This window comes from Methylorubrum aminovorans (assembly GCF_022179725.1).
GTDB classification, from domain to species: Bacteria; Pseudomonadota; Alphaproteobacteria; order Rhizobiales; family Beijerinckiaceae; genus Methylobacterium; species Methylobacterium aminovorans.
The window spans coordinates 1-52,397 of the sequence record NZ_BPRC01000010.1 but is presented as its reverse complement, the minus strand read 5'-3'; the positions used below and the strand labels follow the sequence as shown (position 1 = coordinate 52,397).

Annotated in this window: 72 protein-coding genes (1 of these 72 running past the window's edge); 50 read left to right on the top strand and 22 right to left on the bottom strand. The window is 67.3% G+C overall.

The window, feature by feature from the left end:
• Positions 1 to 388 carry the 5' portion of a hypothetical protein gene (locus MFF24_RS15115; RefSeq protein WP_238225273.1) on the bottom strand. It extends 293 nt beyond the left edge of the window, so the window shows 388 of its 681 coding nt (coding positions 1-388); its start codon is at positions 386 to 388; its stop codon lies off the left edge, out of view.
• 85 nt (positions 389 to 473) lie between these two features.
• Between MFF24_RS15115 and MFF24_RS15110 the strand changes: the two genes are divergently transcribed.
• Positions 474 to 1,259 carry a hypothetical protein gene (locus tag MFF24_RS15110; RefSeq protein ID WP_238225272.1) on the top strand — a complete coding sequence of 262 codons (786 nt, stop codon included), beginning with the start codon at positions 474 to 476 and terminating at the stop codon, positions 1,257 to 1,259.
• A 95-nt stretch (positions 1,260 to 1,354) separates the two neighbouring features.
• On the opposite strand, the gene MFF24_RS15105 is transcribed toward MFF24_RS15110, so the two are convergent.
• From MFF24_RS15105 to MFF24_RS15045, 14 genes are all read right to left on the bottom strand, one after another.
• Positions 1,355 to 1,603: a hypothetical protein gene (locus MFF24_RS15105; RefSeq protein WP_238225271.1), complete on the bottom strand. Its 249-nt coding sequence runs from the start codon at positions 1,601 to 1,603 to the stop codon at positions 1,355 to 1,357.
• Positions 1,604 to 1,802: 199 nt separating this feature from the next.
• Entirely contained in the window at positions 1,803 to 2,150 is a 348-nt protein-coding gene (locus MFF24_RS15100; protein WP_238225269.1) for a hypothetical protein, read from the bottom strand.
• The gene (locus tag MFF24_RS15095; protein ID WP_238225267.1) at positions 2,144 to 2,521 is read right to left on the bottom strand and encodes a hypothetical protein; all 378 of its coding nucleotides are present in this window, start codon (positions 2,519 to 2,521) and stop codon (positions 2,144 to 2,146) included. The genes MFF24_RS15100 and MFF24_RS15095 overlap by 7 nt, the downstream gene beginning before the upstream one ends.
• 112 nt (positions 2,522 to 2,633) lie before the next feature.
• Positions 2,634 to 2,993 (bottom strand): helix-turn-helix domain-containing protein, encoded by a 360-nt coding sequence (locus MFF24_RS15090; RefSeq protein WP_238225266.1) that lies wholly within the window; start codon positions 2,991 to 2,993, stop codon positions 2,634 to 2,636.
• A 1-nt stretch (position 2,994) separates the two neighbouring features.
• The gene (locus MFF24_RS15085; RefSeq protein WP_238225265.1) at positions 2,995 to 3,978 is read right to left on the bottom strand and encodes a DEAD/DEAH box helicase family protein; all 984 of its coding nucleotides are present in this window, start codon (positions 3,976 to 3,978) and stop codon (positions 2,995 to 2,997) included.
• A complete protein-coding gene (locus MFF24_RS15080; protein WP_238225264.1) occupies positions 3,975 to 4,946 on the bottom strand; it encodes a PD-(D/E)XK nuclease family protein in 972 nt (323 codons plus the stop codon). The genes MFF24_RS15085 and MFF24_RS15080 overlap by 4 nt, the downstream gene beginning before the upstream one ends.
• Before the next feature lie 5 nt (positions 4,947 to 4,951).
• On the bottom strand, positions 4,952 to 6,265 hold the full coding sequence (locus MFF24_RS15075; protein ID WP_238225263.1) for an AAA family ATPase: 1,314 nt from the start codon (positions 6,263 to 6,265) through the stop codon (positions 4,952 to 4,954).
• Positions 6,266 to 6,271: 6 nt separating this feature from the next.
• Entirely contained in the window at positions 6,272 to 6,631 is a 360-nt protein-coding gene (locus MFF24_RS15070; protein ID WP_238225262.1) for a hypothetical protein, read from the bottom strand.
• Positions 6,624 to 6,824: a hypothetical protein gene (locus MFF24_RS15065; RefSeq protein WP_238225260.1), complete on the bottom strand. Its 201-nt coding sequence runs from the start codon at positions 6,822 to 6,824 to the stop codon at positions 6,624 to 6,626. The genes MFF24_RS15070 and MFF24_RS15065 overlap by 8 nt, the downstream gene beginning before the upstream one ends.
• Positions 6,817 to 6,951 carry a hypothetical protein gene (locus tag MFF24_RS28850; protein WP_283214511.1) on the bottom strand — a complete coding sequence of 45 codons (135 nt, stop codon included), beginning with the start codon at positions 6,949 to 6,951 and terminating at the stop codon, positions 6,817 to 6,819. The genes MFF24_RS15065 and MFF24_RS28850 overlap by 8 nt, the downstream gene beginning before the upstream one ends.
• Complete coding sequence (locus MFF24_RS15060) at positions 6,948 to 7,220, bottom strand: hypothetical protein (RefSeq protein ID WP_238225258.1); 273 nt, start codon at positions 7,218 to 7,220, stop codon at positions 6,948 to 6,950. The genes MFF24_RS28850 and MFF24_RS15060 overlap by 4 nt, the downstream gene beginning before the upstream one ends.
• Entirely contained in the window at positions 7,220 to 7,366 is a 147-nt protein-coding gene (locus MFF24_RS15055) for a hypothetical protein (RefSeq protein WP_238225256.1), read from the bottom strand. Before MFF24_RS15055 ends, MFF24_RS15060 begins: the two co-directional genes overlap by 1 nt.
• Complete coding sequence (locus MFF24_RS15050) at positions 7,363 to 7,572, bottom strand: hypothetical protein (protein WP_238225254.1); 210 nt, start codon at positions 7,570 to 7,572, stop codon at positions 7,363 to 7,365. Before MFF24_RS15050 ends, MFF24_RS15055 begins: the two co-directional genes overlap by 4 nt.
• Positions 7,573 to 8,120: 548 nt before the next feature.
• A complete protein-coding gene (locus tag MFF24_RS15045; RefSeq protein ID WP_238225253.1) occupies positions 8,121 to 8,708 on the bottom strand; it encodes a S24 family peptidase in 588 nt (195 codons plus the stop codon).
• Positions 8,709 to 8,946: 238 nt separating this feature from the next.
• Here MFF24_RS15045 and MFF24_RS15040 point away from each other — a divergent pair, with 238 nt between their 5' ends.
• The 21 genes from MFF24_RS15040 to MFF24_RS14940 all read left to right on the top strand — a co-directional run bounded on the left by MFF24_RS15040 (position 8,947) and on the right by MFF24_RS14940 (position 20,107).
• Positions 8,947 to 9,207 (top strand): hypothetical protein, encoded by a 261-nt coding sequence (locus tag MFF24_RS15040; RefSeq protein WP_238225251.1) that lies wholly within the window; start codon positions 8,947 to 8,949, stop codon positions 9,205 to 9,207.
• Positions 9,207 to 9,440 carry a hypothetical protein gene (locus tag MFF24_RS15035; protein WP_238225249.1) on the top strand — a complete coding sequence of 78 codons (234 nt, stop codon included), beginning with the start codon at positions 9,207 to 9,209 and terminating at the stop codon, positions 9,438 to 9,440. Before MFF24_RS15040 ends, MFF24_RS15035 begins: the two co-directional genes overlap by 1 nt.
• A 1-nt stretch (position 9,441) precedes the next feature.
• Positions 9,442 to 9,588 carry a hypothetical protein gene (locus MFF24_RS15030; RefSeq protein ID WP_238225248.1) on the top strand — a complete coding sequence of 49 codons (147 nt, stop codon included), beginning with the start codon at positions 9,442 to 9,444 and terminating at the stop codon, positions 9,586 to 9,588.
• 457 nt (positions 9,589 to 10,045) lie between these two features.
• Positions 10,046 to 10,540, top strand: coding sequence for a hypothetical protein (locus MFF24_RS15025; RefSeq protein WP_238225247.1), 495 nt, complete (start codon positions 10,046 to 10,048; stop codon positions 10,538 to 10,540).
• The gene (locus tag MFF24_RS15020; RefSeq protein WP_238225246.1) at positions 10,540 to 11,190 is read left to right on the top strand and encodes a GIY-YIG nuclease family protein; all 651 of its coding nucleotides are present in this window, start codon (positions 10,540 to 10,542) and stop codon (positions 11,188 to 11,190) included. Before MFF24_RS15025 ends, MFF24_RS15020 begins: the two co-directional genes overlap by 1 nt.
• A 22-nt stretch (positions 11,191 to 11,212) precedes the next feature.
• Entirely contained in the window at positions 11,213 to 11,560 is a 348-nt protein-coding gene (locus tag MFF24_RS15015) for a Gp49 family protein (RefSeq protein WP_238225245.1), read from the top strand.
• Between the two features lie 2 nt (positions 11,561 to 11,562).
• Positions 11,563 to 11,862, top strand: coding sequence for a hypothetical protein (locus MFF24_RS15010; RefSeq protein WP_238225244.1), 300 nt, complete (start codon positions 11,563 to 11,565; stop codon positions 11,860 to 11,862).
• A gap of 88 nt (positions 11,863 to 11,950) precedes the next feature.
• Complete coding sequence (locus MFF24_RS15005; protein ID WP_238225243.1) at positions 11,951 to 12,469, top strand: hypothetical protein; 519 nt, start codon at positions 11,951 to 11,953, stop codon at positions 12,467 to 12,469.
• Positions 12,470 to 12,471: 2 nt separating this feature from the next.
• Positions 12,472 to 12,849, top strand: coding sequence for a DUF1064 domain-containing protein (locus MFF24_RS15000; RefSeq protein ID WP_238225241.1), 378 nt, complete (start codon positions 12,472 to 12,474; stop codon positions 12,847 to 12,849).
• The gene (locus MFF24_RS14995; RefSeq protein ID WP_238225240.1) at positions 12,849 to 13,043 is read left to right on the top strand and encodes a hypothetical protein; all 195 of its coding nucleotides are present in this window, start codon (positions 12,849 to 12,851) and stop codon (positions 13,041 to 13,043) included. Before MFF24_RS15000 ends, MFF24_RS14995 begins: the two co-directional genes overlap by 1 nt.
• Positions 13,040 to 13,756, top strand: coding sequence for a hypothetical protein (locus tag MFF24_RS14990; RefSeq protein ID WP_238225239.1), 717 nt, complete (start codon positions 13,040 to 13,042; stop codon positions 13,754 to 13,756). The genes MFF24_RS14995 and MFF24_RS14990 overlap by 4 nt, the downstream gene beginning before the upstream one ends.
• Positions 13,747 to 13,938 (top strand): hypothetical protein, encoded by a 192-nt coding sequence (locus MFF24_RS14985; protein WP_238225238.1) that lies wholly within the window; start codon positions 13,747 to 13,749, stop codon positions 13,936 to 13,938. The genes MFF24_RS14990 and MFF24_RS14985 overlap by 10 nt, the downstream gene beginning before the upstream one ends.
• Complete coding sequence (locus MFF24_RS14980; RefSeq protein WP_238225237.1) at positions 13,935 to 15,398, top strand: replicative DNA helicase; 1,464 nt, start codon at positions 13,935 to 13,937, stop codon at positions 15,396 to 15,398. Before MFF24_RS14985 ends, MFF24_RS14980 begins: the two co-directional genes overlap by 4 nt.
• Positions 15,395 to 16,519, top strand: a complete 1,125-nt coding sequence (locus tag MFF24_RS14975; RefSeq protein WP_238225236.1) for a DUF1376 domain-containing protein — start codon at positions 15,395 to 15,397, stop codon at positions 16,517 to 16,519. Before MFF24_RS14980 ends, MFF24_RS14975 begins: the two co-directional genes overlap by 4 nt.
• A complete protein-coding gene (locus MFF24_RS14970; RefSeq protein WP_238225235.1) occupies positions 16,516 to 16,932 on the top strand; it encodes a hypothetical protein in 417 nt (138 codons plus the stop codon). The genes MFF24_RS14975 and MFF24_RS14970 overlap by 4 nt, the downstream gene beginning before the upstream one ends.
• Before the next feature lie 8 nt (positions 16,933 to 16,940).
• Positions 16,941 to 17,207, top strand: a complete 267-nt coding sequence (locus MFF24_RS14965; RefSeq protein WP_238225234.1) for a hypothetical protein — start codon at positions 16,941 to 16,943, stop codon at positions 17,205 to 17,207.
• 8 nt (positions 17,208 to 17,215) lie between these two features.
• A complete protein-coding gene (locus MFF24_RS14960) occupies positions 17,216 to 17,413 on the top strand; it encodes a hypothetical protein (protein WP_238225233.1) in 198 nt (65 codons plus the stop codon).
• A 10-nt stretch (positions 17,414 to 17,423) separates the two neighbouring features.
• The gene (locus MFF24_RS14955; protein ID WP_283214510.1) at positions 17,424 to 17,870 is read left to right on the top strand and encodes a Ros/MucR family transcriptional regulator; all 447 of its coding nucleotides are present in this window, start codon (positions 17,424 to 17,426) and stop codon (positions 17,868 to 17,870) included.
• 118 nt (positions 17,871 to 17,988) lie between these two features.
• Positions 17,989 to 18,294, top strand: a complete 306-nt coding sequence (locus tag MFF24_RS14950) for a hypothetical protein (RefSeq protein WP_238225232.1) — start codon at positions 17,989 to 17,991, stop codon at positions 18,292 to 18,294.
• Positions 18,295 to 18,387: 93 nt separating this feature from the next.
• Positions 18,388 to 19,119 carry a hypothetical protein gene (locus MFF24_RS14945; RefSeq protein WP_238225231.1) on the top strand — a complete coding sequence of 244 codons (732 nt, stop codon included), beginning with the start codon at positions 18,388 to 18,390 and terminating at the stop codon, positions 19,117 to 19,119.
• A 193-nt stretch (positions 19,120 to 19,312) separates the two neighbouring features.
• A complete protein-coding gene (locus MFF24_RS14940; protein ID WP_238225230.1) occupies positions 19,313 to 20,107 on the top strand; it encodes a hypothetical protein in 795 nt (264 codons plus the stop codon).
• A gap of 29 nt (positions 20,108 to 20,136) precedes the next feature.
• Here MFF24_RS14940 and MFF24_RS14935 read toward each other — a convergent pair whose 3' ends face one another.
• On the bottom strand, positions 20,137 to 21,012 hold the full coding sequence (locus MFF24_RS14935) for a hypothetical protein (protein ID WP_238225228.1): 876 nt from the start codon (positions 21,010 to 21,012) through the stop codon (positions 20,137 to 20,139).
• Positions 21,013 to 21,253: 241 nt separating this feature from the next.
• Here MFF24_RS14935 and MFF24_RS14930 point away from each other — a divergent pair, with 241 nt between their 5' ends.
• From MFF24_RS14930 to MFF24_RS14820, 24 genes are all read left to right on the top strand, one after another.
• Positions 21,254 to 21,505, top strand: a complete 252-nt coding sequence (locus tag MFF24_RS14930; RefSeq protein ID WP_238225227.1) for a hypothetical protein — start codon at positions 21,254 to 21,256, stop codon at positions 21,503 to 21,505.
• A 178-nt stretch (positions 21,506 to 21,683) separates the two neighbouring features.
• On the top strand, positions 21,684 to 22,631 hold the full coding sequence (locus MFF24_RS14925; protein ID WP_238225226.1) for a site-specific integrase: 948 nt from the start codon (positions 21,684 to 21,686) through the stop codon (positions 22,629 to 22,631).
• Complete coding sequence (locus MFF24_RS14920; RefSeq protein WP_238225225.1) at positions 22,628 to 22,840, top strand: hypothetical protein; 213 nt, start codon at positions 22,628 to 22,630, stop codon at positions 22,838 to 22,840. Before MFF24_RS14925 ends, MFF24_RS14920 begins: the two co-directional genes overlap by 4 nt.
• A 372-nt stretch (positions 22,841 to 23,212) precedes the next feature.
• On the top strand, positions 23,213 to 23,428 hold the full coding sequence (locus tag MFF24_RS14915) for a hypothetical protein (RefSeq protein ID WP_238225224.1): 216 nt from the start codon (positions 23,213 to 23,215) through the stop codon (positions 23,426 to 23,428).
• Complete coding sequence (locus MFF24_RS14910; RefSeq protein WP_238225223.1) at positions 23,425 to 23,733, top strand: hypothetical protein; 309 nt, start codon at positions 23,425 to 23,427, stop codon at positions 23,731 to 23,733. Before MFF24_RS14915 ends, MFF24_RS14910 begins: the two co-directional genes overlap by 4 nt.
• Before the next feature lie 3 nt (positions 23,734 to 23,736).
• Positions 23,737 to 24,462 carry a terminase small subunit gene (locus MFF24_RS14905; RefSeq protein WP_182567792.1) on the top strand — a complete coding sequence of 242 codons (726 nt, stop codon included), beginning with the start codon at positions 23,737 to 23,739 and terminating at the stop codon, positions 24,460 to 24,462.
• On the top strand, positions 24,452 to 25,708 hold the full coding sequence (locus MFF24_RS14900) for a PBSX family phage terminase large subunit (RefSeq protein WP_238225222.1): 1,257 nt from the start codon (positions 24,452 to 24,454) through the stop codon (positions 25,706 to 25,708). Before MFF24_RS14905 ends, MFF24_RS14900 begins: the two co-directional genes overlap by 11 nt.
• A gap of 4 nt (positions 25,709 to 25,712) precedes the next feature.
• A complete protein-coding gene (locus tag MFF24_RS14895; protein WP_238225221.1) occupies positions 25,713 to 28,010 on the top strand; it encodes a portal protein in 2,298 nt (765 codons plus the stop codon).
• Positions 28,007 to 28,321, top strand: a complete 315-nt coding sequence (locus MFF24_RS14890; RefSeq protein ID WP_238225219.1) for a hypothetical protein — start codon at positions 28,007 to 28,009, stop codon at positions 28,319 to 28,321. Before MFF24_RS14895 ends, MFF24_RS14890 begins: the two co-directional genes overlap by 4 nt.
• A 2-nt stretch (positions 28,322 to 28,323) precedes the next feature.
• Complete coding sequence (locus MFF24_RS14885; RefSeq protein WP_238225218.1) at positions 28,324 to 28,821, top strand: hypothetical protein; 498 nt, start codon at positions 28,324 to 28,326, stop codon at positions 28,819 to 28,821.
• 231 nt (positions 28,822 to 29,052) lie between these two features.
• Entirely contained in the window at positions 29,053 to 29,934 is an 882-nt protein-coding gene (locus MFF24_RS14880; RefSeq protein WP_238225216.1) for a hypothetical protein, read from the top strand.
• Positions 29,935 to 29,993: 59 nt separating this feature from the next.
• The gene (locus MFF24_RS14875; protein WP_238225214.1) at positions 29,994 to 31,229 is read left to right on the top strand and encodes a P22 phage major capsid protein family protein; all 1,236 of its coding nucleotides are present in this window, start codon (positions 29,994 to 29,996) and stop codon (positions 31,227 to 31,229) included.
• Between the two features lie 98 nt (positions 31,230 to 31,327).
• Positions 31,328 to 31,876, top strand: coding sequence for an SPFH domain-containing protein (locus MFF24_RS14870; RefSeq protein WP_238225213.1), 549 nt, complete (start codon positions 31,328 to 31,330; stop codon positions 31,874 to 31,876).
• A gap of 12 nt (positions 31,877 to 31,888) precedes the next feature.
• On the top strand, positions 31,889 to 33,925 hold the full coding sequence (locus tag MFF24_RS14865) for a hypothetical protein (protein ID WP_238225212.1): 2,037 nt from the start codon (positions 31,889 to 31,891) through the stop codon (positions 33,923 to 33,925).
• The gene (locus tag MFF24_RS14860) at positions 33,925 to 35,346 is read left to right on the top strand and encodes a packaged DNA stabilization protein (RefSeq protein ID WP_238225211.1); all 1,422 of its coding nucleotides are present in this window, start codon (positions 33,925 to 33,927) and stop codon (positions 35,344 to 35,346) included. Before MFF24_RS14865 ends, MFF24_RS14860 begins: the two co-directional genes overlap by 1 nt.
• Positions 35,343 to 35,471, top strand: a complete 129-nt coding sequence (locus tag MFF24_RS28845; protein ID WP_283214508.1) for a hypothetical protein — start codon at positions 35,343 to 35,345, stop codon at positions 35,469 to 35,471. The genes MFF24_RS14860 and MFF24_RS28845 overlap by 4 nt, the downstream gene beginning before the upstream one ends.
• A 3-nt stretch (positions 35,472 to 35,474) precedes the next feature.
• Positions 35,475 to 36,194, top strand: coding sequence for a hypothetical protein (locus tag MFF24_RS14855; protein WP_238225210.1), 720 nt, complete (start codon positions 35,475 to 35,477; stop codon positions 36,192 to 36,194).
• 4 nt (positions 36,195 to 36,198) lie between these two features.
• A complete protein-coding gene (locus MFF24_RS14850; protein ID WP_238225209.1) occupies positions 36,199 to 38,193 on the top strand; it encodes a lysozyme family protein in 1,995 nt (664 codons plus the stop codon).
• Between the two features lie 20 nt (positions 38,194 to 38,213).
• On the top strand, positions 38,214 to 41,510 hold the full coding sequence (locus MFF24_RS14845; protein WP_238225208.1) for a hypothetical protein: 3,297 nt from the start codon (positions 38,214 to 38,216) through the stop codon (positions 41,508 to 41,510).
• A gap of 333 nt (positions 41,511 to 41,843) precedes the next feature.
• Positions 41,844 to 43,007 (top strand): hypothetical protein, encoded by a 1,164-nt coding sequence (locus MFF24_RS14840; RefSeq protein WP_238225207.1) that lies wholly within the window; start codon positions 41,844 to 41,846, stop codon positions 43,005 to 43,007.
• Positions 43,008 to 43,009: 2 nt separating this feature from the next.
• Entirely contained in the window at positions 43,010 to 43,384 is a 375-nt protein-coding gene (locus MFF24_RS14835; RefSeq protein ID WP_238225205.1) for a hypothetical protein, read from the top strand.
• A 16-nt stretch (positions 43,385 to 43,400) separates the two neighbouring features.
• Positions 43,401 to 44,297 carry a hypothetical protein gene (locus MFF24_RS14830; protein ID WP_238225203.1) on the top strand — a complete coding sequence of 299 codons (897 nt, stop codon included), beginning with the start codon at positions 43,401 to 43,403 and terminating at the stop codon, positions 44,295 to 44,297.
• Entirely contained in the window at positions 44,297 to 44,770 is a 474-nt protein-coding gene (locus MFF24_RS14825; RefSeq protein ID WP_238225202.1) for a hypothetical protein, read from the top strand. The genes MFF24_RS14830 and MFF24_RS14825 overlap by 1 nt, the downstream gene beginning before the upstream one ends.
• On the top strand, positions 44,770 to 46,674 hold the full coding sequence (locus tag MFF24_RS14820) for a hypothetical protein (protein WP_238225200.1): 1,905 nt from the start codon (positions 44,770 to 44,772) through the stop codon (positions 46,672 to 46,674). The genes MFF24_RS14825 and MFF24_RS14820 overlap by 1 nt, the downstream gene beginning before the upstream one ends.
• A 19-nt stretch (positions 46,675 to 46,693) precedes the next feature.
• Here the strand turns inward: MFF24_RS14820 and MFF24_RS14815 are convergent, their stop codons facing one another.
• Positions 46,694 to 47,575: a class I SAM-dependent methyltransferase gene (locus tag MFF24_RS14815; protein ID WP_238225198.1), complete on the bottom strand. Its 882-nt coding sequence runs from the start codon at positions 47,573 to 47,575 to the stop codon at positions 46,694 to 46,696.
• 526 nt (positions 47,576 to 48,101) lie between these two features.
• On the opposite strand from MFF24_RS14815, the gene MFF24_RS14810 reads away from it, so the two are divergent.
• Genes MFF24_RS14810 through MFF24_RS14795 form a run of 4 tightly spaced genes read left to right on the top strand, consistent with a single transcriptional unit; the run spans position 48,102 to position 50,041 of the window.
• Positions 48,102 to 48,998 (top strand): N-acetylmuramidase family protein, encoded by an 897-nt coding sequence (locus tag MFF24_RS14810; RefSeq protein WP_238225196.1) that lies wholly within the window; start codon positions 48,102 to 48,104, stop codon positions 48,996 to 48,998.
• A 2-nt stretch (positions 48,999 to 49,000) separates the two neighbouring features.
• Positions 49,001 to 49,267 (top strand): hypothetical protein, encoded by a 267-nt coding sequence (locus tag MFF24_RS14805; protein ID WP_238225194.1) that lies wholly within the window; start codon positions 49,001 to 49,003, stop codon positions 49,265 to 49,267.
• On the top strand, positions 49,264 to 49,680 hold the full coding sequence (locus MFF24_RS14800) for a hypothetical protein (RefSeq protein ID WP_238225193.1): 417 nt from the start codon (positions 49,264 to 49,266) through the stop codon (positions 49,678 to 49,680). Before MFF24_RS14805 ends, MFF24_RS14800 begins: the two co-directional genes overlap by 4 nt.
• Positions 49,681 to 49,684: 4 nt before the next feature.
• Positions 49,685 to 50,041 (top strand): hypothetical protein, encoded by a 357-nt coding sequence (locus MFF24_RS14795; RefSeq protein WP_238225192.1) that lies wholly within the window; start codon positions 49,685 to 49,687, stop codon positions 50,039 to 50,041.
• Between the two features lie 119 nt (positions 50,042 to 50,160).
• On the opposite strand, the gene MFF24_RS14790 is transcribed toward MFF24_RS14795, so the two are convergent.
• The 5 genes from MFF24_RS14790 to MFF24_RS14770 all read right to left on the bottom strand — a co-directional run bounded on the left by MFF24_RS14790 (position 50,161) and on the right by MFF24_RS14770 (position 51,974).
• On the bottom strand, positions 50,161 to 50,496 hold the full coding sequence (locus MFF24_RS14790; protein ID WP_238225191.1) for a hypothetical protein: 336 nt from the start codon (positions 50,494 to 50,496) through the stop codon (positions 50,161 to 50,163).
• 136 nt (positions 50,497 to 50,632) lie between these two features.
• Positions 50,633 to 51,274, bottom strand: coding sequence for a hypothetical protein (locus MFF24_RS14785; RefSeq protein ID WP_238225190.1), 642 nt, complete (start codon positions 51,272 to 51,274; stop codon positions 50,633 to 50,635).
• 84 nt (positions 51,275 to 51,358) lie between these two features.
• Entirely contained in the window at positions 51,359 to 51,553 is a 195-nt protein-coding gene (locus tag MFF24_RS14780) for a hypothetical protein (protein ID WP_238225189.1), read from the bottom strand.
• The gene (locus tag MFF24_RS14775; protein ID WP_238225188.1) at positions 51,550 to 51,774 is read right to left on the bottom strand and encodes a hypothetical protein; all 225 of its coding nucleotides are present in this window, start codon (positions 51,772 to 51,774) and stop codon (positions 51,550 to 51,552) included. Before MFF24_RS14775 ends, MFF24_RS14780 begins: the two co-directional genes overlap by 4 nt.
• Positions 51,771 to 51,974: a hypothetical protein gene (locus MFF24_RS14770; protein ID WP_373322695.1), complete on the bottom strand. Its 204-nt coding sequence runs from the start codon at positions 51,972 to 51,974 to the stop codon at positions 51,771 to 51,773. The genes MFF24_RS14775 and MFF24_RS14770 overlap by 4 nt, the downstream gene beginning before the upstream one ends.
• Positions 51,975 to 52,397 lie beyond the last annotated feature (423 nt).

Genomic DNA, 52,397 nt, shown 5'->3' with positions numbered 1-52,397 from the left:
TGCAGACGCGCGGCCATTCCTGGCAGAGGCGCAGCAGGCGGTGCAGCGGCTCGTCCATATGCCAGACCGGCGCGCCGCGATGCCCGAACGGCCATTCCCGCACGAGGGCGTCCTGCAGCTGCGACCCACCGTCGATCACGTCGGGAATCACCGCCCACGTGGTCGGGTAGCCGAGCCAGCGCTCGCACCACGCATAGAAGGCGGGCCAGTCGGTGTCGGCGCCGCGCTTCCACTTCGAGAAGGCGCCGTTGTCGAGCATCACGCTCTGGCCGATCTCGTGGACGCGGGCGACCTGCTCGGGCCGGGCGTGGCTGACGCAGAAGTGCCGGCCGGCGAGCTGGTAGAGCGTGGCGATCGGCGTAATGGGAGTACCGTGGTAGTGGATCACGCCCTCACTCCCCGACCTGTTGGAGAGTGTGGGCGGCGGCGCTCAACAGTTGCGCTCGGATGCGACTCGCCCGAGATATCAGCGCATGAATTGGCGCTTCTCCGCTTTCCTTCTCTTGATGCTCGCGCTCCTGCTCGGATTTACCTGGGGGACGTCGCAGACGGGACTCTGTAGCTCCGAGTATGTGCTTGCGGTTCTGAAAGAAAGGACCAAAGACGGAGCGCTCAACTGCTTCGAGTTTTGGTTCAATCGATATCAGACTTTGGTTGCTGCTGCGCTCGCATTTGCGACGGCCGCAGTTGCTGTGCGCCCTGCTGTTGCACAACTCGCCGAGATGCGTAAGCAGTCTATCCAAAAGTCTTTCGATACTCTGCGCGTTAGAGGTGAGGAAATAGAAGGAACAAAGGAGTTTTTTTGGCAGATACAGGGAAGGGTGTACCACGCATACGGAGAAATGCGGTCGATTATTCAATTCACAGAAGATGGCAACATCAGTGAGCGCAAATTCAATGCCTTCGATCAGGCCGTAACGGCGCTCACCGATGCATCCGATAATTTGCCATCGAGTATCGGCCCCGCATGGGGTGATGCGCAAACCCGCGAAGTCCGAAGGGAATTGCTCCGAAAACTCAACAATTTCGCCTTCGATTCTTCTGCGGCAAGAACTCAAGTAAGAGCGGTCATGCGTAGCGGCCGGATGGCCTACCCTATTGAAGAAAAACGTCAGGATCTCCAACCTAGCTTCGACAAGCTCAAACAAGGGCTGGATGAAATCCGCTCGATCGGATCTCAATTTTATCAGGCCATCGAAAAAGAAGAGAGCCGCGTGAACACGCTCTTGGCTTCTTTGGAGCCCCACGTTCTCACCTAAGCCGCACGCTGCAACCGCGAGCGTCGTCGATTGGACGCCGGCACCAAGCGAGAGGACGCGCAGGCGCGGTGCGGGCGTGGAGGCGGGCGAACCCATCAGGCGGCTTTCCTCGGGCGATAGGTCTGGGCGTGCTTCGTGACGTCGGCGTAGGAGGCGCCCTGGAGCGCCCGCCACGCGTGGCGGCACCATTCAAGATTGAGGCGCTCGACCGCTGCCTCGGCGAGCGGCAGGCGCAGTTCGTGCGCGAGGAAGGACGCGACGCGCTCCTCGGCGATGGTCCGGCCGTTCGGGCAGTGGCGCAGGGCCTCGCCGATCAGTCGCTCGACTTGGCGCTCGCGCAGCATGGCGCGGGCGTTGCGGGTCTCGGCGCCGGCCGGGAGCCCGACCGCCGAACCGTCGGCCGCGCACGGCGACCACGACTCGGGGCAGACCGTGCAGGCCCAGACCTGGGCGTCGAGCAGGTCCGGCTCGCGGGCGCCGGCCTCGCGACCGGTGATCCGCTCGCACTCGGTGCCGCAATCGGGCAGTAGATGCCGAGGGCGCTCATGCGGCTGCCCCCGCGCGAGTGGGGGCGCCGGTCAGCTTCGCAACGATGCGGGCGAGGAAGCCGGCGCGGGACGGTTGCGGGACGAAGCGACGAGTCGGCGCCGCTCGACCGCTGCTCTCGTCGGCAACGAAACGGGCGACCAGTGCCGCGAACCGTGCGCCCTCCGCGATGGAGGCAGCGTGCTCGTCCATCTCGGCGATAGCCTCGGCGGTGTGCTCGAACCCCTCGGGCAGCTTGAGGCGCGCCGCCTGCCGGCGACATTGATCCTGATGGAGCGCTGCGGCCTGCAGGCGCGCCGCGAGGTCGGCCGGGTCGATACCGGCGAGATCGGGGAGGCTCAGCATGCGCGGGTCTCCTGCGCTGCCTTAGCTCTCTCGCGCTGCTGGCGAGCCCGGGTGAGAATTGGACCCACGCTGTTCACAGCCAGTCCGAAACGGACGGCGAGTTGAGCGCGAGGCACACCGCCTTCGGCTGCGGCCAGGAGACGGGCATACCCGTCGGCGCCAAGCCCCTTCGTTCCAGGGCGGCAACGAATGGCGATATCGCTGACGTGATCGTGGACGCAGTGGATCGAACGGCCGACCTGCGCGCCGATCTCCTCCAAGGCCATTCCCTGCTCGCGCAGCCGGCGCATGGTCTCCCGCTCGCGATTGGTCACGGGGACGCCGGCCTTGCTGATGTGCCGGATGTCGATGTCCGAGACGTGCTGGAACACGACAGCATTGCTGCGACCGACACGGACCGCGATTTCTCGCAGAGACCGCCCCTCCGCCCTAAGACGGCGCATGGTTGCGCGAAGCGGAGCATCGACGGGAAGCCGAGCCATGTCAGGCACCCTCCTGCGCGAGCACGGGAGCCGGCACGCGGCGGCGCCAGAGGGCGCGCATCCAGGCCGGCAGGCTGTGGTAGAGCGCGAGCCACGCGGCTTCGTCGGCGGGCAGGGGCTCGGCGATCGGTGCGGGGGCGACCGGCGCACCGAGCACCAGAGGGTCGAGCCCAAGCGCCTCGCCGAGCTTCTGGCGGCGGGCCGGCGGCACGCTGCTGCGCCCGCGCTCGTAATCCTGGAGGGAGCGGAGCGGGATGCCGGTGGCGACCGCCACCTCGCTCTGGCGGAGACCGCGGCGGCGGCGCGCGTCGTTGAGCGCGCGGCCGATGAGGAGGTCGTCGACGAGGGAGGGGCGGGCCATGTCAGGCTGCCTCCCCGCGCTCGTCGTCGAGGCCATAGCCGCCCGCGTCGCGTTGGTCGGCGGCGTCGGCGATGGCGGCGAGCTCGTCGCCGATTTCGTCTAGGGCCGTGCGCGCCCGGTCCGGCAGGTCGGCCCGCCATGCATGGTAGGCGAACGAGCCTTCCTCAGCCTTCGCGCGGGCGTCGGTGAAGAGCGCGTCCTTGCCCCGCCGGGGCTTTTCCCCCTGCGGCGCCGGGCGGGCTGGCTGCTCACCGCGCGCCCACGCCGCCAGCGCCGCGCCGTGCTCCTCGCTGATCCGGTCCCCGTTCCGGAAGATGCCCTCGTGTGCGCCCTCCATCTTGTAGGAGCGCGGGTCCGAGAGATCGACGTAGCCCTTTCGCTCGGTCTCTAGGCGGAACGAGACCGTCACCTCGTAGGGGAATTGCGAGTTGCAGACCGACTTGAAGATCTTGGTCGGCTTCTCGCCGGCCTCGCCGGGCTTCACGCTCTCCTCGCCGCGGATCGAGAAGATGATCGGGATGCGCCGCTGGAGGAGCGAGTAGACCATCGCCTTGTGCGCGGTCTTCGGCTTGATCCAGGAGGCCATCTTCATGCGCTCCTGCTTGCGGAAGTCGTCGCCGGCCATCCGCTGAAGCTCCTGGCCCTGCCAATCGAGCACGCCGCCCAGCCCGACCCACTCCATCGAGAAGCTATCGATCACGAGGGCGTCGTAGCCGGCTTGCTCGGCGGCAAGCGCGGCCTGCGCGAACCGCTCGGGGCGGAACGGCGGGTCCATCACGTTCGCGTCGAAGGCGAACGCCTCCTTCAGGTGCAGCGTGCGACCGCCCTCGGTGTCGAGGACGGCGACCTTGCCGCCGGGGCCGGCGATGCCGCGCGCGAGGCGCAGCGCCGAGAAGGTCTTCCCCGAGTTGGTCCCCCCCGTGAGCGAGACGAAGAGGCCGGCCCGTTCCGTGAACGAGGCGGCGGGCGCGAAGGTGAAGCTCACGCGGCATTCTCCATGTCGAGGGGGCGCCACGGGCTCTTGTCGAGGGACCAGTCGACGTCCGCGACGGAGGGGTCCAGTTCCTCGCGCTCGGCCCACTTACGGGCGGCCCACTCGGGGTATTCGGCGCGGATGATCTGGGCGGGGTAGCTCGGCCAGGTGCCGCGGCGCAGGCCTGCGTTCCAGCGGTGAAGCGCGAGGGCGACCTTGCGCTCGCCGACGTGCATGCCCGCACCGTCGGCCTCGGCCACGGTAGCGGCGTGCGGCGGGTCGTTCTCGATGAAGACCCACCGGAAGAGGATGCGGCCTTGCAGCTTCGGCAGCAGCAGCCCGAGGACGTGGACGTAGAAGGCGGCCTGCACCTCCATCGCCATGCCCTCGATGCGGCGGCCAAGGCCCTGCGGCGCGGCGGCCTGCTCACCAGTCTTCACGTCCCAGATGATCGCGCCCTGGTCGGTGATCTCGACCTTGTCCATCATGATCCGGAGCCACGCGCCGGACCGGTCGCGAGCCACGGCGACGATCTCGGCATCCGCTGCGCGGAATCCCTCGCAGCCGGGGATCTTGGCGAGCCGGTCGAAGGCCCCGTTCGCGATGCCCTCGGCCTTGTCGAGATCGGGACGCAGGATCGGGCAGTCGCCAGCGGCGTAGGCGGCGGCGCGCTCGGCTCGCGCATCCTTCGACGTCCAGGCCTCGGCCTCGACCACGACGAGATCGCGGCCTTGGTCGAGCAGGAGCTTGTGCGCGGCGGTGCCGATCTCCTTCGGCCGCGTCGGGTCGGATTCCTCCTGCGGACCGCTCAGCCGAGGATGCGCGTGAAAGGCGTGCTCGGGGCTGCGGTCGATGAGGAGCTTCGCGATCGACGACGACAGCGACGGCTCAGGTGCCGGATCTGCGTGGTAGACCTCGGCCGGCATCCGGTAGAGGCCGGGGGCAGAGACCCGACCTGCGGTGTGTTCGATAATCCGCATCGCCGTCACTCCGCAGCCTGAGAGGCGACGGCCATGGCGCCGCGCACCTGCCCGTCCTCGATGACGACAGCGGTGGAGCGCCCGGACTGCACCACCTCGACCCAGACCTGGCAGTCGGCGGCGTTTGCCATCTCGGCGAGGATCGCCATCGCCTCCTCGTCGAGGAGCGAGCCGTCCTGCACGCGGATCACCCGCAGCTTCGGATTGGCCGCGATCGCGATGGCGACAGATGTGCGGAGCTGCTCGGCCGACGACGCCTGATCGAACGGCACCCCGTTCAGCAGGATCTCTTCGTCACCGAAGGCGATGCCGGGCACCGGAAGGTCGGCCTTCTCGATGGCTTCGCGCTTCTGAGCCGCGCGCTCGTCCATAGCCTTGGTGAGCGCAGCGGAAGCCTCCTCGGCCTCGCGGGCCTTTGCCTCGATCTCGGTGCGCTGCTCGCGAAGTCCGACGGCGTGGTTCTGGCTGCGGGCCTCGTCGATCCGGAGGCGCAGGGCAGAGGTATCGATCGGCTGCGGCAGTTTCTCTGCGCCGTCGAGCCTACTCTGCAGGTCGTTCGCGACGCCGTCCTCGACATTGGCGCGAGCCTCTGCCGCCTCGGCCTGCTTGCGCAGGTCCGCAGCGATCCCGCGTTCGCGCTCGGCATCCCGGCGCTTCGTGGCGATGTCTTGGGCGGCCTGCTCGCGCCGCATCTTGCGTCGCTCAAGGTCGGCGTTGTGCTCGCCGGCCCGCTCCATCTCCTCGACGAGGGCGGACTCGTCGATCCGCTCGGCCGGAGCATCGGCCGGCACGACGATGACCGCCGCCTGCGCCCGGAGCGTCTTTGCCTGCCGGTTTACCTCGGTTCGCTTGTCGAAATCGGCCTTGTTGGCCTTCTCCATCGCGGCGAAGTCCACGCCGGGGACGAAGCGCTTCAGCGCCTCAAGCTGCCGGCGTCCGTCCATGCGGCTGAAGGCCAGAGGATCAAAGGACAACTCGCCGAGCAGGCTGTCGAGCATCCGTTGCGGCGAGGGGAAGCGGGCACCTTCCTGGCTTTCGACCACGATGGAGGTCGTGAAGGTCTCGTCCTCACGCTTCTTGAAGGTGCGGATCACCTTCAGGTCGCCGAGGTCGAGGCGGATGCGCGCCTCGGTCTCGCCTTTCCGGATCGGGACGGCCTGGATGTGCGACGTTCCGGAGAGCGCCCACCAGATCGCGTCGAGGACCGAGCTTTTACCCTGTCCGTTCCGGCCGCTGATCTCGACGAGGTTTCCGTCCGGCCGGATCGCGACGGCCTTCAGCCGCTTCACGTTCTCGGCGGCCAGTTCGATGATCTTCATGGGCTCTTACTCCGCTGCGTCGGCGCGAGGGTTGCGCCGGGCGGCGCGCGCCACGGCGATCAGGTGCTCGGGGTCAAAGGGGTTCTCGGCTGCCCGGATCACGTCGGCGGTGAGTGGGCGCAGGACCGGGAGCGGGCCGGCCTCGTGGTCGGGCGTGCCGGTGGCGATGTTCACCGCGCTGACGATGGCGAGCGCGCGGGCGCGGTCGTCGGACTGGCTGCCGGCCGGCAGGACGATGAAGAACGTGTGCCCGTCGGCGTCGCGGATCTCGCGGCCGAGAAGTCCGCCGACGCGCAGCGGGAGCCGGACGCCGAGGGACAGGAACAGGTCGGCGAATGCCTGCTGCTCGGGGATGCGATCAGCCACGAGCGGCCTCCGGCGTGAAGGTGCGCTCCGTGCCGTCGCCGGAAGCGGCGAGCAGCTCGCGGGCGAGGAGGCGGGCGCCGTCGCGGGCCATGTCGAACTCGGCGGCGCGCTCGCCGTCGGGGCCAATCGCGACGAGGCGCGGGCCATCGGCAGTGCGCTCGACGGTGAGGCTGTACGGGGTGCGATCAGCCACGGCCGCGGCCCTCCCCGCGCGAGGAACGGGCGCGCCGGTCGGCGCCGGCCATGTGCGCGGCAATGCCGATGAGGATCAGCGGCAGGGCGAGCACGGCGACCCAGACGAAGTTCGAGAGCGCGCTCATGCTGCCTCGCGGGAATCGGTGGTGAGGGAGGGATCGGCGTCGGTCGCCGCGGCGGGCACGGCACCGAGGATGCTGGCGAGCGCCTGGGCCTCGTGGGCGAGATCCACCGCCTCGTTGACATGGAAGCGGTCGGCGTTGCCGAGGGCCGCACCGGCACGGATGCGGGCGGCCTCATTCGCAGCGGCCTCAAGCAGGTTGCGCAGGGTGCGCAGCGCGTCGGCCGTCTCGCACCGGGCGCCGCAGGGATCGGGATGGGTCGGCGTCGCCATCACAGCCGCCCCGTGATCGCGAGGCGGACCAGCCGGCCCGCGTCGTAGACGAAGAAGGCGAGGCCGAGCACGGCGACGCCGGGACCGATGGCCACGACCGCAAGGGCCTGGAGCGCCGGGAGGCTTTCGAGGAACGCGACCATCACGCGGCCTCGGCGAAGTGCTGGGCCTCGAAGTCGGCGAGGGAGGCGATCTCCTCCTGGGCCGCCACGCGGTCGCGCTCGATCAGGTCGAGGATGTGGTTCTGCGCGTCGCCGCGGCTCTCGATGCCCTCAAGCTCGATGCCCGAGGCAGAGAAGACGGCGAAGGCGCCGTCGAGGCGGTCGATCCAGTAATCGGTGGGCTGGGGCACCGTGCGGCTCCATCGGCTCGTTGAGCGGCGATGGGCTAACTGTATTCCGGTCATTTTACCGGGTCAACCGTTTTCCGGTAGTTTGACCGGAAAAATCGGTCGCAGGCGGTTCCTCATCCGGTAGCCTGGCCGATCTTATCCACAGGACTGAGACCGGCAGGGAAAACGCGAAAATGGGACTCGACGCAGACCTAGGATTTAGCACAAAACGGGAACAGATTTTTAGGGAGGCGAGTTTTGTCCATAGAACACCCGACCGTCCGCGCTCGTTTCGCGCTTCGCTTCCGCTGTGCCAATTGCAGACAAGTAATGTGCCGGGAGTTGGTCTCGCCAAATCTTGCGGACGCGCCGGCAGATGTTGAGGAATTGCTAGAAAGCAATTTGCTCAATAGTCAGTTCTATCCATGCGAAATTTGCGACAATCCAGTCTCAACGCTCATTGGCGTGCGCCCTCTGGAAGAAGGCGAAACCTTTGGCACGGCCACAGAAGCGCCCCCTACGCCGGCGGCTGGGCTCCGGTCGAGGGGGCTGGGCGTGATGGGTGAGCTTCAGCGGCGGCGCGGCGGCGCCTTCGGCAGGGCGTAGGACGTGCGCCGTACCAAGGCGATCACCTCGACGCGTTCGCCGGTATCGGTGTCGGGATCGTCCGGCACCACGATCGGCTTCAGCGCCTTGTTCGTAGATCGCGGGTGAAACTCGGTTCGGCCTGGGTGGATCTCGACCTGCTTGGCCGACCACTCCAGCGTCCGGCCATCGTCGCGGGTCCGCTGCACGACGACGATCATGTCCTGGATCAGCGGAAGGCCGGTGTCGTCGAAATCGACACAGATCAGCTTGTCGCCGTCGAGAATGGGCCGCGGCTTCAGATCGTTGAGCGACTCGCCCTCTACGGTGAAGGCCACCTGGCGGGCGCTCGGAAACTCCGGGTCGGGCTCATCGAAGATGAACTCCTGATCGCCGTCGTCGTGCTCGATCACTTCGCGGAATACGCCGGCCGCAAGCTTCCCCACTACGGGTATCGAGGTCGGCCGGCGACCGTCGCTGACGGCGTCGAACATTGCGGGCGACTCGCCACCCTCCAACAGGTAACCGGCGGTGGTCTGGAGCACCGGAGCAAGGGCGGCGAGCGTCGTCATCGTGACGCCCTGACGGCCGCCATTCTTCACAGCCCTGCGCAGATTGCGGATTGCGTCGGGGGTGCCGGCAGCCCGCGACGCGGCATCGGCCGACAGTCCGACCGCCTTCAGGCGCTCCTCAATGCGCGCAAGGACCATGGGCATATCCATAGGCCGGTAGCCTTACCGTAAGCGTCCGGCTGTTCATCCGGTAATATGACCGTTGACAAGTCCGGTAGATTGACCGAATTGTTCGGTCATGAGCGCCATCGCCCGCTTCATCGCCGTCACGACGGCATTCCGCGAGATCTCAGGTCTCGAAACCACCACGCTCTCGTGGAGGCTTTTCGGCGACTCGAAGAAGCTCGGTGCGCTCGAGGCCGGGGCCGACATCCAGGTCACCCGGTACGAGAAGGCCCTGCAGTGGCTCTCCGACAACTGGCCGCCCGAGCATGACGCCTCGTGGCCGTCGGACGTCGCCCGTCCCGCAAAGACGCCCGCGCCGGAGGTCGCCGCCTGATGCGCGCCCTCCCCCTCGACGTCGATGCTGCCTCGCCGACCTGTCCAGGCGCGGCACGATCCCCGTCCCGCCGAGTCCACCGCGTGCGGGTCCGCGTCCGGTTCAAAGACGACGGCTCCATGCTGGTCGCCGGCATCGCCGTCTGCGGTTGTCCTTATGTCGAAGGGTGGCATCTCGCGACGCCGCGTGGGGTCCTGGCGCTCTGGCTGCTGCCGGTTGCGGGGAGCGCCTGACATGGTCGCGCTCGCCCTCATCTTCGGCGCCCTCGCTGTCGTCGGCTTCGCTCGCGCTGCGCTGCACGGCTCGCCCTCGGCGCTCGCTGTCGGCGTGGTCGATGCGGCTGCAGCCGGCTTGTGCTGGCTCGCCGGGTGGCTGCCATGAGCGGTCCCCTCCCCCTTTCCAGATCGGGCGGCTTCGGCCTCCCGTGCGCGGTGGGTGCGCCGATGCCCCCCGGTCCCCGCCGCGCTCCCCTTTCGAACCGCGCCGGAATGAACCGGCCGGTCGGGTCCGTCGTCACTGTTTCGGACGTCGGCGGACCCGTCCCCCATTCGCGCCGTTCCCGCGGCGCGCTCGATGTCCGTCGCCCCGCGACTGACGCGCCCTTCGTGGGCGTTCCTCCCAAGGACTTGGCCGCTCCCGTCCCCACGGGGGCGGCCCTTTTCTCGGGCCATTTCTACTCGCGCGCCTGCCTCCGCCGCCAAGCTGTCGGCCGTCGCGCTGCTGCCTGTGTACCTGCGTCTTCCTCTCACCTCCCGCATCTAACGCGCTCCGTTGCTTCGATCTTCTTGAAGCACGGAGGGCTGACCGAATGCGGTCAAAGTTGGGGAGTGGCCGCGCAATGATGACGGCCGACCAAGCATTGGAGCAGATCCGTCCAGATCTCGCTTCGATCATCGCTGTGAAAGAGCAGACGCTCGGCTCGCGGATGCGCGCCTACGAGTCCCTCGGCTCGAAGCTAGGGCGCTCGCCGACCTGGATCCGGAAGGTGCTCGGTCGCGCCCCGGACGTGACGGTTGGCCTGCACGACGCGCTGAACATCCGCGCCGCCTACGAGCGGCTCTGCGCTCGGGTCGAGAACGCGGCCGACGCCCTCGCGGCGGAGAACCAAGAACTTCGGAGGGAACTCGATGCGGCTCTTAGCGGCGATCGGACGGTGGCTGCGCGAGCGAGCGGATCGGCTGTGGCTCGGGCTTCGGAAGCGGCTCCGCTCGGTGAGCGAGTCGCGACCACTTCGGCACCTGTCGCGCCGCCTGCTGCAGCGCCTCGCCTCCGCAAGAAGGCCGCGGGTGAACTGACCGACCTTCCGTTGTTCCAGATGGATCGGGGGCGCTAATGACCTTGCGCCTCTACTTTGCCGACGACGGCTTCGGCTCCATCAAGATCGGTGTCTCGGCGGATGTCCACCGGCGGCTTGCTGGGCTTGGTGTCGCCAATCCGAGAAGCCTGAGCCTCATAGGGGATGTGCCCGGCGACCGCTCGCAGGAGCGGCAGGTGCACAACGCGCTCGCCGATTATCGGATCTCAGGCGAGTGGTTCCGCGACTCTGATGTCGTCCGCGATCTCATCTCCCGTGTTCTCTCCTCGGGGCTGATCGCGAACGGGTTCTCGCCTCGTGCGGAGGAGCCGGAGGGGCACTTTACTGTCGAGGAGGCCCGGCAGCTCGCGGACATCATCATCCGCTCGTCCGGCGTCCGAGTGACCGAGCCCGGAGAGACGTTCGGCGTCCCGAACACGCTGCTCTGGCGGATGCGCTACCGCCCCGGCCGCCGGATCTTCGCTGACGAATGGCACGCACTCGCGCAGGGAGCGGTCCGGGCGAGCACGCACGCGTCGGACACCGCCAGCCGAGAACGCTCGCTCGCCGAGGACATGATCCGCCGTAGGGGCCGAAGCTTCACGCCCGCAGCATCCACGCCGCGGCGGACGGCTGCCCCCGAACTGACCGATCTGCCCCTGTTCGGGGCGATGGAGCCGCGGCCGTAGCTGCTGAGCGAGAGGAGAGCGCATGTCGACCGACGAGTCTAAGCTGGAAGAAACACTACAGGCGAAGGGCCTCAACGCCCGGCGCCTAACGCCTGACCTAATCGACGCCTGTATCGTCGATGCGCAGTACCATCGCTTTCCCGGCACGACGCTGACGGTCTGCGCGCTCACCCTGCGCAACGGCTTCACTGTCACCGGTGAGAGCGCCTCGGCCAGCGTCGAGAACTTCGACGAGGTGATCGGCCGCGAGATCGCGCGGAAGAACGCTCGCGAGAAGATCTGGGCCTTCGAGGGCTACCTGCTCCGCGAACGCCTGCACGAGGAAGCGCTCGGCGACCGCGCCCACGACGATCTCGGCCGGGTCGCCTGACGATGGCTGCGGCTCGCAACCTCGACGTCGATCCGTACCGCGCCGACGAGATGCGGGTCGTCGGCTATCTGCTTGAGATCGCGCCGGACGTCGGCGCCGGGGACGACCCGATCGGCTTTCTGATCGCGTCGCACAGCGCGATGCGGACCGGTCGCCCGGCCTGCCCGGCGGAGACGCCGCTCCGGAACACTGACCTGCCGGTCATCGAGGAGCCCCGCGTTCCGCGGCGTGCGCCCCTCGACGGCGATCCCACGCGCCCGGCGAACGGCGAGCGCCTGCCGCCCGGTCGCTACCACCCCTGAAACGCGAACCGCCCGGCTCCCCATCCGCGAAGCGGGGAACCGGGCGGTCAATGAGATCGGGCGCTGTGCCCGTGCTTTGGAGAGAGCAATGGAAGCCACAAATTCCACCTTCGCGCAAGAAGAGCGCGAGCTAGCGGCCGATACCCTGCGCGGTGACGTGCGCGATGCACTGCTCACCCATATCCGAGATCTGGAAAAGCCGTTCTCGCTCCTGTCCGAGACCCGGCAGCGCGACATCATTGAGGCGATCGACCGCACGGCGCAGCACGTCGTGCGCGGGAGCGTCGACATTGTCGCGAATCAGGGCTTCCCGGCGATCGACGTGCGGGTCAGCAGCAAGGGCAAGTGGGGCGACGGCTCGATCGAGCTGACCGTCGGCGCCGCCTTCAGCCAGTCGAACGCGACCAAGATCAGCGAGCACGGGGCCGGCGCGGCCGTCCTCGTTCTGGCCGAGCCGGGCGAGTTCTTCGGCGAGCGCCGCGCAGCCCGGCCCGATCCCGATCAGCGCCGCATGGATCTCGGTGCCGACGAGGACGAGGGCCAGCCCGAGTCATCCTCCCCGCGCGGCCGCAATCGCCGGCACATCTGCGAGACGGAGGCCGCCTGACCATGAACGCCCCCGTTCCATCCCGCCGGGTCGGTCCGGGGGCGTCCGTGCTCGCGCTCGGTCGCCTCAAGGCCGGGGCGATGAACAAGACCGAGACGGCCTACAGCGGCCACCTCGAAGGCCTGCGCCGCGTCGGCACGGTCGCGTGGTTCATGTTCGAGGCGGTGAAGCTCCGGCTCGCCGACAACACGTTCTACTCGCCCGACTTCGCCGTGATGCGCGCCGACGGCGCGATCGAGATGCACGAGGTCAAAGGCCACTGGTCCGACGACGCGCGCGTAAAGATCAAGGTCGCGGCCAGCCTCTTCCCGTTCCGCTTCGTGGCAATCCGCGCCCTGCCGAAGAGCAAGGGTGGCGGCTGGGAGGTGGAGGAGTTCTGATGCTCTGGATCCTCCGCAACGGCGGTCGCGAGATCTTCCGCGGCTCCTACCTCAGCGCACTCGATACGGCCGAGCGGATGCTCGCCTGCGAGCGCACCTTCCATGCCGACGGCACCGAGCGGGCGCCGCGCCTGGAGCGCGGGTTCACGCTCACCCCGGCGATTCGGCGCACCCAGATCGGGGGCCGGGCATGATCCCCTCCGGACACACCGCCGTGATGGCCTCGCGCCGGGAGCCTCCGGACAGCCTCGAGTTCTTCCCGACGCCGCCTTGGGCGACGCGCGCGCTGTGCGAGCACGTCCTCCCTCATCTCGGCCTGATGCAGGACATGGATTTCTCCGCCTGCTGGGACCCGGCCTGCGGCGAGGGCCACATGTTCGAGGTGCTGCTGGAGTATTTCGGCGGCGGCGGCTGGGGCTCCGACATCTTCGACTACGGCCGCGGCTACCGCGTCGAGGACTTCCTCGACGAGCGCACCGTGATCGGTTCGCCGCCAGACAGGCCGCACCCCGAGTTCAACATCAGCAACCCGCCCTTCCGCCCGGCTGCCGCCTTCGTGCGACGAGCCCTGACGCTGGCGCCGGTGGTGGCGATGCTGCTGCGCACGGCCTGGATCGAGGGCGTGGAGCGCTACGAGACCCTCTTCCGTGATCAGCCGCCGACGCTGTTCGCGCCCTTCGTCGAGCGTGTGCCGATGACGAAGGGGCGTTGGGACCCCGACGCCTCCACCGCCACCGCCTACGCATGGTTCGTTTGGGTTCGGGGTCGTGCGTCCCTGCCTCCCTTCTGGATTCCCCCTGGATGCCGCCGCGCGCTGAGCCGGACGGATGATCGCCGCCGCTTCGCTGCGGTGCCGGAGCCCGGCCCCCTCCTCGCGGCGGCTGCGGAGTATCTGCCATGTCGGTGATCGACCTTCAGGCCGAGCGCGAGGCCAGGGCCAGCGAAGCCTTTCTCGCCTACACGAAGGCTAAGGCGCGGGCAGACGAGACGCGGCACCTCCGCGACATGGCTGCCGCCGTTCGCGCCTGGGACGCCTTCATCACCCTCGCCTTCCCCGAGCCCGCGCGCCGGGAAGCGCTGGCCGTATGAACGAGCACGTTGATCCGACCGGCTTCGGCGAGATCGTCTCCTTCCCGGCGCGGTCCACCCTACTCGACCTTCCGAAAGCCAGCTTCGACACCGAGGCGGCGTTGATCGGCGGCGTGCTGACGCAACCGCACATCCTGCCCCTCGTCCAGCACCTCGTCGCGCCCGAGCACTTCGCGCAGGAGACGCACGCCACGATCTGGCGGACGATGCTCGCGCTCGCCGATGCCGGGGAGACACCGAACCTGATGCGCGTGAAGAGCGTAATCGGGCCGAAGTTGCTCCAGACCGATCTCGGCGGGCTGAACGTGCTTCAGTACCTTGCCAGCATCGCCAAAGAGGCGTGCACGCCCGGATCGGCCGAGGAGTACGCTCGCGTCGTCCAGCAGTTCTGGCAGCTCCGCGAGTTGGCGATCGCGACGGCAGATGTACGCGAGGCCGCCAGCTTCGTGCCGAGCGTCGCGCTTCAGGCGATCTATGGGCGCATCGATGAGATCCGGGCGTCGTTCGTCACCCGGAAGTCCACCTCCTACAGCTTTGCCGAAGCCAGCGATGCGCTCATGGAGCGCATCACGGCAGAATTGCAGGGAACGGCCCCGGTGCTTGCGACCACCGGCATTGAGCTGTTCGACCGGGAGATCGGCGGCGGGCCGCAGCCCTCGACGATGCTGACGATCGCGGGCCGCACCGCAATGGGTAAGAGCATCTTCGGGATCGAGGCGGCCGGCGCGATCGCGGATCAGGGCCGGGCGTCGATCTACCACTCGCTGGAGATGAGCCATCAGCAGGTGGCCGCGCGCCTCGCGTCGAGCGAGCTGGAGCGGAGGGGCATCCATCTCCCCTACGGCCAGATCATGCGTCGCGGCGGCCTCACGCCGAAGCAGGCGGAGATGGTGGCCGGCGTTGTGCACGAGCAGCGCCAGATGCCGTTCCGCGTCGAGGATGGCGGTAAGCGCACCATCGGAGAGATCGCCGCCGCCTCCGACCGTCTCGCGAACCACTACGCTCGCAAGGGCGTGCCGCTTGGCTGCATCGTCATCGACCACGCACACATCGTGAAGCCGAGCCGGGCGTTCCGGCGCGAGGACGAGGGGCTGAAGGAAGTCGCCGACGGCGCACTGGCGCTGGCGAAGCATCTCGACTGCCCCGTCTTCCTCTTGGCGCAGTGCAACCGCGGCACCGAAGGGCGCGAGGACAAGCGTCCGCAGCTCTCCGATATCCGCGGCGCCGGCGCCTTCGAGGAGAACTCGGACGCGGTGATCTTCCTGTACCGGCCGGCCTACTACATCGAGCGGAGTCAAGCCTTCCGCGACGCGGATCCGGCCGCCCAAGACGAGCACGAGCGGGTCAAGCACGTCCTCGAAATCATCATCGACAAGAACCGCGCAGGCGGCGCCAACCAAGTCGTTCGCGCGTGGGTCGATCCTTCCCTCAACGCGATCCGGAATTGGCAGCAGTCATGACCGTGGAACCCCTGGTCCCCGCGCACATCGACCTGCGCGATTTCCCCTTCATGCCTCTGGAGGTTGCGCGCCTGCGTGATTCCGCGATCGTTGACGAGATCTCCGGCGACGAGTTCCGTGCTGCGATCCTGCTGTGGTGCGCGTCCTGGCACCAGGTGCCTGCAGGCTCGCTGCCGAACGACCCAAAGCAACTCTCGAAGTTCGCCGGTTATGGCCGTGTCGTAGCCGAGTGGGACAGGGTGGCCGAAGGGGCGCTCTACGGCTGGATCGAGTGTTCGGACGGGCGCCTCTATCATCCTGTCGTCGCCGAGAAGGCGATCGAGGCCTGGGAGAAAAAGGCCGAATTCACGAGTCGAGCCGCCTCGCGAGCGGAGCAGGCGAAAGCGGCCGCGCAGGCTCGGTGGAGCAAGACTGACCAGCCCGAGCCGACCGAACCGACCGACCCGGCGCCGAAGAAGAGCGCACGCTCATCCGACCGGATGCAGAAGCAGTGCGACCGCATGCCGGGAGCATTGCCAGAGCATGCCGGGAGCAATCCCGAAAGGGAATATAAGGGACAGGGACAGGGAGAGGCCGCTACGCGTGCGAGCGCACGCGAGGCGCCGCCTAGCCGACCCATGATCACCGACACGGCACAGTTCGCTGCCTGGATCCGAACCCTCGTTGGCCAGGAGCCGGTGCTGTTCGCCCACGACACGCAGTCGCTCGCTCGGCTGCTGGACGAGGGCTGCACCCTCGCCGACGTCGAGGCCGGGATCGCCGCGGCTATGGCCAAGCCCGACTTCCGCCCCCGGCAGTGGTCGCAGCTCGTCGGCTGGGTCCGCGGCGCCGCGAAGGACCGGCTCGAAGCCGAGGCCAAGGCGGCGCCGACGGCGCGCACTGTCGCCAAGCCCCCTGTCGATCCGGAGCTCGACCGCCGGAATCGGTTAGCCAAGGCGACGGCCCATTTCCGCGACGAGTGGCGTCAGGGCTGGCCCGACGACATGCGCCCCGGCCACCCGACCTGCACCACTGCGGCCGACGTCATTGAGGAGGCGCGGCTCGCGGTGGAGCGGGAGCGGGCGGTCTACGCGAACGGTCTGCCGGCGCGGCGTGATCGGAGCGGGAAGGCGGCCGCATGAGCGCCGCCCTCGCCCTCACCGAATTCGCCCGCCTAGTCGCCTCCTGGCGGGCCGGCGTGCTCAGCCTGCCGGAGGACTGCATCCCCTGCCCCGGCATGATCTGGCGCGAGGCCGGTGCGGGCGGGCGCGAGGGCGTCTGGTTCCACGTCCGCAAGGCGATGCTCGACTTCCTCGACGAGTGGGGCGAGCCGGCCGCGGATCTCGGCTGGGGTACAGAGCAGATCTTCGGCGTGCATCGCCTCGCCGCCGCGGTCCGGGCCGACAGCACCGGCGCCCTGGTGACCGTCTTCCCTCGCCGCGTGGTCGCGATGTGCGAGCGCGAAATCACCCTCGAACGCCGCGGGTCGATTCAGACCTTCCGCGGCCTGACCAACCCCGCCGACAGCGTGCCGATCTGGCAGTTCGGGAAGTGAGGAGAGCGATGCGCGACATCACCGAGTTGAAGCCGTTCTGGATGGTCTACGGGCTGGGCACGCGCGGGCCGACAGTCCTTCACAATACGGAGCATTCCGCGCTGCGCGAAGCCGAGCGCCTCGCCGAAGTCAGCCCCGGAACGACCTTCGTAGTGCTGGAGGCAACCGAGGCGGTCCGCGTCCGCAGGTTCGACCGCTTCAGCCTGCGCAACGCTCCCTGCCCGCCCGGCACGCGCATCCCGCGCGCCGACGACAGCGACGACATTCCGTTTTGAGCCCGCCCGTGTCCGTCGTCCTGATCCTGTTCCTGTCCGGCGCCACGCCGAGCGCCGACCATTCGATCGCGGCCGAGTCGTTCCCGACGATGCAGGACTGCGAGGCGGCCGGCCGCGTGGAGCAGAAGCGCCGCGCCGGCTGGCTTTCGCTGTGGGTGTGCGTGACGCGGGCGCCATCAGGCTCTATTCCGCCGACTTCACCATGAGGAGTACATCGTGAGTAACGACACCAGCGAAGCCACTTATGCTCAGGCCAAACTCGCGGCCGAAATTGTGATGGCTTTCGTCAGCAACAACGTCCTTCCAGCCAAGGACTTGCCGGTGCTGATCGGGGAAGTACACGCCGCTCTCGCCGGCCTGAGCGGAACAGTCGCGCCCGCTGCTGCTGCCGAGCCAAAGGTCGAAAAGCCGACAGCCGCGGCGATCAAGAAGTCGATCACGCCCGACGCGCTGATCAGCTTCATCGACGGCAAGCCCTACAAGACGCTGAAGCGGCATCTCGGTCTGCACGGGCTCGACGCCTACAGCTATCGCGCTCGTTACGGCCTGTCCTCCGATTACCCGATGACGGCCCCTAGCTACTCGGAGCGACGGTCGGCGCTTGCCAAGGACCTTGGTCTCGGCCGTCTTGGTGGGCGCGCTCGGAAACAAGCGGCGGAGTGAGGGGCCTACCCGGAGCCTGATGCTCGCTCCCCCGGAAGGACCTGACCCGCCCAGACGCTCCGCCGAACCATGGACCCGCGCGGACGTCGAGCGCTGGCTAAAGGCTGCCTTCCGGGCCATGCCGCTCACCCCGATCTATGCCCCGCGCGGCAACACTCTCCAGGCGGCGGCCGGCGACGTGCCGGACGCGACCTTCGATATCGTCGCCTTCTCCGGCACCGTGCTCGGCGACAAGAGCGAGGACCGGCAGGTCGTGCTTCTCTGGGCCCGCTCCGTGGCCACCAACGGCGAGGTAGGCGGATCGATCGCCGAGTTCTGCCGGCGCACGCGATGGTCCCGTGCCACGTTCGACCGGCGCCGGATCAAGGCCTGCGAGAACATCGCAGCGGCAAAGAATGCAGTGGGCCGCTACTCAGATAGCTAGCGGCGCACATTTGAGCGCAATAATCATATAGTCCGCTGCCATACTCGTACAACTATCGACTAATGGCGCCCTCAAGCATAGAGATAATCAGTTATGGTTGAAAATAAAATGTCAGTATCAGAAAACAAGATACAAGAGCTCTCACGCATGAGCCCAAGAGAGAGGCTGTTGCAGCTCGTGTCGAATTTCGGATTTATCGCCGCACTTTTTACGGCTTTTATGTCGGTAACTATATCATTTTATCAACTTGAGACATCGCGGTCGTCCGCCGCCCAAGAAAGACAATACCTGTTCAACGTTCAAGCGCTCGAATTGGTGGTTACAAATCTTTCTGGCCTCCAACAGGATGCAAATAGATCACTGGAACTTATTTCAATGATAAGAGAAGAGTTTAGTGCAGGCGGACCCACTGGCGTTGTGACAATAAGTCCCAAACTATCCGCTGCCGTTAACGAACTTGAGGCGAGAAACAAATCTGCCGCGCTTTCGAGTGCTGTTGCATTGGCAGTTGCTAAGCAAGCAATTGGCGCAAAAACAGAAAAAAAGGCCGAATGGGATTTCGGCATCATAAGCTCCGCATTTGCTCAATCGTCTTCACTAGGCGTCCCGGCACAACCAGTGCCCGATTGGACAATTGATGCTTTGCGCCCAACCGTCATGATTACAATCATTGGAGCTATAACCGTATTTTTCCTATTTTGTATCGGTTTGTACTGCATGACGAAGGACACGGAGAAGCTGAAATTCGCCGACAACATGATGCGTACTATCGTCGGATTCTATATCGGCATAGTCACTGGTTTGCTTGGCTTGCCAACGCGGTGATGCGACGACAGCGCAGTCATCCCATAGGAATATTCTTCTTGACAGTGAGGAAACGGACAATCGACCCATGATTTCACCGAGCGCCCAGAACGGTCGCGCTCCTTCCGGGGTCTGGCTCGTGTCCGTCGCCGCTTCGTCTTCCTCCACCTCTCCGACCGTGCGGGCCCGCCCCACATCCTCCGATCGCCGCGCTTTGATCAAGGCGAAAGCGGAAGAGCGTGCTGCCGCGAAGGCCGAGCGCGCCGCCCTCGGCGCCAAGCTCGCTCAAGCCGCCGACGCGGCCGATGCCGCCGACCGTTCCGCCTGCGTAGCGGTGCTCGACCGCATCCAGCGCCGAGCGGCCGACGATCGCGCACGCCGCAAGCCGGCAACCGCCCTGGAGCGGCGTCGGGCTAGCCTGCTCCGCAAGAACCCGCACATCGAGCGTGACGCCGCGATCAAGCTCGGGCGCCGCTTGGTCACCGATCCGACCACGCTCGGCGAGTTCATCGAGGTCCAGGTCAATCGGCAGCTCGACGTGCTGACGATGGAGCACTCGGCCCGCCCGCAGCGGATCTCCGATGTCGAGTTCGCGATCGGCCGGCTGCTGCAGGATGCCTGGGGCGGACGGAAGGACGGCGATCGTCGGATGGAATCCATTGCCCGGCTTGGCGTTGTGGTCTCCTCCGGCGGTGACGACGGCCCGCTCCCGTCCCGCGAAATGGGGATGCTGCGCGAGACCTTCCGGGCTCGGGCTGTGGCGCAGCTTGATCTCAAGATCGAGCATATTGTCGGGCGGGTCGGCCTCCGTCTCCTCCGCGCCATCCTCGTCGAGGGCCACACCTTCGGCACCTATGCCGCCTGCACCGTCGGTGGTGGCGAGCGCGGAGCGGCCCGGATCGGTGAGCGGTTCCGGTGGCTGCTGAACGAGGTCGCGGAGCACCTGCACACCGCGACCGGAGCCGACGGGCAGCACATCAGGGCGACGCGGAACACCGTGCTGCCATAGAACGAAGTGATCCCGCAGCCCGCGACAGCTTATCTTCTTTCCATTCGAACCGACGCCGTTCCATCGTCGTCGAACAGTATTGACGCTTCTGTTCCATCGAGCGCGATCGAGATCAGCCTTCCAGATGCGTTAAACTGCAACTTGTCCCCCTTGATCCTAACGTTGGCTATATCTAGACCAAGCAGCTCGCCATAGTTGAAAGCAAGAGACACTTTTTCATTTTCTGCCTCTACATTTTTTATGCGAGACATAAACATTTCAATAAACTCGTCGATCAATCGGTCCGAGTTTACATGGGTTCTTCTTCCGCGCTGTTTCCATGGTCCCGCCAACTGCTTTGTCTCTAGCGCACTGAGGCGATCATTTACTTCAGCTAAAACAATATCCCTGGGATCTTCGCTGCTTTTCAGTGCATATGACGCATTGGATTGAGTTATTGGATTACTTACTCGATAATTCGGATCATTTATGGCTCGGATTGACGCGGAAAGCCGACCGCGTGTTCTGACAATATCTTGCCAATCCGTAACGTCAACAAAAAGAGTGTCATGCCCAGAGTTGTCGAAAGGAAGTACCGTTCCAATCTTCGCAATATGAATAGTAGGCCGCCCAACAGCATGCCTTATCCCCAGCTCATAAAAAACGTTTGGGTTTAAGCCGGTTAGGTCAGCAATGACCAAATCTGAATTTATAATGTCGTGTATAATGCGGTCGCCGATCATTCCAGGTCTTACATCGTCATCGGCGCGGCGAACCTCGTAACTGAGGTCTAGTGAGTCAATAACTTCCTTGATTATAGCATGTAGCACCATGTCTGAATGCTTGCGTACTTCCGACCCAGAGCTCCCTATCGGCCCCACCACAAAACAGAGTTTCCCTTTTGCGGTTTCGTTTTCCTGGCTCACAATGATTCCCCCGATTCTCAGCCTGATCCTACCGAAGGTTTAAGGGTTGTCACCCTTGACGCAGGCTTGACCCGTCGGGCGAAACCCTGCATCTGATTATTGTCGCGAGACGCGCGCCCGGGGCCTCACCGCCGCCGAGCGTTTTGCTGTCTGCTCCCCTCCATCACATCGCGAACCGCCCACCGGCTTAAGCGTTGCTCCGGCAGACGCGGGCGGACCGTTGTGCCATGATCGGCCCCAGATGAGCGCGCACGCCACACTCACGGCGATCGAGCAGGCGGCCGAGGCCTTCTGCCGTCGGCGCTTCACCGACCAAGCCGATTACCTCGAGGCGAAGGACGCGCACTGCAAGCGGGTCCGGGCGCTTGTGCGGAAGCTCCGCCGCGAGATCGGTGTCCCCGAGATGCTGTCCTTCGGCACCGGCCGGCGCACCTTCGGCGGGCGGTCGTTCAGCGTCGAACTGCGGATGCCGCGGGCTCGAAAGGCGGGCTGATCCGCCACTCGAAAGCACTCGAAAACGGGCTTTAGAGTGAGGCGGATCGCTTCCGCTAAGTTTTGTTGTCGGAAGCTATTTCGGCCTCCGGATCAAAACCCGGTCAAGAAACCAAGTTGCCGGCCGGCTTTGATTTTCCGGCGGATTTGGCCTCGAAATCAAAACCGGATCAAAAGCCATGAACCTCCTGCCGGTGCCCGCCGCACCGGCGGAGGTCGTGTCGCTCGACCGGGCCAAAGCCTACGCGGCGGAGGCGCGGTCGGATCGGACCCGCAAGGCCTACGCCTCCGCCTTCGGGATGTTCGTCACCTGGTGCCGGAGCGTCGGCGCCAGCCCGGTGCCGGCCGAGCCGACGGCGGTGGCGGCCTACGTCGCCCACCTCGCGGACACCGGCCGGAAGCCGGCGACCATCAACCTGCACATCGCCGCGATCGCCGCGGTGCACCGGGCGGGCGGCTTCGATGTCCCGACCGCCTCGGAGGCGGTGAAGGCCACGCAGCGCGGCGTCCGCCGGACGCTCGGCACCCGCCAGACCCGCAAGGCGCCGGTCACGGCCGAGACCCTGAAGAAGGCGCTGCGCAAGATCCCGGACGACCTGTCCGGCGCGCGGGACCGGGCGCTCCTGTTGCTCGGCTTCGCCGCGGCGCTCCGGCGCTCCGAGCTGGTGGCGCTCGACGTCGCCGACCTGGAGCGTGTGCCGGACGGCATCATTGTCCACGTCCGCCGCTCGAAGACGGACCAGGATGGCCAAGGCCAGGAGATCGCGGTTCCGCGCGGCGGGAAGCTGAAGCCTTGCGACGCGCTCGATGCGTGGCTCGCGGCGGCGAAGATCACCGCCGGCCCGGTCTTCCGCCCCATCAACAAGGGCGGGCGCGTCGGCGCCGACAGGCTCACCGACCGCTCGGTCGCGGACATCGTGAAGCGCCATGTCGGGGCGGCCGGGCTCGATGCCTCGCTGTTCTCGGGCCACTCGCTGCGCGCCGGCTTCGTCACCTCGGCGCTCGCGGCGGGGGCCGACGTCCTGAAGGTCATGCACGTCACCCGGCACACCGCGGTGACGACGCTGCAGAAATACGACCGGCGCGCCCGCGCCTTCGACGATCACGCCGGACGCAAGTTCCTATGACCGCCCGCCCCGCCTCCTCCTACGACGAGGCGGTCCGCCTCGGCCGCATCGACCCCGCGGCCTCGGCCTACGGCGCGCACCTCCGCCGCAACGGCATCCTCCGCCCGCTGCCGGAGCCGGTCGCCCTGCTCGACACCACGCCCCGCGACGAAGCCAGCGCCGTCCTGGCGGAGGTCGCCCGCGACGTTCTCACGAGGATTCGGCTGTGAAGTACATCACCCTTCTGCGCCGCCTCCTGGCGCCCGCGCCGGTCGAGCCCACCGCCAATGCACCGCGCGTGATCCGCGCCGGTCGCGTGCTCAGCAACGGCTGCGGTCGCTGATCCTTCCAGCAGAGAGAGGTAGCTCCCATGGCCGTTTCGATTGCTGCTGCCGTCGGTGCCGTCGCCGGCGTGGTCGCCTTGGTTGTCGTCGCTGTCGGCGGCATCCTCGTCCTCATGGCGTTCGCGGAAGGCTTCAAGCACTGATGCCCCGCCTCGTCGCCCTCCTCGTCCTGGCCGGCGTCGCGGCGGCTGCCGTCGGACGCCGCCCGGCCCGCCCATCGCCGGCCTTCGTGTTCCCGCTTTCGCGCACGGTGCACTGATGCGTGAGTACCGCGCCATCCCCGCGACACGCCGGCCGCGTGCGGACATCGTGCTCGACCAGTTCGACGACATGGCCGTCGTCCGCGACATGACCGTCTTCGAGCCTGCGGGCGAGTGGCAGGACAGCGGGCTCCTCGACGCCGCCGGTGCGCCGCTGATGCGCCGGGACCGCATCGGCCCGATCGGCTTCATCCACCCGAGGGACGAGCGATGACCCGCACCGCTGATCCCCGCCCGCCGCGGTTCGACCGCGCGTGGCTCCTCTTCGGCGTGGTGCCGCTGGCCGTGCTGCTCGCGGCCCCGCGTCCGGCGCTCGCCGCCGACGGCTTCCTCGCGGTCGCTCTCTCCTGCCCGGTCGGCGTCGAGGCGCCCGCCTGCTCGCGTGAGAACGCGACCGACATGCTGGTGCAGCCCGCCGGCCCCTTCGACTGCCTCAAGGTCGGCGAGGTCCTGGCAACGCATCTCGGCCTCGCGCCGGGTGAGCGGCACAAGATCGTCTGCGAGCGGCGGAAGGGCTGACCTGTGTCGCTGACGGATAAGCAGGCCCGCTTCGTCGAGGAATACCTCGTCGACCTGAACGCGACGCAGGCCGCGATCCGTGCCGGCTACAGCGAGGAGACCGCTCGCGCGATCGGCTGCGAGAACCTGACAAAACCTGACATCGCCGATGCGATCACGGCTGCGATGGCCGAGCGCTCCAAGCGGGTTCAGATCACCGCCGACGAGGTCCTGCGCGAGTTGGTCGACGTCGCGCTCGGCGACGTGAACGACCTGGTCGAGCACCGTGTCGGCTGCTGCCGGTACTGCTGGGGCGAGGGCTTCCGCTACCAGCGCACCCGAGGCGAGCTTGTGCGTGCCGAGGCCGCGCACGCGAAGAAGAACGAGGAGGCGATCCGCAAAGGCGAGCCGACGACGCTCTTCGATCCGGAGGGCGGCGAAGGCTACCACGCGGCCCGTGAGCCGAACCCGGAATGCCCAGAATGCTTCGGCGACGGTGTCGGCCGCCCTCTGTTCAAGGACACCGGTCGCGCCAGCGCTCGGGCCCGCCGCCTCTACAGCGGCGTCAAGGTCACCAAGGACGGCATGGAGATGAAGCTCCGATCGCAGGACAAGGCGGTCGAGCTTCTCGGTCGTCATCTCGGCATGTGGAAGGACAAGGTCGAGCACAGCGGCCCGGGCGGGAGCGCGATCCCGACGAGCCTGACTGTCACGTTCCTGAAGCCGACGGCACTCCCCGATGCAGGTTGAGTTCCCGGAGAAGCTTCAGGTCCTATTCGAGCCAGCCCGCTACAAGATCGCCTATGGCGGCCGCGGCGGCGCGAAGTCGTGGGGCTTCGCCCGCGCCCTGCTGATCATCGGCGCCCAGCGTCCGATCCGCGTGCTCTGCGCCCGCGAGTTCCAGAATTCGATCGCCGAGTCGGCCCACGCGCTGCTCAGCCAGCAGATCGACCTTCTCGGCCTCTCCGGCCTCTACGAGATCCAGGAGAAGCGCATCCTCGGCGCCAACGGGACCGAGTTCATCTTCAAGGGGCTCCGGCACAACGTCGCCTCGGTGAAATCGACCGAGGGCATCGACGTCTGCTGGGTTGAGGAGGCCCGCACTGTCTCGAAATCCTCTTGGGACGTGCTGATCCCGACCATCCGCAAGGAAGGGTCCGAGATCTGGATCAGCTTCAACCCGGAGCTGGAGGAAGACGAGACCTATAAGCGGTTCGTGAAGACCCCGCCGACCGGCGCCAAGGTCGTCAAGATCGGTTGGCAGGACAATCCCTGGTTCCCGGACGTCCTGAAGCAGGAAGCGCTCGACCTGAAGGCGCGCGATCCGGCGGCCTACCTCACGGTCTGGGATGGTCACTGCAAGGTGGTGCTCGACGGCGCGATCTACGCCAACGAGATCATGGCCGCGACGGAGGCCAACCGCTTCACCCGCGTGCCATACGACGGCACCAAGCCGGTGCACACGTTCTGGGATCTCGGCCGGGCCGACATGACCGCGATCTGGTTCGCCCAGGTCGTCGGCTTCGAGTTCCGGGTCATCGACTATTACCAGAACCGCGGACACGCGCTCGGGCACTACCTGAAGCATCTCCAGGGCCGCCCGTACGTCCACGGCGACCACTGGCTGCCGCACGACGCGACCAACGAGCTGCTCGGCTCCGAGCGCACGATCGCGCAGCAGATGGAGGCGGCGGGCTTCAAGGTCCGCATCACGCCGAAGCTCGGCGTCGCCGAGGGCATCAACGCGGCCCGCACGCTGTTCTCGCGCTGCTGGTTCGACGCTGATGCCTGTGCCGACGGGCTGCAATGCCTGCGGAACTACCGGTACGACGTGGACGCGAACACCGGACAATTCTCGAAGAACCCGCTGCACGATTGGGCCAGCCACGGCGCCGACGCCTTCCGCTACCTCGCGGTTGCGCTCCAGGAGCCGACGGCCCCGCTCAAGATCGGCAGCGCGAGCGGCCGTCGCCGCGGCGGCTGGATGGGTGCCTGACACGATGGGCCGTTTTACCGACATGCTGTCCAAGCGGCTGCGCAAGCCGTTCGCGTCCGAGGCTGAGCCCGAGGACGAGGCAGCAGCCAACCCGAAGAAGCCCGACCTCGCGAAGGTCCATGCCACCGCAATGAAGCGGTGGGCGCGCGCCGATGCCGCTGACCGGGAGAACCGCGAGCGCGCTTACGAGGATCTCGAATTCCTCGAGCCCGGCGGGCAGTGGGAGACCCAGATCCGGCAGTTGCGCGAGAGCGCGGGCCGGCCCTGCCTGGAGTTCGACCACCTCGGCACCACGGTCGCCCAGATCACGGGCGACATTCGCCAGATGCGCCCGGCCATCAAGGTCGTGGCGATCGATGACCGCGGCGACAAGGACACCGCCGAGGTGATCGCCGGCATCATCCGGTATGTCGAGAACCGCTCCGACGCCGCGGCGATCTACTTCGCGGCGGCCGATCAGCAGGTGCCGGCCGGCGTCGGGCACTGGAAGGTCATCACCGAATACGGCTCCGACTCCACCTTCGAGCAGGAGATCGCGGTCGCGCCGATTCCCGACGGTATCGGCGTCCGCTGGGACCCCGACGCGGTGAAGAAGACGCGCGAGGACGCGAGGTTCTGCTTCATCCCAGTCGACAAGGATCGCGCGGCTTACGAGGAGGAATATCCGGATCACCCCTGCGAGGAGATCGGCGGCGGGGACGCCTCGTTCACGGGCGCCTCGGACTGGTCGACGCCCGACGTGGTGCGGCTCGCCGAGTACTACGTGAAGACCCCGGTGAAGAAGCGCCTCGCCATGATGCCGGACGGCGAGGTCCGGGACCTGACGAATGCCGACCCCGAAGATGTGGCCGAGGCGGAGGCGCTGGCCGCGCAGGGGCAGGCTCGGATCGAGACCCGCGACGGGCACAAGGTCGAGCGTTACCTCATCAACGCCCGCGATGTGCTCGAAGGGCCCGTGCTGATCCCCGGCCGTTTCATCCCGGTGGTGCCGGTGTTCGGCGTCGAGCAGGTCATCGGCAAGAAGCGGACCCGGCGTGGCGTCGTGCGGAAGGCGAAGGACGCGCAGCGCGCCTACAACTATTCCCGCTCGACTCAGACGGAGGTCGTCGCGCTCCAGCCCAAGGCGCCGTTCGTCGGCACCGAGGCGCAGTTCAAGGGCTATGAGGACGTCTGGGCGACGGCCAACAGCGAGAACCACGCGTTCCTGCCGTTCAACGCCGACCCGAAGGCGCCGACGGCGATGCCGCAGCGCGTGCCGCCGCCGGTCGCCTCGTCCGGCCTCGCCGAACTGAGCCGCGAGGCGGCCGAGGACATCAAGGGCGTCACCGGCATCTACGACGCCAGCCTCGGCGCGCCCTCGAACGAGTCGAGCGGCAAGGCGATCCTTGCCCGCCAGCGCGAGGGCGACGTCGGCTCCTTCGTCTACATCGAGAACTTCAACCGCTCGATCCGGCACACGGGCGCGATCATCAACTCGATGGTGCCGCACGTCTACGACACGGCGCGCACGCTCCGGATCGTGGGCGAGGACGGCAAGGTCGATCTGGTGAAGCTGAACCAGCCGCAGGGCCTCGCGGTCGATGGCGTGTCTCAGACTATCAAGAACGACGTGACGGTCGGCGCCTACGATGTCTCGTTCGAGATGGGCGCGAGCTACAGCACGAAGCAGCAGGCGGCCTCCGACGGGATCAACGCCTTCATCCAGGCCGCGCCGCAGTCGGCCCCGCTCGTGCTCGACATCTTGGCCAAGGCGCAGGATTGGCCGATGGCGGACAAGGTCGCCAAGCGGATCCGGACCATGCTGCCGCCCCAGATCCAGGCCCTCGAGGCGCAGGAGAGCGGCGAAACACCGCCGCCGCCGATGCCGCCCTCACCGGAGCAGCAGGCCGCCATGCAGGCACAGGAGCGCCAGCAGCAACTCGAAGCCGGTCGCCTGCAGGTGGACATGGAGAAGCTGGAGGTCGAGCGCGAGAAGCTGCGCACCGACATGGCGAAGATCCAGGCCGAAGCGGATCGCCTCCTCGCCGAGGCGCAGATGGGTGCAGCACAGCCCGGCGCCACGCATGCCGACCCTCGCCTCGACGCCATCGGCGCCGCCGTCGCGCAGCTCTCCGAAGTGGTTTCAATGATCCTGGAGGAGATGTCGGTCGTGGAACCTCCGCCGCCGGCACCGCCCGCCGAACCGGAGCCGCCGCTCATGGCGCTTCCCACGGACTTCAACGAGGCGCCTCCGGGCGCCTTTTCTTTTGACCCCGGCGCGCTCGGTCAGCCCGCGCCCGAGATGATGGGCCAGCCCGCATGATCCAGCCGTTCCGCCCCACACCGTTCAGCACGCTCCGGCTGAACGCGAACACCGTCGCGGGCTCCGCGGTGATGCCTCCGAACCTGCCGCATGGCTCTGGGACGCAAGTGCGCCTCTGGAACCGCGGCACGGTCCCGGCGCGCGTCGAGTTCGGCAACAAGGCGGCGATGGACCTGCCGACGGTGGCCTCGATGGCGCTGCCGGCCGGCGCGGTCGAGATCCGCACCATCCAGCAGACGGAGCGCTTCGTCGCCGTCCTGGGCGAGGGTGGCGCGCCGGACGTCGAGATCACCGTCGGCGGAGGGTTCTGACGATGCCCGGCTACTGCACCGGCATGTCGGCGGGGGAGGTTGCCGCTGCGATCGCCAACGCCGGCATCCCGGCGCCGTCGAAGGAGATGCCACCCGCGACGGCTCTCGACGGCAAGCAGGGCACCTCGGCTGAGTTCGCTCGGGCCGACCACACCCATGCGGCGCGCGTCCAGCGCACGGTGGTGACGACGCAGGCCGATGGCACGTACCTGTGGACCTTCGCGCGGCCCATCGTCTGCCCGGCCGGTAAGCTGCCGCCGATCACGTACATGGTCGAGGACCTCGGCTCGCCCGTGGTGGTCCAGATCGTGGCCCGCTCCTTCACCAGCGACGCCGCAGCCGGCACGGACACGCACGCGGCGGTGACGGTGAAGGCGCAGCGCTCGCGCGTCCTGCCGGCGGTGCTGCTGTCCCTGTCGGCGCTTCTCAGCTTCGACGTGTTGGGCGCCCCCGCCTCGGGCGTGAAGGTGAACCTCTGGGCTGCTGACCCGACGCAGTAGCGCGAATCCTCTTGACCCCTGAGGCGAAACGGCCTCAAGGACTATCCGTCGCGAGACGTGCGGGCACGGGCCCGTCAGCGGCAATCCCACCATTCTGATCGGCGCGCCCCACCGTGGGGCGAATTGCGCCCTCTCCGATCCCGCAGGCCGGCGGACCCGCTGCCAGGCCGCGAGGATGCACCGAACCCGCCCGCTTTCAGCGCGGCGGGTTTTTTCATGGACCAACGACACATGGACGAGGATCTGATCGTGCTGGGCGCGCCGGTGGAAACGCTGGCGGCAGGTGGCGAGACCTCGGACGCGACGGCCGAACCGATCGAAGGCCAGCCGGCCGAGATCGAGACGGGCGCCGCCACGCCAGGGGAAGAAGGGGGCGAATCCGCTGCCGAGCCGAAGCCGGAGCCTGCGAAGGTCGAGGGCGAGGGCGAAGGCGGCGAGGAGCGCCCGAAGAAGCGTTCCGGCATCCAGCGGATGCAGGACCGGATTGCCCGGCTCGAAGACGAGCTCGCATCGGCTCGCAGCGCGGCTCCGGCTGCCGGCGAGGATCGCGCTGCCGCCATCGAGAAGGAGATCGGCCCGGCCCCGAAAGAGGACGACTTCAAGGATTGGGCGGCCTTCGAGGATGCCAAGGCGGAGCACCGCATCCGCAAGGCACTCGCCGAGCAGCGCTTCGACGACCGGGCGGCCGATGCCTCCCGTCGCCAGAGCGCCACGCAGGTCGCCCAGCGCGAGGCCGCACTCGAGGCCTTCCAGGATCGTCTCGACGACACCCGGGGCAAAATCCCGGATTTCGACAAGGCGCTCAACGAGGCCAAGGGGCGCGAGGTGAAGCCCCACGTCACCGAACTGGTGATCGAGAGCGAGAAGGGCGGCCTGCTCGCCTACTACCTCGCCAAGAACCCCGATGTGCTCACCAAGCTCAACGGGATGAGCGAGCGCGAGGCGGCCAAGACCGTCGGCAAGCTCGAAGCACGCCTGACCCTGGCGAAATCCAAGACCGCAACGTCAGCCCCCGCCCCGGCCCGTCAGGTGTCCGGCGCCGCCGCCCCGTCCGCTGATCCGTCGAAGATGTCGATGGCTGAATACGCGGCGTGGCGCGCGAAGAACGGCTGACCTCCACCCCACAGCGCTGATCCGATCGGACTGCGCCCCACCATCGGGACCGTCGAACTATGCCCAACAGCATCATCACCCCGGCGATCGTCGCCAAGGAAGCCTGTGTTATCCTCGACAACGCGCTCGTGATGGCCAACCAGGTGCACCGCGCTCACGAGGAGGACTACGAGAAGAAGGTCAACGGCTACAAGCCGGGCGCCACCGTCTCCATCCGCAAGCCGGCGCAGTTCAAGGCGCGTCGCGGCGCGCAGGCCCAGACGCAGGACGTGAAGGAAGGCACCACCGCGATCACCGTCGATCAGCAGGTCGGCGTCGACTTCAACTTCACGTCGTCCGACCTCACGCTGAAAATCGGCGAGCTGTCCGAGCGCGTGATCAAGCCGGCCCTCGTCCAGATCGTGAACGCGATCGATACCGACCTGATGTCGCTCTACTCCAGCGTCTACAACTGGGTCGGCACCCCCGGGAACGTCATCAACACCTTCGCCAAGCTCGGCGCCGGTGGTCAGCGCATGGACGAGATGGCGGTCCCCGGTGACGCACGCTCCGCGGTCCTGTCTCCGGCCGACCAGTGGGCGCTCCTCGGCACCCAGACCGGCCTCTACATGCAGGACGCGGCCAAGGACGCCTACCGCATGGCGAAGCTCGGTCGCATCGGCGACTTCGAGACCTTCAAGTCGCAGAATGTGCCGACCCTCACGACCGGCGCCCGCGGCGGTGCCCCGGTCGTGAACGGCAACGGTCAGGCCGTCGTCTACGATGGCGCGGTGATGAACACCTACACCCAGACCCTGAACATCAACGGCGCCTCAGCGTCGGTCACTGGCGCCTATCGGGCCGGCGACGTGTTCACGATCGCGGGCGTGTTCGCAGTCAACCCGGTGACGAAGAAGTCCCTGCCCTACCTGCAGCAGTTCGTCGTCACCGCCGACGCCAACACCGACGGCACCGGCGCTGCCACCCTGACCATCTCGCCCCAGATCATCGTCTCGGGCGCGTTCCAGACCGTCTCGGCGGCCCCGGCCACCGGCGCGGCTCTGTCCTTCATGGGCGTCGCCAACATGAACTATTCGCAGAGCCTCGCCTTCCACAAGAACGCGTTCGCCCTGTGCATGGTCCCGATGGAGAAGCCCCCGGGCGCGGTCGACGTCGGCTCGGCGAACTACAAGGGTATCTCGGTTCGCGTGATCCCGTACTACGACGGCACCAACGACGTCTCGAACTGGCGTCTGGATGTTCTGTACGGCTTCAAGGCCATCGACCCGCGCCTCGCGACCCGCATCAGCGGCTAAGCCGCTTTCCACCACCGACTGAAGACGAAAGGGCCCCCTCGTGGGGCCCTTCGTCGTTCTGGGGCCCGTGAGCGCCCCGAGACCCACACGAGGCGTTCATGAGCACCACCAATCCGACCTGGGGCTACAAGCCCGACGGCTCCGGCCAGATCTTCGACCTCGCGCCCGGCGAGGGACTGCCCGACGGCTGGCACGACTCCCCGGCCTGCATCACCGATCCCGCGCTCGCCACCGCCGACGCGCTGTCCGCCGCCCTTCAGGGCCGCGCCTACGTGCCGGCCGTCGCCGATGCGGTGTCCGGCTTCCGCGTCGAGGGCGAGGCCGTTGCGGTCGATGCCGACGAGCTGGCGAACGCCCTCGCCGAGATCGACCGCCTCAAGGGCGTGATCGAAGCCGGCATGACCGAGAACGCCGCTCTCGTCGCTGAGATCGAGGCGGCCGAGAAGGCGCTCGACGAGGCCGCCAAGGCGATGGCCGACCTGCGCGACTCCCTGGCCAAGGCACACGAGGACGGTCGCGTGAACGCCGCCGAGCGCGATGCCGCCAAGGCCGCGGTCGAGGCGCTGACCGCCGACCTCGCCAAGGCGCAGGCGGATCTCGAAGCCGCGACAGCTCCGAAGCCGGCCACCGCCGCCAAGGGCAAGTAAGGCGCTCCGCCCATGGCCTACACCCGCCAGGACCTGATCACCCTCGTCCTCCAGAACGTGGGCGTCCTGGCGGCTGGCCAGGAGGCGTCGATCGAAGATCGCGCGGCCGTCGATATCCGGATCGACCCGAAGCTCGCCGAGCTCGCCAAGCGGGAGATCTTCGTCGGGCTGAATGCCGATGCGCTTGATCCGGCCGTCTTCCTCCACGTCGCGGATATCATCGCCTCGGCCTGCCGGGTCCCATTCGGGATCACCGGCAACAAGGCCGAGGTGCTGACCGGCGCGGCGGCCGAGGCCGAAGCCTCGCTGAAGTTGCTATCGCGCCAGTTCAGTGCCACGGCTGCGACGGCCGCCTTCGACGTCGTGCGCGACGTTCTGGAAAAGCTGGGCGTCGTCACGATCGGGCAGGACCCGTCTGCGCAGGACCGCGGCGTCGTGTCGGCCCGCATTGCGCCCATGCTGGCGGATCTTCGCGCGCGCGAGATCACGGCCCTGACGGACCTTTCTCAGGCTGACCCGGCCCAGCTCCGCCATCTCGCTAATATCCTTGCGGGCAGTTGCGCCGGCAGCTTCAACGTGGATCCGGCGGTCGGTGACCGTCTTGGAGACGTGGCCACCGGCGCCGAGGTGGCGCTCCGGGTGATGCAGCGCCAGTTCGATACGGGCGTCGGCACGTCAGGCACCTTCAGCGTTGCGCAGTCGGTGCTCGAACTGCTCGGCGTGGTCGGCGGCGGCCAGACGGCCACATCGAAGGACGTCGCGGTCGTGTCCGCTCGGTTCGGCCCGCTGCTGGCTGACCTGCGCGCGCGCCACGTCATCGATCTGCCCTCCGTCGATGCGGCGGACCCCTCGACCAAGCACTTCCTCGCCGCAATCCTCGCCGCCCGCTGCGCCCTCCTATTCGGCGTCGGCGATCCACTTCTCGGCGGCCTGAAAGCGGAGGAGATACGGGCCGAAGCCGCCCTTCGCGCGTCCGCCCGTCAACTCGATGCCGGCACGGGAACGGTGGGCTCCTTTGACCTGGTGCAGTCCGTCCTCGAAGCGCTTGGGGTCGTCGAGGCCGGGCAAACCGCATCCGCGAAGGACCGCGCCGTGGTCTCGGCTCGCGTCGATCCCATGCTCGCTGACCTTCGCCAACGCGAAATCATTGCCCTGCCGTCGATCGCTGCGGCTGATGCCTCGACCCAACTCCACCTCGCCGCGATCCTGGCGCTCGCCTGTGCGTTGCCGTTCAAAGTCATTGGCGAGGCGCTGCTTCCGTTCCAGGCCGCCGCGGCACAGGCGGAAGCGGCCCTTCGGGTCATCGGCCGGCAGTTCGACGGCGGCGTTGCCACCGGCGGCACCTTCGACGTGGTGCAGGCGGTGCTCGAAAACCTCAGCGTGGTGATGGCTGGCTACACCGGTTCGGCCAAGGATCGGGCCGTGGTGAGCGCCCGCATCGCGCCGATGCTCGGCGACCTGCGGCTCCGCGAAATCGTCAATCTCGCGTCGATCGAGGCCGCTGATCCGGGTGTGCTGATCCACCTGTCGGTGATCCTGACCTCGGCCTGTTCGCAGGCCTTCGGGAAAGATGCTGCGACCCGCACCCTCCTCGCGGGAGAGGCAGCGAAGGCGGAAATCTCCCTGAAAGCGCTCGCCCGCCAACTCGATACCGGTGTCGCGGTCTCGGGTGTCTTCGACCCGGTGCAGGTCGCGCTCGAACATCTCGGCATCGTGTCGGCCGGACAGACGGCCTCGGCCAAGGATCGCGCCGTCGTCGGAGCCCGTCTCCAGCCGAAGTTCATGGAACTGCGCGGGCGCGACATCTGCGGCGTCACCGACCTGTCGCAGCTCTCCACCGAATTGCAGGGCGCCTTCGCGCGCCTGCTTGCGGCCGATTGCGCGACCTCGTTCGCCGAGGTGCCGCCGGCTCGCATCGCGATGCTCATGGCAGCCGTGCCGGAGCAGGAGCACATCCTCCGCTACCAATCCTTCGTCTACGACGTCCGTCCCGCGATGCGCCTGGAGCGCTTCTGGGGCGGTCGGCGCCGCGGTGGCTGGATCGTCTGATGCCGGACATCGCGTGGCCGCTGTCGTCGCGTCCCGGGCTGTCGCCTGAAGAGGGCGCGGGCCGGCTTATCAACGCCTACGTTGAAGAGATCGGGCAGGGCGGACGGGCGCCTTCGGTGATCCGGCGGGCGCCGGGGCTCGTCCCCTTCGCCGATACAGGACACCCGGGTCTTCGCGGCGCTCGCGTGGCCGGCGCCCGGCTCCTCGCCGCCATGCGCGGCCGGCTCGTTTCGATCGACGCTTCCGGCGTGAGCCGGGACGCAGGCGACCTGCCGGGCTCCGCGAGGGTCACCATGGCGAAGAACAACCGCTCGCCGGTCCCGCAGGTGGTTGCGGTTACCGAGTATGGGGCGTTCGAGATCTCGGCCGGCCGCTCGGCGTCTCCGCTGCCGATCCCGACAGCGCTACCGGCCCCGAACTCCGTCGAGTTCCTGTTCGGGTTCTTCTTCTTCACCTGCGGCGACGGCACCTGCTACGCCTCGGCCCTCAACGGCACGAGCTTCAACACGCTCGACCGGACGAAGGAGCAAGGCCGCTCCGCCGGCCTGATGCGCGCGATCGGCTTCCGGTCCGAGTTGTTCCTGTTCGGCCCGTCGGAGATCGGCGTTTACGGCGGGCCGGCGCAGAACAACGGCTTCCCCCTCGCCCGTCTGACCGGCATTCCACGCGGCCTGATCGGGCCGTGGGCGGTGGCGGGCCACGAGGAAGGCTGGTCGAACACCCTGATCTGGGTCGGGGACGATTCCGTCGTCTACCGGCTGAATGGCTACAGCCCGGAGCGGATCTCGACCCACGACGTCGAGCGAGATGTCGCCGCCGCCGCCCGGGTGAACCGTGAGGAGATCGAGGCCTCGGTGTTCATGGTTGCGGGACATGCCTTCTGGGCGCTCTCGCTGCCGGGCCGGACCTGGGTCTTCGATCTGACCACCGGCCTCTGGCACGAGCGCGTCGGGCATCAGAACACCCGCTGGCGCGCGACGCAGGGCGTGAAGGCCTTCGGGCGCTGGCTCGTCGGCGACCGCCGCAGCAACTCGCTCCTCGAGGTGTCGGAGGCCGCCTTCACCGATGCCGGGTTGCCGCTGCGGATGCGCGTCGAGTCCCTGCCCGGCGAGGCATTTCCGCAGCGTCTCGCGATCCCCCGCGCCGACTTCGATTTCGTGGTCGGGCGGGGACTGCCGACGGGCGATGTCACCCAGACCGATCCCGTCGTCGGGATCTCGTGGTCCGACGACGGCGGCGCGACTTGGTCGAACCCGCTGACGCGCAAGCTCGGCTCGATGGGGCGGACACGGACGCGGGTCAACGTGCTGCGCACCGGTCTGACCGGCGTGCAGGGTCGGACATGGCGCGTGGACGTCTCCGACCCGGTTTATTGCGCCCTGCTTGGAGGGGCGATGGCGGTCGAGGCCCGCACCGAATGAGCACCAAGCCCACCTTTCCGAACGCCGCCTCGCTGCCGCTGCCGCGCGAGTGGGTCCTCTTCTTCGCGGCTCTGCTCGCCTACACGGCGGAGCTTGAGGCCCGCATCGCCGCTCTGGAGGATTGATCCGTGGCCAGCATCTTCTCGGGCAAAGCCGGGCGTCAGGCGGCGATCTGGGGCGCGCAGCAGCTCCAGCAGGGCGAGAACGAGGCGAAGGACGCGCTCGACCAAGGGCTCGGCTTCGCCAAGGAGCAGTACGGCAAGGCCTCGGGCCTCTTCGGCAACCTCGCCGACGAGTACCGTGGCGGGGCCAAGCTCTATCAGGACGCCCTCGGCGTGAACGGCGCCGACGCCTCCACCGCGGCGCGCTCGGCCTACACCACCGGCGCCGGTTACACCTTCAACATGGATCAGGGGCTCCAGGCGCTCTCGCGCGCTCGGGCCGTCAACGGCACCCTGGCCTCCGGCGGCGCCGACACGGACGCGATGAAGTTCGCCTCCGGCCTCGCCAGCCAGGACTTCAACAACTGGCTCGCCAACCTCGCGAACCTCGACACGAAGCGGGCGACCGCCGTCTCGGGCCAGGCTGGCGCGGAGACCGGGCTCGGCAATGTCGGCGTCCAGACCGGCGTGGCGAAGGCCGGGATCTCGACCGACACGGCGAGGGGGCTCGCACAGATCGGGCAGCAGGGTCTCATGGCCGGGCAGCAGGCGGCCGAGAGCCGCTTCGGCGCCCTGATGGGCGGCGCCAACCTCCTCGCGAAGGGAATCGGCGGGCTCGCCGGCAACCCGGCTGCGCTGAGCAACGTCGGCAGCAACTTCTCCTCTGCCTTCTCGATCTTTGGGTGACGCGATGAACGGTGCGACCGTCTTCCAGATGGTGTCGGGCCTGGGTGACGCCTTCGGGAGCGCCTACGCGGACGCCCGCAAGCAGGCGCAGGAGGAGGAGGCGCCGACGCTGATCTCCAACCTGATGAACGCCTACAAGGGCGGCGGGGCGGCGGCGGTGCCGGCTGTGCCCGGCGCTGGCCCGGCTGGCGCGCCGGTCCAGCCCGGTCCGGTCGCGGCGGCTCCGACGTTCGCAGCCACCGGCGGCGGCATGGGCGATTACCTCGCCACGACCCGGGCGAAGGAGAGCGGCGGCAACGATCTGGCGGCCAATCGGAACAGCACCGCGCTCGGACGCTACCAGTTCACCGAGGGCACCTGGGCCGGGCTCGCGAAACAGTATCCCGACCTCGGCCTGACGCCGAACGGCCGTACCGATCCCGCGCAGCAGGAGCGGGCGATGCAGGCCTTCACGCGCGACAACGCGCGGGCCCTCACCGCCGCCGGCATCCCGATCAACCCGCAGAACCTCTACGGTGCGCACTTCCTCGGGGCTGGCGGCGCGACCTCGTTCATCCCGAGCGCGCTCAGCAATCCCGACGCGCCGGCCGCCTCCCTGGTCGGCCCGAAGGTGGCCGGAGCCAACCGCACCGTGTTCTTCAACAAGGACGGCTCGCCGAAGACCGCGGGCGAGGTCTACGCCTGGATGGGCGGACGGCGCGGCGGCGGTAGCACTCCGGCGCCCGCCGCGCCCCCGGCGCAGGTCGCCTCGGCCGAACCCGACGCCGCGAACATCCCCGCTGCGGGTGCACAGCCGGCCGGCTTCATGGTCCCGCAGGGGGGCATTCCGGCCGCGGCCCCGTCACAGTCCTTCTCGGGCTTCCCGGGCGCCGGCGCCACCCGCATGACGCCGGAGCTTCAGACCGCGCTCAACGCCGCGTGGCGGAACCCGCAGACCCGCGCGATGGCCGGGCAGATCTTCGGGCAGCTGCTCAAGGGCAGCGACAACGGCTGGGATCTGAAGGAGGTGAACGGGCAGAGCGCCTGGGTGAACACCCGCAACGGCCAGATCCTCCCCATCGGGCAGGCCAAGCGGAACACCGCGACCGTCGGCAACACTCTCGTGGACGCGACGACGGGCGAAGTGGTCTACGCGGCGCAGGAGAAGCCGACCACGGTCTCGCCCGGCAGCGCCTTGGTGGGACCTGGTGGCCAAGTGATCTATCAGGCGCCCGACCGTGAGAGTGCGAAACCGGTTACGGTCGCACCCGGCGCCTCGCTGGTGAGCCCGGACGGCAAGCCGTTGTTCACGGCCCCGGATCGCGACAAGTCCAACGAAGGCGAGGCGAGGCTGCGCGGCGAGTTCACGAAGCAGCTCGGCACCTTCACCGATGTGCAGGATGGCTACCGTCGCCTGATCGCGGCGACGGAGCAGCGCGAGGCCAACCCGAACAGCGTCTCGCCCGCGTCGGACATCGCCCTGATCTTCGGTTACATGAAGATGCTGGACCCCGGCTCGGTCGTGCGCGAGGGCGAGTACGCGACGGCTCAGAACGCGGCCGGCATCCCGGATCGGGTGCGAAACGCCTACAACAAGGCGATCCAGGGCGAGTTCCTGACCGACGGCCAGCGCCAGGACTTCGTCGACACGGCTGGGCGGCTCTACGGGCAGGCTTATCAGCAGGCCGAGCAGACCGGCGTCCGCTACCGCGATCTCGCCAAGGGGCAAGGCCTCGACGAGGGCCGCGTCGTCGCCCTTCCGGATCGCCTCGTGGGGCCGAAGCTCGGTCGCAAGCCGCCGCCGAGCGGTAAGACCGGCGAGGCCGGGGCGAAGGCCAATCAAGGCCCGGTTAGCATCCCCATGGACGCGGTTCGCGACCTGCGGGCGCTTCCCGACACGCCCCAAACCCGTGCACAGTTCGACGCGGTGTTCGGTGAGGGCGCGGCGGCGCGCGTCATCGGCCCTGCCGGACGCCGCACGCAGAAGACCACGCTCGACGACGTGCTCGTCGGCCCCTGATCCGAACGGGAGAGCAAACGTTGAGCGAGAACCCGTTCGAGAAATACGCCCGCAAGCCTGCCGAGGCGCCGAGCGACGCGCCGGCGGCCGACGGGAATCCCTTCGCGAAGTATGCGCCGAAGGCGTCCGGCCCCTCGTCCTCCGACGGCAGGAAGCCCGCGGCGGAAGCCCCCTCGGTGGTCGGCGACGTCGTCCAGTCGGCGGGCGCCGGCATCATCCGCGGCGCCGCAAGCCTCCCGGACCTGCCGCAGACCGTGCTCGGCCTCGCCGAGACCGGTATCGGCTACCTCACCGACAAGGTGGCCAAGGGCGCGCGCGCGCTGGCGGGTAAGGAGCCGCTGCCGGAGGCTGAAGCCGCTGCGGCCCGCGCTGCGGTGAAGGGCGGGCTCCCCTCGCCGTCAGAGCTTCCGATGCCGGGTCAGACAGCGATCGGCGCGCTCGAAGCCGCGGCGGGCAAGCTCTACGAGCCCCAGACCACGGCGGGCGAGTATGCGCGCACGGTCGCCGAGTTCGTGCCCGGCGCCGGGAAGACCGTCGCGACGGCGGTCCGCAACGCCCTGGTGCCGGCGGCTGCCTCGGAGACGGCCGGCCAAGTCATGAAGGGCACCGCGGCCGAGCCGGTGGCGCGCCTCGTCGGCGGCGTGGCCGGTGGCGCCGCACAGGCCTTCGCGCGCCGTCCCGGCACGGCCGAGCGCCTGTTCGATGCGGGTGCGGGCAAGATCTCGGCCGACGAGGTGACGGCCGTTCGCTCGCTGGTGGACGATGCGGCGGCGCGCGGCGTCTCGCTGACCTGGGCGGAGGCGCTGCAGCAGGTCGTTGGCCCGCGCCGCCTTGGCGACCTCCAGCGCGTTGTCGAAGGACAGGGCGGCCTCGCCGAGTTCTTCGCTGCCCGCCCCGGCCAGATCAACGCGGCCGGACAGGCAGGACTCGACGCGATCGCGCCGGCTTTGCCCTCTTCCGCCCGCACCGGTGAGGCGGTCCAGGCCGCCGCGCGCAATGCGGTGGCCGCGACGCCCGAGGGACAGGGGGTCATTCGCGCGACGCAGGCGGCCGGCTCGCGCGTGTCCCCCGATCAGGCCGGACAGGTGATCCAGCGCGAGATGCGCGGTGTCGCCGATGCCCGCGAGACGGCACGTTCCGAACAGGCGGCCCGCGACTATGCCGCCGCCCGCGCCGCACCGGAGCGGATCGGGATCGAGCGCACCGTTGAGGTGGAGCGTCCCGGCGAGCCGATGCTTCAGACGCTCGACAACGGCGCCGGCGGCCCGCTGCGCTACGACCCACCGCCGCAGGGTCCGGACACCATCGGCTCGATGGCGCCGAAGCGGCCCGATGCGCCGCCGTTAGAGCCAGGCACGAAGTCTCTCGCCCGCTTCATCGCGGAGAACGGCGGCATCGGCCTCGAGCGTGGAGACGTGAAGGCGGCCGGGCTCGACCGGTTCCGGCAGCCGGGCGTCTCGAACCTCGTTCAGGAGAACGGCAAGGGAATCGACAATTTCTGGCGCGAGCGGCTGATCGAGGAGGGCTATCTGCCGCCCGACCGCGACGGCGGCATGGCGCGCAACATCCACGACGAGCTGATCGGCCTCCTGGAGCAGGAAGCCCGCGGCCGGCGCACCTATCCGTGGGATTGGCTGGGCCATGACGACCGGTCCGGGTTCGGCGCCATGCGCGACGAGTTCCAGGCCTCCGCCAGCCAAGCGACGACCGACATTCGCCGGGCCCTCACCGAAGCCGGTGTCGATCCGAAGACGGTCGACAAGGGTACGCTCGACCGAGCGGCCGCGGCGCTGATGCGGGGCGATGAGACCGATCCGCTGTCGGCCTATGAGCGCGTCGTGATGGCCTCGAAGGAGCCCGCGAGCGGCCCGTCCTCGCGCATGGTGCCGACCACGGTGACCGAGGAGATCTCCGCCCCCCGGTTCGGCCAGGTGAACCCGCAGTCCGCTCTCGACGCGCTCGACCGGCAGGCGCGCACGGCCAAGGGTGACGTCTGGACCGAGCTGGAGCAGGTGCGCCGCGACTTCATGGAGTACGGCGCCGATCCGGTGTCGGGCGTCCGTGAGACCGACCTGTCGATCGAGGGGCTTCTGCATGCCCGCGAACGGCTCGACCAGCGGATTAATCGAGCGCAGGCGGATGGTGATGGCACGAAGGTGCGCGACCTCCAGTCCGTGCGCTCCACGCTCGACGAGCAGCTCAAGGCCGCGCCAGAGGTGGCGACGGCGGATGCGAACTTCGCCGCCAACAGCCGCCCGCTGGAGCCGTTCGCCGGCAACGCCCCTCTCGGCAGGGTGACGCAGCGCGACCCGCTAACCCGGCGGATGGCCACTCCGACTGAGCAGGTGCCGTCCCACCTGGAGGGCGCCACGGCGGCCCGCGAGTTCCTGGCCAACGCCACGCCCGCGGCGCGCAACGCGTTCGAGGCGCGCGAGGTGACGCGCATTCTTGACGGGGTGAGCGGACAGGGCGGCGCTACGGCCGAACGCATCCGTGCTGCGATGCGCCAAAACGAGGACCTCCTCGCCCTGTTGCCGGAGGCGCGCGGTCGGCTCCAGCGCCTCGCCCTCGCCCACCAGGGCCGCGAGGCCGTGGAGCGCTCGCCGCTGGGCCGCATCGCGCAACGACCGGACGTGAAGAACGCGATCGAGGCGCTGTTCCCGACCAAGCCCGTCGAGGGCTCGGCGGCCGACGTCGGGACCGCCGTCGGCGCGATCTCGCGCAGCAATCCGCTGGCCGCGCGCGAGCTCGTCCGCACCTATCTCGGGACCGAGTTCGCGGCGAAGACGAAGGATCTCCAGAGCGGGGCCAATCAGGCCGGCGGGGCCAAGTTCGCGGCCAGCATCCGGGGCAACGATCTGGCCGGCGAGAACATCTTCGCCGCGATCCGAGCGCTGCCGGATGGCGAGCGGCTCGCGGCCGGCTTCTCGCGCCTGCTCGACATCTTTGAGGCCACCGGCACGCGCCAGGGCGTCGGCTCGCGGACCTCGTTCAACAACGAGGCGCTGGCGGACCTGCGCAAGGGCAGCCTCGGCGGTGAGGCAAACAAGGCGCTCGCAACGGGGGGCCTCAACCTGCCGAAGCGGATCGCGCAGGGCATCGAGAACTGGCAGGCCGGTCGGAACGTCGAGCGGTTAGCCGCGCTGCTGACCACGCCAGAGGGAGGACGGCGTCTTGCGGATCTCGCGAACGCCAAGCCCGGCGCCGATACGATCTCGCTCTTGAACCGGCTCGTGATGCTGGGCGCCCGTGGCTCTGGCAGCGGGGACCGCGACGCCCGCGAGGCTCTTCAGCTTAAGGTGCGCGCGGTCCCATAGCCGCGTGGCCAGGGCGGTGAAGAAGGCCGCCATGATGACCGAGACGCCGAAGCTGACGAGGACCTGCGCCGGATTGATCGGCGCCGGGTTGCCTTCGGGTGGCACGGACATGCCGTAGGTGAGCGCCGCGATGAACGCGGCTTGCGCGAGGCACCATAGGGTGTTCGACCGGGCGGAGGGCATAGCGCACGGTAGCACGGCCGCGCGGCTCCGCCAGTCTTCGCCCTTGACCCCTGAGGCAAAACCCGCGAATTGATCACCGTGCCGCGCTCTACGCGCCGGCCCTGACTGAGCCCCGCCCCCGTGCGGGGCTTCGTCGTTTCGGATGCCCCCATGACAATCTTCTGGCCGCTCTCGCGGCAGCAGGTGCTCGACCTGAACGGGCGCCCGCGTCTCGATGTGCGTGCGAGCTTCTTCCAGTCCGGATCCAACACGCCGCTCGCGGTGTACGCAGATCCGAGTCGGACGCAGCCGCATCCCGCCGAGATCGCTCCGGACGCAGCAGGCCGGTTCCCGCGCGTCTACCTGCCGGAAGGCCTCTACCGCGAGCAGGTCTACTCGCTGTCGGCGGGACTGCTGTGGAGCGACGATGGGCTCGGTGAGCCGATCCCGCCAACGGAGCCGACTGATCCCGACGGGCCCGACGATCCGACAGCCCGCGCCCGAACTGGCGACGTGAAGTGGCGCCTCGACAACTCGGTGCAGCCGGGTTGGGTGCGGATGAACCAGGGCACGATCGGCAACGGGCAGTCCGGCGCGTCCGAGCGGGGACACGAGGACACGCGGAACCTCTACCTCTATCTCTGGCTGAACTTCCCCGACAGCATGGCTCCCGTGGTCGGCGGCCGCGGCGCATCGGCTGGCGACGATTTCGCCGCCGGCAAGGTCATCAGCATCCTGACGATGCAGGGCCTCTTGCCGGGCGGCCTCGACGACATGGGGACGGGTCCGGCGAACCGGCTTCAAACGAGCACGGTCCTCAACCTGACCGCCGGCTCGACCAGTGCGACCGCCTTCAGCGGCAACCGCTTGGCCGTTGGCATGTCCGTGATCGCGCCCGGCATCTCGGCCGGTACGACGATCGCGGACATCAACGGCAACGCCATCACGCTCTCACAGCCTGCAGCGGCCGGCTCGACCGGCGCAGTCCTAGCGCGCTTCTCGTTCTTCGGTGACGTCCAAACTCCGGGCCAGATCGGCGGCGACGCGCTCTCGACGCTCTCGACGAGGAACCTGCCGACGGCCCTGCCCGATGGGAAGGTGACCGTCGATTACCCGGCTCATCAGTATGTCGCCCCGGACAAGGTCCAGCCCATTGCCTTCGGCGATGCTGGCGCGTCGACAACCATCCCGGATCTGCTGCGAGGGGTGAAGAACGCCGACACCACCCCGCCAGGCCCCCGGGAATTCACCGTCTCGCACGCGAACCCCAGCGGCGGCCAGTCAGTGTCGAACCTCCCGCCGATTCGGCTCGGCACCTTCTACCTGAAGCTCTGAGCATGGCGTTCCTCAACACTCTGGGCGCCGTCCCGCGCTGCGGGCAGTGGCGGCTTCGTCTCGTGCTGCGCACGGGCTCCTCTGATGGACGGCTCGACCTCTCCGAAGCGGGACTGATCGACTTCTCGGCAGCCTCCGATGTGGCGCTTCATGTCGTGCGACGCGACGGTCGTTGCACTGGCCACGACCATCTGCCGCTTCTGACAGCCTCGGCTTCGGCCGGGACGCTCTTCGTCTCGAACCCCGGCATCGTCGAGGCGCTGTTCCCCACCGGCTGGTCCGCCTGCGTCCCGCCCGGCCTCTACGATGTGCGGGTCCTGACGACCGTCGGCCCCGAGACGGCGCTGATCTTCAGCGAGCCGGTCGAACTCCGCTGATCGTTCCGGAGCCTCCATGATTCCCGCCCTATCCATGCCTTCCGCCCCGCTTGATGTACGGGGTGGCCCCGGCATTCGCATCGAGCGCAACAACACCTCGACCATCGTCTCGCTGAGCGACGTCGTCCTGGTGACCTCTGGCACTGGCCCAGATTTCATCGTCTCCAGTCCGGAGGGAAAGATCCGCCTGTTCGATGGCCTGTCGCTGCTCCTGCGCATGGATCGGACCGGCCCCAACGGGCCGACGCTCAGCGTTGACGGCAGCCCGCGAGCGCAGTGGCGCGACGCCAACGGCAGTCCGCTCGCCGATGGCGTGATCCAGAAGGACTCGCTCCAGCGTGTGGTTTACGACGGCACGCGCGGCATCTGGCTCGGTACGCAGCTCGGCGGACCGGGCACCACCGGCGTCACGCCCGACTTCACCGGCACCTTGGGGCAGCGCGGCGCGCACGATAAGGCCCCCCAAGGCACAACCTTCCTTGCGATCTCAGATCTGCCGACCGGTCCGGAATGGACGCTCTATGCCAAGCTCTCCGACAGCTTCGGCGATTGGTCGACTGGGCTCGCGATCAAGGCGAGCGCCGCGCAGACCACCGTAGAAGCGCAGGCTGCGGCCGAGCAGGCTGCCGCGCAGGTCCCGTTGGTTGTGCAGGCGGGAGCGGAGCAGGTCACCCTTGCCAAGCAGCAGGCGCAGGCCGCCGCGAGCCAGGCCGCCGCCTCGACTGGAGCTAAGGCGGCGTCCGAAGCCGCTCGCGACATCGCCGCCGCGGAGCGTGCTGCAGCGACCCAACGCGCGTCTGAAGCCGCGATTTTCGCCGCCAACGCTGCCGCCTACGCCGCGCAGGTCGGCCGCGTGATCTTCGACTTCAACTTTGAATCCGAATTCGATCCAACCAATGACTGGAACGCGTGATGCCTCGCCAGCCTCGCCAGGTCGCCGGTATCGGCGCAAGTGATCTTCCGAACCAAGCTGCCGTAGCGGCCTATACCGGGCCACCTCGCGAGCTGGTCGTCGGTGTCGACACGCTTCGCTTCCATGACGGTTTCACGCCGGGTGGTATACCCTTGGCAAAAGGCGGCCATACCCTGGTCGAAGATGCCGATTACCAATGCTTGTCGTCGGACGTGCAGGTCGGCCTCAAGCCGCTCACAAGTCCTCGCACCATCTCTCTGCCGGATGTGGATCTGTTCCCGCTGGGGCAAGATCTGGTCATCGCTGATGAGAGCGGCGCCTGTTCCGACGTGCTGACGATTACCATCAAGCCCGGTCCCAGCACCGGTGACGTAATCGGCGGCCCCGAGGGCGCCGCCACCATCGTCCTTTCCAGTCCCTATCAGGCCGTCCGCTTTCGCCGCGGCGCCTCCAACCTGTGGATTCGCCTGTGATGAAGCGCTTCCTTGCCGCCCTCGTTACGGTTGTGGCTCTGGCCTCTCCAGCCCTGGCCCAGACCCGCGCCCTCCCGCCCGGCGAGATCCGCTCGAACGGCGACATCACCTTCGGCAACGCACTGAAGCTCGGCAAGCGCGAGGGCAACAAGACCGTCATCACGCCGGACAGCCTACAGATCCAGGGGCCGGGCTCGTCCGGGCCAGTCGATGGCATGAGCGTGACGCCTTCGGCGACAACCACCGCAAACACCCTGTCCGCGCTCCTCGGCCGCACGGTCTACATCACTGACTTCATGCCGCTGGGCTCAACGGATATCACCGCCGCGCTAGGGCTTGCCGAGGCCAAGCTTGGGGCGGGCGGAGGGCGTATCCTGCTGCCGTTCTCGACCGCAGGGTACACGATCACCGCCAAGCATCAGTTCAACAGCAACGTTTCCGTCGAAGGCGAGGGCCGGAGCGCGGCCATCATCACCTCGAACTTCAATGGAGACGTGTTTGCTTTTGGCGATGGCACGACGACAAACCAGAATAGCGGTGTCCGCAACGTCACCTTCCGGTCCTCGATCACCCGCACCTCGGGCGCTGCGGTTGCGCTGCGGGGCACCTTCAATGCCAAGGTCGCCGACGTCACCTGTGACGTGAACCCCTATGTCTGCGTCGACATCTACAGCGGTCCGAACGCCTTCAAGATCCACGTCGACCGCATCATGGTTCCGGCCGCAGGTTACGTCGGCATCCGTGTTGGCTTCGGGAATGCCGACGGTGGCCCAGCAGACATCTTCATCAACGAGCCCATAATCTCCGATCAAACCCGCGCCGGCATCGAGATTGCGTCGACCGGCGGCGTTCAGCTGAATGGTGGCGATCTGCTCACCAACAAGAACGCCTTGCTGGTCTCGCCGGGGAATGGGCAGAAGGTCTTCGCTCTCTACGCGCGAGGGACCTACCTCGACACCAGCGTCGAGGAGGGGCTCAAGATCGCTCCGACTGGGACGGGCGTCGTCGTCGACAGCCAGTTCTCCGATCTTTGGTCTGCGACGAACGGACAGACCACCGGCAAGGCAGGTGCACTCGTCCAAGGTACGGCGGCGTCGGTTCGCTCCGTCTCGTTCAACGGGCCGCGCTCCTTCAACAACGGCGGCGAGGGTATCCGCGTCGAGGGTGGCGCCTACATCGACATCAGCAATCCGCAGATCGGCTTTAATGGCCTGTTCGCGAACAACACCTATTCCGGTATCTACGTCGCGGCCGGGGTTTCAAACTGGTCGATCACTGGCGGACGGTCAGGCGCTGGCACCGGGTTTACCGCAACGAACCGGCAGAAATACGGGATCGAGGTTGCGCCGGGCTCCGGCAATCGCTTCGGCATCGTAAACGTCGACCTCACCGGCAACGTGACCGGCGCCCTGTCGAACGGGGCAACGGGATCGGACCAGACCGTCATTGCAAGGGGGGCGCCCTACGCCTTCAATGGGGCTAACTTCGGTGTCGGCACGAACGCGCCGGGCAATCTTGTGACGATCGTCGGCCCTTCTCGCCAGCCATCCCAGGCAAGTGCAGGGGGCGCAACAGTCCAGATTTCGTCGGGAACCGGCGCGACTTCGGACACCGGAATTTTCCTTGGCTCCCAGACAAATACGAGCGGTTGGATGCAGTGCGCCTCCCCAGGTTCGCTCACGCTGCCGTGCTTGGTCAATCCGAACGGCGGCGCAGTTGGGCTTGGCAAGCCGGCAGCGACCTCAACCGCAGACGTTCCATCCATCCCGCTCACCAACGGCCAACCAACAACGAAGACATCGCCGGTCAGCGGAATGGCCCCCATGTACGTCGACGGGCAGGCCAACAAACTGTGCTTTATCATTGGCGCGACAACGTCCTGCGCGCAGCTGACTTCTCAGTGATTGCGGAGGTGGGATGGCGCTAATCGAAGATAGCGCCATCCCCGCGGCACAGACTGTTATTGATAAAGATCAGCACTCCGTCTTTGTGATTTTCTTCGCCGTGCGGACCTTGGATGAAGTGCCCCGGAATGTCTCGCGCCAGCCTCCACTCCCCGTTGTCGAACGCTGCTTTAAGTTGCTTCGTAATCTCTGACGAATGAACGGATATGCAGCAAACCTTGACCGATCGCCCGAGCATTTCGATGTGAGGAGGCAGCACGTCGATCTCATTGTGCTGAATGTCGACGTGCAGAAAGTCGGTGAGGCCAACCCTCTCTATCAGGCTATCAAGCCCAAATGTCATAACGCAACGATAGGTCAACTCTGTACGATTGGTGTCGCTGAGATGGCCGACCTTCTTATGCTCCGGCACGTCAATGTTGGCTGATCCTGCTTTCTCATCAGAGAATGCAACGACACCTGCCCCCCAATTGTTTTGCGCAACGATGGGGAGGTAGGAGAAACCGTCTTTCGGGCCAACTGCTCCGTAGACCATCACGTTGCGTTTCTCATCGACAGAATTGTTGATGAAGTAGTCGTACATGATGCGCAGATGCACAGGATCTGCTTCGACACTTAGGGATAGGTAATCACAATCGGGCCACCTCTTGGCGCAAGCTCTGTCGGCACGGATGGTCCACTCACCCGGCGATGCACCGAGTGAGATCATTCTGTACCGCCCGCCGCAGGCCAGGACGGAGCGAAGAAGAAAATCGACTTCAACATAGTCGGCCGGGTTGTCGGAAGATACCACGGAGAGGCTTTCTGGTGTCATCCGACCTAATACATTGCCGAACTCGTCGGTAAACTCAGCTAAAACACTGCCATTTAGCGTCGAAGACAAGCCATCCGCAGACATCATTTGCCGGCCTTGTGTGATGAAGCTGAGCGACTGGAGAGTAAGACGTCGTGCTTATTTGAGCCCGGCCAATCGTGTCAACCACACGCTGTGCGTGGCCGCCGCCATTGAGGGCATCCCGCCACCCGGCCCGAGCCTCCTCCCTCCGACAACCGGACCCACCATGCCCCTGCAACGCCTCGCGGTGCGGCCCGCTTTCGCGTGCCTCGTGCTGAGCATGACACCGGCTCGTGCCAACTGGACCAGACCGCATCGTTCTACGGCCAAAAATCCGGCTCTCGCCGTGCCGACGGCAAGCCGGTCGTGCCCGGGCCCTGGGCGCCGCTCATAAGACGCTGCTGCACGGCACCGCCGTCCGGGTCTCGGATGTGGCCACCGGCCGCCACGTCGATGTGCGGGTCAACGACCGCCGCCCCCACCCGCGCCTCGGCCGCCTGATCGACCTCTTGCTCGGCGCGGCCCGCGGTCGGCACCACGCACAGCGGACTCGCCCGGGCGCGCGTCCCCCTTCTCTGACCTGGAGCCGATCATGACCTCGTCCCCAGACGCGGGCGCCTTCACGCGCCTGCGCGCCGCCGGCTTCATCTGCGCCGCCGCCCGGCTCACGGACTACGACCTCCCCCGGATCGGTCACACCATCGGCGTCGGCGAGGACGAGATCCACGCCGTGATGGACGTGGAGGCCTCTGGCAGCGGCTTCGATCGGCTCAAGCGGCCGAAGATGCTGTTCGAGCCGCACGTGTTCTGGCGCAACCTCTCGGGCGCCGAGCGGACGCGGGCGGCCTCGCTCGGCCTCGCCTACGCGTCCTGGAAGCCCGGTGCCTACCCGACTGATAGCTATCCGCGCCTGATGCAAGCGATGGCGATCAACGAGACGGCCGCGCTGAAGGCCTCCTCTTGGGGGCTGGGCCAGATCCTCGGCGAGAACCACAAGGCCGCGGGCTACGCGACCCCGCAGGCAATGGTGCTGGCATTCTGCAACGGCGGCGAGGCCGAGCACCTCGCGGCGATGGTCCGCTTCATCGTCACCAACGGTCTTGACGACGAGCTGCGCCGGCACGATTGGGCCGGGTTCGCCCGCGGCTACAACGGGGCCGGCTACGCCAAGCACGGCTACCACACCAAGCTCGCGGCCGCCTTCGCCAAGTGGTCGAAGATCAAGGACACGCCCTGGTCGCCCGGCATGGGCGAGCCGGCGCCCGACCCACTGGCGCCGATGACGGCGGCGGGCACGGAGCTTGGCTCTCTTCCAAGTCCCACGCTAATTTCTGCCCCCACGATCGTGGCTGCGAAAATTAACGACCCCGTCCAGCCCGCCCCCACCGGCGGGCTTCTTCGTTCCGGGGTCCAGGCGACCGGCGGCGCCGTCCGCTCCGGCCTCGCCGGGCTCTACGACCTGATCCACACCTCGTTCCGGAAGGCCTGACCATGGCGCCCCGTCCCCTCCTCGCGCGGGCCCGCCTCGGCCTGCGCCGCTGCTGGCGTGCGGCCGCCGGCTGGCGCGTCTACCTGCTGGCCGCCTTCATGGCTCTGCCCGACGTCCTCGATGCACTGCCCGGCGTCGATCTGGCGCCGCTGCTGCCGGATTGGCTGCCCGGCACGAAGGTGGCCGCGTTCCTGGCCGTCGCCCGGCTCGCGGCCCGCGCCTACGCGACGAAGCTCGCGGCGATGCCGGCGCGGGAGCCGCCCCGATGAACCTCCTCGGCTGGCTCTCGAACCCGATCGGCTCCGCCCTCGGCGCCGTCGGCTCCGGCCTGATCAAGGTGTTCGGCAACTCGGTGCTGGCCCCGATCCTCAAGGGGATCGAGAACGGCCAGAACGCGCAGCGCGACGTCGCAGTGCAGGTCGTCCAGGCCGAAATCGCGGCCAACCAAGCGAAGGCGGCGATCGCACCTGCCTTCAAGGGGCTGATCTACGGCATCGGCATTCCGCCGGCCGTCCACTTCGGGGCGATCTGCCTCTCGAAGACCTTCGCCCTCGGCTGGCCCATCGAGCCGCTGCCGACCGAGTACGTGGCGATCGAGGCCACCATCCTAACGGCCTTCTTTGTCTCCTCGCCGCTCACGACGCTGGCCCGCGCCGGCGCCGCTCGCCTGCTGAAGGCCTGATCCCATGGACACCTCGTTCCTCTCGCCCGGCCCGATCACCTGGGCGCAGGTCGTGGCGCTCGCCGCGTTCCTGTTCGCCCTCGGCAAGGGGGCAGATTGGGTCATCGGCAAGCTGCGTGCCGGCACGAAGGACGCGGTGTCCCCGCTCACCATCGACATGGCGGCGGCAAAGATCGAGATCCGGCAGCTCGACGAGAAGCTCAACGCCTTCAAGATCGAGGTCGCCCGAACCTACGTGACTGGCGACGTCATTACCCGTCTCGAGCGACGCATCGACGACCTTGTTTCCTCGGTCCGCGACGAGATGAAGGAGACGCGCCAGACGATGCTCAAGGCGATCACGGGGCGCTCGCCTTCCTGACTCTCCCCGCTATCCACATCTGTCCACATACCGCCCCGGGGCTTCGGCCTCGGGGCCTTTTTTGTCCACAGATCGCGCTCAGCCTGGAGCCGCTGGATTAGGGATTTCTATTCCGGTCGTTAGGCAGCCGCGGGAGGGTAGCTGTGGTGAACGGAGTAATGCACCAAGTACAACCCGTTCCCACGCTCGAAAGCATGATCGACCTTCACTCGGATGCCGTATTTCCCTCCCGGCCCAAACTGCATCATGGCGAAAGATTTAGGCATAAAAGCATGCGCGCCGGTGTTGCTATCGACGTTAAGCTGTGGCGCGGACTCGCCCGCCTCTGGATCGAAGACATGGATTATGAAGGCGGCGTCATCCAATGAGATTGTCGCCATCTTTTCCAGCGAATGCAAGAAGAACGCTCCGGAGCTAATGATTGCCGCATCGCCGATAATGATTTCTGGGGGCATGAAAGTGTCCCTTGAGGCAGAAAGCGCGGAATCACGCTTTTCAATCCCGTATACCGATACTGCGACGCTACATTGCTAGTCCGCAACCCCGCCCGGCTCAGCCGCGGCGGGGTTTTTCGTTTCGGCAACCGTCTGCCTACTGCTCGGGCTTATCGCCAATCCGTAGCAAAGTTGGCGGCTCTGGCGAAGGCGCAGCCTCCGGCACCAAGAAAACGCCATCCGTGCCTCGTTGAGCCGAAAAATATGCGTGCTTGCTCGCGATCGCGCCGATCAGCGGCCAACGGTAGTATGTTGTCACTTTTAGCAGCGGACCGTCTATGCTGAGGCTCTTTGTAAAGCAGCCGCGCGATGCGGGTTCTCCGGGTGTAAGGGTAGCAATTGGGGAGAGGGTGTTTCCTCCTCCAACTAGTTTGCCGATGCTGACCCGATGCCCAACTAAGGCGCAGGCGAATGAAACGCCATGGACGGGAACGTTTCCCGTATTTGTAACTACAAACTGCGTCTGAAAATCCTGCTTCGGATCAAGGTTTACCCCGGATGCGATCGATATGGATGGCCAATAATAGTTCATCAGCCCGAGAATGGTGATTAATGGCCCTACATATGACCAAAAATCCTTCCAGACGGATCCAAAGGTTAATTTGGCTTCTCGTTCTGCTGGCGGCGCTTTCAGTGCTTCCGTGGGCGATTGCGTTGGCGTCTTATGGTTGGTGGAAGTTGTTAGTTGCTGCAGGCTGGGCTTAGACTGCTGAGGCTTGCGCTTCGGTGGTTTCTTCATAGAGTAAGGCTATCCATCGTCTGATTCGCACCAACGATGGTGACCTGAGCCGGGCCGCTTCCACAAGCGCCCGGCTCAACTGTTTCAGCCCTCACACACCGCCGCGAGCATCCGCTTCCGCACCTCGGCCATGCGGGTGTCGTCGCTGGCGCCTGTCACCATGGCCTCTCGCCCGACGGCCTCGTAGATCTCCCGCACAGTCGCCTCATCCAGGCCGAGCCCGCGGGCGAAGCCGAGAAGGCTGCGCATCTCGGCGGCCGCGCGATCATCTTCGGTCATGACCAATTCTGTACTTCCGCGCCGAACCACGTAGCCAGAAACGCCGCGCCGTTCTCTCGATCGTGATGCCGGCCCATGAGGTGCCCGTCGGCATCCTCGATAACCCAGAGCCCGGGATGCTCGACGTCCTCGGACACGTAGCCGGCCACGCCCTCGCCGACCTTCACGATGAAGTAGCCGTTGGCGCTCTTTTCGATGGTGTATTCCACAGGAGTCGTCACGCCTTCTGCGCCCGCGCCAGCAGGATCGCCGTGCGGACAGCCTCACGCTTCTGGTTCACACTCGCCTCCTCGTCGGCGACAAGAAGGCTGACCCCGAAATGTCCGGCAACCGCAGCGTCGAGATCAACGACATAGCCATCGGCGATTGGAAAGGTGCTTGCCTCCGTATCCGCGAGGAAGGCATGGACGGCCGCGCTCACCTGCTCGTCGGTGACGGCCTTGGCCTTGAACAGTTCGCCGACGGTGGGGAGGAATCAGCCATCCGGCGAGCCTAACCGGTGGGACTCAGGGCCGCCAGCGCGACCATGTCTCAGGTGCCAAGACGGGCGATATTCGCTTTGCGAAACCCGTCTAACCCATTGATGAACCTAGCGGCTAAATTTCGGTCTTTTGCAGAATTGCCGTTGATATTCAGCATTTAGAGCCTGTCTGGGGGACAGGGGGTCGTCGGTTCAAGTCCGGCCACTCCGACCATTCTTTCGCGCAGGCCTTGATCCTGCCGAAGGTCGGGCTAGGCCGCGTGGACTCTTGGGGTTCACGGACGGGGTAAGCGGTGCTTCAAGGCTGTCTTTTGGAGGACAGCCTTGAGCGTTCAGGATCGCTTGGTTCTCAGCGACGCGCAG

Bases quoted from the DNA above. Each gene is read 5' to 3' on its own strand.
- MFF24_RS14990 (WP_238225239.1), top strand. From the start codon at position 13,040: ATGATCCCCTCCGGACACACCGCCGTGATGGCCTCGCGCCGGGAGCCT.
- MFF24_RS15080 (WP_238225264.1), bottom strand. From the start codon at position 4,946: ATGCGGATTATCGAACACACCGCAGGTCGGGTCTCTGCCCCCGGCCTC.
- MFF24_RS15025 (WP_238225247.1), top strand. From the start codon at position 10,046: ATGATGACGGCCGACCAAGCATTGGAGCAGATCCGTCCAGATCTCGCT.
- MFF24_RS15010 (WP_238225244.1), top strand. From the start codon at position 11,563: ATGGCTGCGGCTCGCAACCTCGACGTCGATCCGTACCGCGCCGACGAG.
- MFF24_RS14830 (WP_238225203.1), top strand. From the start codon at position 43,401: ATGATTCCCGCCCTATCCATGCCTTCCGCCCCGCTTGATGTACGGGGT.
- MFF24_RS14885 (WP_238225218.1), top strand. From the start codon at position 28,324: ATGCCCGGCTACTGCACCGGCATGTCGGCGGGGGAGGTTGCCGCTGCG.
- MFF24_RS14795 (WP_238225192.1), top strand. From the start codon at position 49,685: ATGGACACCTCGTTCCTCTCGCCCGGCCCGATCACCTGGGCGCAGGTC.
- MFF24_RS15110 (WP_238225272.1), top strand. From the start codon at position 474: ATGAATTGGCGCTTCTCCGCTTTCCTTCTCTTGATGCTCGCGCTCCTG.
- MFF24_RS14800 (WP_238225193.1), top strand. From the start codon at position 49,264: ATGAACCTCCTCGGCTGGCTCTCGAACCCGATCGGCTCCGCCCTCGGC.
- MFF24_RS14900 (WP_238225222.1), top strand. From the start codon at position 24,452: ATGCAGGTTGAGTTCCCGGAGAAGCTTCAGGTCCTATTCGAGCCAGCC.
- MFF24_RS14970 (WP_238225235.1), top strand. From the start codon at position 16,516: ATGAGCGCCGCCCTCGCCCTCACCGAATTCGCCCGCCTAGTCGCCTCC.
- MFF24_RS14870 (WP_238225213.1), top strand. From the start codon at position 31,328: ATGAGCACCACCAATCCGACCTGGGGCTACAAGCCCGACGGCTCCGGC.
- MFF24_RS14890 (WP_238225219.1), top strand. From the start codon at position 28,007: ATGATCCAGCCGTTCCGCCCCACACCGTTCAGCACGCTCCGGCTGAAC.
- MFF24_RS15005 (WP_238225243.1), top strand. From the start codon at position 11,951: ATGGAAGCCACAAATTCCACCTTCGCGCAAGAAGAGCGCGAGCTAGCG.
- MFF24_RS15100 (WP_238225269.1), bottom strand. From the start codon at position 2,150: ATGCTGAGCCTCCCCGATCTCGCCGGTATCGACCCGGCCGACCTCGCG.
- MFF24_RS14965 (WP_238225234.1), top strand. From the start codon at position 16,941: ATGCGCGACATCACCGAGTTGAAGCCGTTCTGGATGGTCTACGGGCTG.
- MFF24_RS14950 (WP_238225232.1), top strand. From the start codon at position 17,989: ATGCCGCTCACCCCGATCTATGCCCCGCGCGGCAACACTCTCCAGGCG.
- MFF24_RS14820 (WP_238225200.1), top strand. From the start codon at position 44,770: ATGAAGCGCTTCCTTGCCGCCCTCGTTACGGTTGTGGCTCTGGCCTCT.
- MFF24_RS14995 (WP_238225240.1), top strand. From the start codon at position 12,849: ATGCTCTGGATCCTCCGCAACGGCGGTCGCGAGATCTTCCGCGGCTCC.
- MFF24_RS14985 (WP_238225238.1), top strand. From the start codon at position 13,747: ATGTCGGTGATCGACCTTCAGGCCGAGCGCGAGGCCAGGGCCAGCGAA.
- MFF24_RS15060 (WP_238225258.1), bottom strand. From the start codon at position 7,220: ATGGCGACGCCGACCCATCCCGATCCCTGCGGCGCCCGGTGCGAGACG.
- MFF24_RS15035 (WP_238225249.1), top strand. From the start codon at position 9,207: ATGCGCGCCCTCCCCCTCGACGTCGATGCTGCCTCGCCGACCTGTCCA.
- MFF24_RS14810 (WP_238225196.1), top strand. From the start codon at position 48,102: ATGACCTCGTCCCCAGACGCGGGCGCCTTCACGCGCCTGCGCGCCGCC.
- MFF24_RS28845 (WP_283214508.1), top strand. From the start codon at position 35,343: ATGAGCACCAAGCCCACCTTTCCGAACGCCGCCTCGCTGCCGCTGCCG.
- MFF24_RS14860 (WP_238225211.1), top strand. From the start codon at position 33,925: ATGCCGGACATCGCGTGGCCGCTGTCGTCGCGTCCCGGGCTGTCGCCT.
- MFF24_RS14880 (WP_238225216.1), top strand. From the start codon at position 29,053: ATGGACGAGGATCTGATCGTGCTGGGCGCGCCGGTGGAAACGCTGGCG.
- MFF24_RS14840 (WP_238225207.1), top strand. From the start codon at position 41,844: ATGACAATCTTCTGGCCGCTCTCGCGGCAGCAGGTGCTCGACCTGAAC.
- MFF24_RS14780 (WP_238225189.1), bottom strand. From the start codon at position 51,553: ATGACCGAAGATGATCGCGCGGCCGCCGAGATGCGCAGCCTTCTCGGC.
- MFF24_RS14815 (WP_238225198.1), bottom strand. From the start codon at position 47,575: ATGATGTCTGCGGATGGCTTGTCTTCGACGCTAAATGGCAGTGTTTTA.
- MFF24_RS15045 (WP_238225253.1), bottom strand. From the start codon at position 8,708: ATGACGACGCTCGCCGCCCTTGCTCCGGTGCTCCAGACCACCGCCGGT.
- MFF24_RS15090 (WP_238225266.1), bottom strand. From the start codon at position 2,993: ATGGCCCGCCCCTCCCTCGTCGACGACCTCCTCATCGGCCGCGCGCTC.
- MFF24_RS14825 (WP_238225202.1), top strand. From the start codon at position 44,297: ATGCCTCGCCAGCCTCGCCAGGTCGCCGGTATCGGCGCAAGTGATCTT.
- MFF24_RS14945 (WP_238225231.1), top strand. From the start codon at position 18,388: ATGGTTGAAAATAAAATGTCAGTATCAGAAAACAAGATACAAGAGCTC.
- MFF24_RS14790 (WP_238225191.1), bottom strand. From the start codon at position 50,496: ATGCCCCCAGAAATCATTATCGGCGATGCGGCAATCATTAGCTCCGGA.
- MFF24_RS14975 (WP_238225236.1), top strand. From the start codon at position 15,395: ATGACCGTGGAACCCCTGGTCCCCGCGCACATCGACCTGCGCGATTTC.
- MFF24_RS14805 (WP_238225194.1), top strand. From the start codon at position 49,001: ATGGCGCCCCGTCCCCTCCTCGCGCGGGCCCGCCTCGGCCTGCGCCGC.
- MFF24_RS14920 (WP_238225225.1), top strand. From the start codon at position 22,628: ATGACCGCCCGCCCCGCCTCCTCCTACGACGAGGCGGTCCGCCTCGGC.
- MFF24_RS15000 (WP_238225241.1), top strand. From the start codon at position 12,472: ATGAACGCCCCCGTTCCATCCCGCCGGGTCGGTCCGGGGGCGTCCGTG.
- MFF24_RS14785 (WP_238225190.1), bottom strand. From the start codon at position 51,274: ATGAAGAAACCACCGAAGCGCAAGCCTCAGCAGTCTAAGCCCAGCCTG.
- MFF24_RS15030 (WP_238225248.1), top strand. From the start codon at position 9,442: ATGGTCGCGCTCGCCCTCATCTTCGGCGCCCTCGCTGTCGTCGGCTTC.
- MFF24_RS14980 (WP_238225237.1), top strand. From the start codon at position 13,935: ATGAACGAGCACGTTGATCCGACCGGCTTCGGCGAGATCGTCTCCTTC.
- MFF24_RS15020 (WP_238225246.1), top strand. From the start codon at position 10,540: ATGACCTTGCGCCTCTACTTTGCCGACGACGGCTTCGGCTCCATCAAG.
- MFF24_RS28850 (WP_283214511.1), bottom strand. From the start codon at position 6,951: ATGAGCGCGCTCTCGAACTTCGTCTGGGTCGCCGTGCTCGCCCTGCCG.
- MFF24_RS15040 (WP_238225251.1), top strand. From the start codon at position 8,947: ATGAGCGCCATCGCCCGCTTCATCGCCGTCACGACGGCATTCCGCGAG.
- MFF24_RS15075 (WP_238225263.1), bottom strand. From the start codon at position 6,265: ATGAAGATCATCGAACTGGCCGCCGAGAACGTGAAGCGGCTGAAGGCC.
- MFF24_RS14875 (WP_238225214.1), top strand. From the start codon at position 29,994: ATGCCCAACAGCATCATCACCCCGGCGATCGTCGCCAAGGAAGCCTGT.
- MFF24_RS14835 (WP_238225205.1), top strand. From the start codon at position 43,010: ATGGCGTTCCTCAACACTCTGGGCGCCGTCCCGCGCTGCGGGCAGTGG.
- MFF24_RS14915 (WP_238225224.1), top strand. From the start codon at position 23,213: ATGCGTGAGTACCGCGCCATCCCCGCGACACGCCGGCCGCGTGCGGAC.
- MFF24_RS14910 (WP_238225223.1), top strand. From the start codon at position 23,425: ATGACCCGCACCGCTGATCCCCGCCCGCCGCGGTTCGACCGCGCGTGG.
- MFF24_RS14895 (WP_238225221.1), top strand. From the start codon at position 25,713: ATGGGCCGTTTTACCGACATGCTGTCCAAGCGGCTGCGCAAGCCGTTC.
- MFF24_RS15015 (WP_238225245.1), top strand. From the start codon at position 11,213: ATGTCGACCGACGAGTCTAAGCTGGAAGAAACACTACAGGCGAAGGGC.
- MFF24_RS14865 (WP_238225212.1), top strand. From the start codon at position 31,889: ATGGCCTACACCCGCCAGGACCTGATCACCCTCGTCCTCCAGAACGTG.
- MFF24_RS14850 (WP_238225209.1), top strand. From the start codon at position 36,199: ATGAACGGTGCGACCGTCTTCCAGATGGTGTCGGGCCTGGGTGACGCC.
- MFF24_RS15105 (WP_238225271.1), bottom strand. From the start codon at position 1,603: ATGCTGCGCGAGCGCCAAGTCGAGCGACTGATCGGCGAGGCCCTGCGC.
- MFF24_RS14930 (WP_238225227.1), top strand. From the start codon at position 21,254: ATGAGCGCGCACGCCACACTCACGGCGATCGAGCAGGCGGCCGAGGCC.
- MFF24_RS14925 (WP_238225226.1), top strand. From the start codon at position 21,684: ATGAACCTCCTGCCGGTGCCCGCCGCACCGGCGGAGGTCGTGTCGCTC.